We start from the raw sequence: 55,723 nt of genomic DNA, 5'->3' as shown, positions 1-55,723 counted from the left end.
GATCAAGCTCTACGGCTCCATGGAGCTGGCCCCGCTGGTCGGCCTGGCCGACAAGATCATCGACGTGGTCGACACTGGCAACACCCTGCGCGCCAATGGCCTGGAGCCCCAGGAACTGATCGCCACCATCAGCTCCCGCTTGGTGGTCAACAAGGCCTCGATGAAGATGCAGCACGCCCGTATCCAGGCGCTGATCGACACCCTGCGCCAAGCGGTCGAGTCGCGACACCACGACTGACACCCGTGCGGCTCCGGCCGCACCCGCCTATCCGTGTCATAGCCAATAATCTCGGGTGCCCGCACGGTGGGCTTGCTACTCTAGCGGCGCCCGAGCATTTGCCAATAACGAGGCCCGCTATGACCGTTCAAACCGCTGTTCGCCGACTCAATGCCGCTGATCCGGACTTCGCTCGTCATCTGGATCATCTGCTGAGCTGGGAAAGCGTATCCGACGAGTCGGTCAACCAGCGCGTCCTCGACATCATCAAGGCCGTGCGCGAGCGTGGCGATTCCGCCCTGGTCGAATTCACCCAGCGTTTCGATGGCCTGGCCGTCGACTCCATGGCTGACCTGATCCTGCCGCGCGAGCGCCTGGAACTGGCCCTGACCCGCATCACCGCCGAGCAGCGCCAGGCCCTAGAGACCGCCGCCGAGCGCGTGCGCCTCTACCACGAGAAACAGAAACAGGATTCCTGGACCTACACCGAGGCCGATGGCACCGTGCTGGGCCAGCAGGTCACCCCGCTGGACCGCGCCGGCCTCTACGTGCCGGGCGGCAAGGCGTCCTACCCGTCGTCCGTGCTGATGAACGCCATCCCCGCGAAGGTCGCCGGCGTCGCCGAAGTGGTGATGGTCGTGCCGACCCCGCGTGGCGAGATCAACGAAATCGTCCTCGCTGCCGCCTGCGTGGCCGGCGTCGACCGCGTCTTCACCATCGGCGGGGCCCAGGCCGTGGCCGCACTGGCCTATGGCACCGAGAGCGTGCCCCAGGTGGACAAGATCGTCGGCCCCGGCAACATCTATGTCGCCACCGCCAAGCGCCACGTGTTCGGCCAGGTAGGCATCGACATGATCGCCGGTCCCTCGGAGATCCTCGTCGTCTGCGACGGCCAGACCGACCCGGACTGGATCGCCATGGACCTGTTCTCTCAGGCCGAGCACGACGAAGACGCCCAGTCCATCCTGGTCAGCCCCGATGCCGAGTTCCTCGACAAGGTGGCCGCCAGCATCGACAAGCTGCTGCCGACCATGGAGCGTGCCGAAATCATCCGCACCTCCCTCGAAGGTCGTGGCGCGCTGATCCAGGTCGCCGACATGCAGCAGGCGATCACCGTCGCCAACCGCATCGCCCCCGAGCACCTGGAGCTGTCTGTTGCCGACCCGCAGGCCTGGCTGCCGCAGATCCGCCATGCCGGCGCCATCTTCATGGGCCGCTACACCGCCGAGGCGCTGGGCGACTACTGCGCCGGCCCGAACCATGTGCTGCCCACTTCCGGCACCGCGCGTTTCTCCTCGCCGCTGGGCGTGTATGACTTCCAGAAGCGCTCGTCGATCATCTTCTGCTCCGCGGACGGTGCCTCGGAGCTGGGCAAGACCGCGTCCGTGCTGGCCCGTGGCGAGTCGCTGACCGCCCACGCCCGCAGCGCCGAATACCGGATCAAGGGAGAATGACGATGAGCAAGTTCTGGAGTCCCTTCGTCAAGGAATTGGTGCCCTACGTTCCGGGCGAGCAGCCGAAGATCGCCAACCTGGTGAAGCTGAACACCAACGAGAACCCCTACGGCCCCTCGCCGAAGGCCATTGCGGCCATGCAGGCGGAGCTGGGCGACAGCCTGCGCCTGTACCCGGACCCGAACAGCGACCGCCTCAAGCAGGCTGTGGCCGAGCACTACGGCGTGCAGACCACCCAGGTGTTCGTCGGCAACGGCTCCGACGAGGTGCTGGCGCACATCTTCCATGGCCTGTTCCAGCACGGCCGGCCGCTGTTGTTCCCGGACGTGACCTACAGCTTCTACCCGGTCTATTGCGGCCTCTACGGCATCCCGTTCGAGGCTCTGCCGCTGGACGAGCAGTTCCAGATACGCGTCGAGGACTATGCGCGCCCCAACGCCGGCATCATCTTCCCCAACCCCAACGCCCCCACTGGCTGCCTGCTGGCGCTGGAGGCGGTGGAGAAGCTGCTGCAGGGCAGCCCGGACTCGGTGGTGGTGGTCGACGAGGCCTACATCGACTTCGGTGGTGAGAGCGCCATCGCCCTGGTGGACCGCTACCCGAACCTGCTGGTCACCCAGACCCTGTCCAAGTCCCGTTCCCTGGCCGGCCTGCGCGTGGGCCTGGCGGTGGGACACCCGGACCTGATCGAGGCCCTGGAGCGCATCAAGAACAGCTTCAACTCCTACCCGCTGGATCGCATGGCCATAGTCGGCGCCGCTGCGGCGTTCGAGGACCGCGAGTGGTTCGAGCAGACCTGCGCCAAGGTCATCGACAGTCGCGAGCGGGTGGTGAGCGAACTGGAAAAGCGTGGCTTCGAGGTGCTGCCCTCGGCGGCCAACTTCGTCTTCGCCCGGCACCCGGGCAAGGATGCAGCGGGTATCGCTGCCGGCCTGCGCGAGAAGGGCGTGATCGTGCGCCATTTCAAGCAGGCGCGCATCGCCCAGTTCCTGCGCATCACCATCGGCACGCCGGAGCAGAACCAGGCGCTGCTGGATGCACTCGACGCCGCCTGACTCCAGGGGCGAGAACCAGAAAAGCCGAGACGGGAAACCGCCTCGGCTTTTTTCATGGACAGGTGCTGCCTGTTACTCGTGATGCGCTTCGCCGACGAAGGTCAATGAGGTGAAGAAGCCGTGCTCCTCGGCTTCCGGGTCCTTGTCGCTCTTCACCGTGGCCTGGGCGGCGATCACGTTGAGACCGGCGTTGCGCACCAGTACCTTGGCCTTGCCCTGGGCATCGGTGGTGGCGCTGACGGTGTGCGGATCGCTGCGGTAGTCGCCGAACAGCTCGATGCCCGCCGCCGGCTTGCCGTCCATCAGTACCTGGACGGGCAGCGGTTTGCCCGGGCCGACGGCAAGCGGGTCGACCTGCGGCACGATGACCAGGCGCACGCGCTCCAGGGCCGGCAGCTTCGCGCCTTCCTGGTAGACCGCCAGGCTGTACTTCCAGGTGTGGATGGAGGCGACAGCGCCCTTCACCTGGTCGCGGCCCTTGTTGATCCACTGCTTGTCGGCGGTCTGCGACCAGGCGCCGTTGTCCAGCGCCACGGCCAGGCTGGCCGGTGGCTTGAGGGGCTGCAGGCGGGCGTGGTCGTCGAGGCGCTGAACGGTGACCGGGATCATCTTGCCGGCCGCGTCATAGGCCCAGGCGCCGCTGACCTTTTCGGCCTTGAAGGCGTCGTCCTCGGCGCCGTGCCCATAGATCACCTCGATGTTGCCGCGGCGCTGTTCGGTCCAGAGGCCATGGGCCTGTGCCTGGCCGACGAGGAGGGCGCCGAGGGCGGCGGTGAGCAGCAGTTTGCTGGGGAGTCGCATGGGGGAATCCTTGTCAGAGGTTGAGGGTAAGGCTGAGGGTCAGGTTGCGCGGGTCGCCCGGCAGCACCCAGACGCTGTTGTAGGAGCGCTCGTAGTACTTGCGGTCGAAGACATTGTTGAGGTTCACGCCGATGATGAGGTCATCGCTGGCCTTGTAGTGGGCGAGCAGGTCGAGGGTGCTGTAGGCGGGCAGTTCGAAGGCGCTACCGGCCTGGCCTGAGCGGTCGCCGACATAGTGGGCGGCCGCGCCGACATCCGAGCCGCGTAGCCAGCCGTCCTGGAACTCGTAGACGCCCATCAGGCTGCCGCTGTGCCTGGCGATGCCGAGCAGGCGGCTGCCTTCGGGCAAGGTGTTGTCCTTGGTCACCTCGGCATCGATATAGGCGTAGGCGCCGATCAGGCGGACGGCGTCGGTGAGCTGGCCGGCGACCTGCATGTCCAGGCCCTGGCTGCGTGCCTTGCCGGCAGCGATGTTCTGGCTCGGGTCGCTGGGGTTGGCGGTCAGCACGTTCTCCTTCTCGATATGGAAGAGCGCGATCGTGGCGCCAAGGCGGCTTTCGAGCAGGTCCAGCTTGACCCCACTCTCATAGCCGACGCCTTTCTCCGGCTTGAATACCGTGCCCTGGCTGCTGATGGCGTTGGGCTTGACCGAAGTGGAGGCGTTGGCGAACACGCCGACTTCCGGGGTCAGCTGGTAGAGCAACCCGAGGCGCGGGGTGACGACATCCTTGTGCTGGGCGTTGCGGATGCGGGTGGAGCGGTCCAGGGCCGCCTGCTCGAAGCGCTCCATGCGCACACCCACCAGCCCGCGCAGCCGATCGGTGAAGGCGATCTGGTCCTGCAGGTTCAGCGAATGGCTTTCCACCCGTTCGAAGAAATCGTTCTTGCGGGTGAGCGCGGGCTTGGGCTGGCCGTATATGGGGTTGTGGATATCCAGGCCGTAGCTGAACAGGGTGTCGCTCTGGGGGTACTTCTGGCTGTTGCGGTAGTTCTCGTACTCCAGGCCGATCAGCGTCTGGTGCTGCCAGGTTCCGGTGGCGAAGGTGCCGTGCAGCTCGGCCTGGGTGATGCTGTCGTTCCATTCGAAGTCGCGCTGGCGGTAGAAGCGGCTGACGAGGTCGCCGGCCAGGCGCGAAGTCTCCGAAGAGTCACCGGCGAGGCGGCCCTGGGCGTAGTGGTTGGCCAGGCGCAGCTTCCAGTCGTCGTTCAGGTAGTGTTCGAGGCTGACCTGCAGCATCTGGTTGCGGTTGCGGATCTCGCCGTCGTTGGGCTCGCCGAGGAAGGTGGAGCGCTTGACCGAGCCCAGCTGGTTGCCGGGGGCGGGGATGCCACGATCGAACACCGACTCATGGCGTACGAACTCGCTCTCGATCAGCAGGCGCGTGTCCGGGCTCAGCTGCCAGCTCAGGGACGGGCTGACCACCAGGCGCTCGCTGCCGACGTGGTCGCGGAAGCTCTGGTTGTCCTCCACCGCGAGGTTGATGCGCGACAGTAGGGTGCCGGCGTCGTCCAGCGGCGTGTTGACGTCGAGGCTGCTGCGGTAGCGGTCCCAGCTGCCTGCGCTGGCTTGGAAGCGGGCGAAGGCTTCCTCCTCGGGCTTCTTGGTGACGATGTTGACCAGCCCGCCCGGGTCGCCACGCCCGTAGAGGCTCGCTGCCGGGCCCTTGAGCACCTCGATGCGCTCGATGCCGCTGGCGTCCGGCGAGCTGTAGCTTCCGCGGTTGATGGCGAAGCCGTTCTTGTACAGCTCGCCGGTGGTGAAGCCGCGCACGCTGTAGTTGAGGAAGGTCAGGCCGCCGAAGTTGTTCTGCCGGGAGACGCCGCCGGCGAAATCCAGCGCGCGGTCGATGCGGGTGGTATTGAGATCGTCCAGTACCTGGGCGGGGACGACGGCGACGGATTGGGGCACGTCGCGCAGGTCGGTGTCGGTTCGTGTGGCGCTCGCCGAGCGGGTAGCGCGATAGCCGGTGACGGGGCCGTCGGCGCGTTCGTGGCGTGATTCGATGGTGATTTCTTCAAGTTCAAGCGGGTTGGCGTTTGCACTGCCGCTGGCCAGGCCAAGGGCCAGTCCAGCGAGCGAGGCGATGCTGCGTGACTTCATTGTCGGTGGGTCTCAGGGCGATAAAGATGTAATAACATAACATCTTATTTTTTCATCTTTCATCTGCTGCGTTCAAGGGAGAGGGCGTGTGGGGGGCAGAAACAAGAACGGCGCCATCAGGCGCCGTTCGGGTCAGTCGTTTTCCGCGGGGGCGGTCTGCTGCGGGGGCCTCAGGCCTACCTCGGCGGAAAGCTCGATGATCTTGCCGTTGCGCATCACCTCGACACTGACCTTCTCGCCCGGCTTGGTGCGCGCCACCTGGTTCATGGAGCGGCGACCGTCGCCGGCGGGCTCGCCGTCGATGCTGAGGATGATGTCGCCCGGCTGCAGGTTGGCGCGCTGCGCAGGGGTGTCGCGGTAGATGCCGGCGATGACGATGCCCGGGCGGCCTTCGAGGCCGAAGGATTCGGCCAGTTCGGGCGTCAAGGGCTGCACTTCGATGCCGAGCCAGCCTCGGATCACCTGGCCGTGCTCGATGATGGCCTTCATCACGTCGAGGGCGAGCTTGGCGGGGATGGCGAAGCCGATGCCCTGGGAGCCGCCGGACTTGGAGAAGATCGCGGTGTTGATGCCGATCAGATTGCCGCTGGCATCCACCAGCGCGCCGCCGGAGTTGCCCGGGTTGATGGCGGCGTCGGTCTGGATGAAGTCCTCGTAGGTATTGAGGCCGAGCTGGTTGCGGCCGGTGGCGCTGATGATGCCCATGGTCACGGTCTGGCCGAATCCGAAGGGGTTGCCGATGGCCAGGGCGACGTCGCCGATGCGGATGTTGTCGGAGCGCCCGAGGGTGATGGCGGGCAGGTTGTCGAGGTCGATCTTGAGCACCGCGAGGTCGGTCTCGGGGTCGCTGCCCACCAGGCGGGCGAGGGTCTCGCGGCCGTCCTTGAGGGCGACCACGATCTGGTCGGCACCGGCGGTGACGTGGTTGTTGGTCAGCAGGTAGCCCTCGGGGCTCATGATCACCGCCGAACCCAGGCTGGACTCCATGCGCCGCTGGCGGGGCAGGTTGTCACCGAAGAAGCGGCGGAACTGCGGGTCCTCGAACAGCGGATGGGCCGGCTTGCTCACCACCTTGGTGGTGTAGAGGTTGACCACGGCGGGGGAGGCGCTGTTGACCGCCTCCGCATAGGACTCGGGCCCCTGGCGCGAGAAACTGTACTTGGGCGCTTCCTGCAGGTGCACCTGTTGGCGGGGCAGGCCCACCAGTTCGGGGTATTGCTGGATGATCAGCAGTGCTACGAGTACGCCGACAAGCAGGGGCCAGCCGAAGAAACGCAGGGCCTTGAGCATCGAGGGGAATCCTGAGGGTTGCGAGGGGCGAGGGTGCCCCTTAAGGTGGCGCCATTATACGGGGCGGCAGCCAATAAAATAGCCGCTCGCAACAGCTTGTGAGGAGAGGCAGATGGCCATTGCACTGACCACCCTGGTGGAGGAAGCGGAGCGTTTTCTCGGGGCCTCGCGGATCTCGGACTACTGCCCGAACGGCCTCCAGGTCGAGGGCCGGCCGCAGGTTCGACGCATCGTCAGCGGGGTGACCGCGAGCCAGGCACTGCTGGATGCGGCGGTGGAAGCCGAGGCCGATGTGGTGCTGGTGCACCATGGCTATTTCTGGAAGGGCGAGAACCCCTGCGTGGTCGGTATCAAGCAGCGGCGCCTGAAGACTCTTCTGGCCAATGACATCAGCCTGCTGGCCTACCACCTGCCGTTGGACGTGCACCCGGAAGTGGGCAACAACGTGCAGCTCGCCCGCCAACTGGACATCATCGTCGAAGGCCCGCTGGAGCCGGACAACCCGCGCACCGTCGGCCTGATCGGCTCCCTGGCCGAGCCGCTCACCCCACGCGACTTCGCCCGCCGCGTGCAAGACGCGCTCGGTCGCGAACCGTTGCTGGTGGAAGGCCCGGAGATGATCCGCCGCATCGGCTGGTGCACCGGCGGCGGCCAGGGCTACATCGACACGGCCATCGCCGCCGGTGTCGATCTCTACCTGACCGGCGAGGCTTCGGAGCAGACCTTTCACAGCGCGCGTGAAAACGGCATCAGCTTCATCGCCGCCGGCCACCACGCCACCGAACGCTATGGCGTGCAGGCGCTGGGGGACTACCTGGCGCGGCGTTTCGCCATCGAACACCTGTTCATCGATTGCCCCAATCCCATCTAGAAAGCCGCCCCGTAACGCCCATTCCGGCAGGTATAAAGCTAGATCGTTTCGTTCTAAGTGGGGCCCTGAATAGAAGAAGGCGCTGTGCTAGAGTGCGCCCTCGTCCACGGCCCGCAGGCCGTCGTATCAGATAAGAAATCCGTGAGTAGCCATGCTCGACAAACTGACGCACCTGAAACAGCTGGAGGCGGAAAGTATCCACATCATTCGTGAGGTGGCCGCCGAATTCGATAACCCGGTGATGCTGTACTCCATCGGCAAGGACTCCGCCGTCATGCTGCACCTGGCGCGCAAGGCCTTCTTTCCGGGCAAGCTGCCGTTCCCGGTGATGCACGTCGATACCCAGTGGAAGTTCCAGGAGATGTACCGGTTCCGCGACAAGATGGTCGCCGACCTGGGCCTCGAGCTGATCACCCACGTAAACCCCGAAGGCAAGGCTCAGGGCATCAACCCCTTCACCCACGGCAGTGCCAAGCACACCGACATCATGAAGACCGAGGGCCTCAAGCAGGCCCTGGACAAGTACGGCTTCGATGCGGCCTTCGGTGGCGCGCGCCGCGACGAGGAGAAATCCCGCGCCAAGGAGCGCGTGTACTCCTTCCGCGACAGCAAGCACCGCTGGGACCCGAAGAACCAGCGCCCCGAGCTGTGGAACGTCTACAACGGCAAGGTCAAGAAGGGCGAATCCATCCGCGTCTTCCCGCTCTCCAACTGGACCGAGCTGGACATCTGGCAATACATCTACCTGGAGCAGATCCCGATCGTCCCGCTGTACTTCGCCGCCGAGCGCGAAGTCATCGAGAAGAACGGCACGCTGATCATGATCGACGACGACCGCATCCTCGAGCACCTCTCTGACGAAGAGAAGGCGCGCATCGAGAAACGCATGGTGCGTTTCCGCACCCTGGGCTGCTACCCGCTGACCGGCGCGGTCGAGTCGGAGGCCACCAGCCTCACCGACATCATCCAGGAAATGCTCCTGACCCGAACTTCCGAACGCCAGGGCCGCGTCATCGACCATGACGGTGCCGGTTCGATGGAAGAGAAAAAGCGGCAGGGGTATTTCTAGAAAACAGTTGCAAGCAGCAAGCGGCAAGCTTCAAGCAGGGAATGACTGGAGTTCGAATGGATTTCGAGCGACTCGATGTCTGGCGAAGATCCAAGCAGCTCACGGTAAGCATCTACAGGGCGTTCGCGGAATGCCGCGATGCAGGGTTCAAGGATCAGGTAACCCGTTCGGCGCTGTCCGTACCCAGCAATATTGCCGAGGGTATGGAACGTGGAAGCGCCAAGGAGAAATGCCGGTATCTGTGGATTGCCAAGGCATCCTGCGGTGAGCTGCGAACCCAGCTGATGATCGGCGCTGAAATCGGGTATATAGCGGAGTCGCTTGCCGCTGATTGGGTAGTCGAAACCCGCGAGCTGTCGAGAATGCTCACGGGGTTGATCAACAAAATTTCTGTCTAGCTGTACGCCGACGAGCTTGCCGCTTGAGGCTTGCAGCTTGGAGCTTGAGTGAAATGAGCCACCAATCCGATCTGATCAGCCAGGACATCCTCGCGTACCTGGCCCAGCACGAGCGCAAGGAACTCCTGCGCTTCCTCACCTGCGGCAACGTCGACGACGGCAAGAGCACCCTGATCGGGCGCCTGCTGCACGACTCCAAGATGATCTACGAAGACCATCTGGAGGCCATCACCCGCGATTCCAAGAAGGTCGGCACCACGGGTGACGAAGTGGACCTGGCGCTGCTGGTGGATGGCCTGCAGGCCGAGCGCGAGCAGGGCATCACCATCGATGTCGCCTACCGCTACTTCTCCACCGCCAAGCGCAAGTTCATCATCGCCGACACCCCCGGCCATGAGCAGTACACGCGCAACATGGCCACCGGCGCGTCCACCTGCGACCTGGCGATCATCCTGGTCGATGCCCGCTACGGCGTGCAGACCCAGACCCGCCGTCACAGCTACATCGCGTCGCTGCTGGGCATCAAGCACATCGTCGTCGCCATCAACAAGATGGACCTGAAGGATTTCGATCAGGGCGTGTTCGAGTCGATCAAGGCCGACTACCTGCAGTTCGCCGAGCGCATCAAGCTCAACCCGACCTCCATCCACTTCGTGCCGATGTCGGCGCTGAAGGGCGACAACGTCGTGAACAAGAGCGAGCGGTCGCCCTGGTACACCGGCCAGTCGCTGATGGAAATCCTCGAGACCGTCGAGGTTTCCGGTGATCGCAACTTCGACGACATGCGCTTCCCGGTGCAGTACGTCAATCGCCCCAACCTGAACTTCCGCGGCTTCGCCGGTACCCTGGCCAGCGGCGTCGTACACAAGGGCGACGAGGTCGTTGTGCTGCCCTCGGGCAAGGGCAGCAAGATCAAGTCCATCGTCACCTTCGAAGGCGAGCTGGAGCAGGCCGGCCCCGGCCAGGCCATCACGCTGACCCTGGAAGACGAGATCGACGTATCCCGTGGCGACATGCTGGTGCATGCCGACAACCGCCCGCAGGTCACCGATGGCTTCGAGGCCATGCTGGTGTGGATGTCCGAGGAGCCGATGCTCCCGGGCAAGAAGTACGACATCAAGCGCGCCACCAGCTATGTGCCGGGTTCCATCGCCAGCATCGCCCACAAGGTGGACGTGAACACCCTGGAAGAGGGCGCCGCCAGCGACCTGCAGTTGAACGAGATCGCCAGGGTCAAGGTCAGCCTGGACGCGCCCATTGCCCTCGACGGCTATGAGCGCAATCGCACCACCGGTGCCTTCATCGTCATCGATCGCCTCACCAACGGCACCGTCGGCGCCGGCATGATCATCGCTGCGCCGGTTGCCTCGGGTGGCCAGGGCAGCCATGGCGAGTCGGCCCATGTCTCCACCGAGGAACGTGCCGCGCGCTTCGGCCAGAAACCGGCCACCGTGCTGTTCAGCGGCCTCTCCGGCGCCGGCAAGAGCACCCTGGCCTATGCCGTCGAGCGCAAGCTGTTCGACATGGGCCGTGCGGTCTACGTCCTCGATGGCCAGAACCTCCGTCACGACCTGAACAAGGGCCTGCCGCAGGATCGCGCCGGGCGCACCGAGAACTGGCGCCGTGCCGCCCATGTGGCGCGCCAGTTCAACGAAGCCGGCCTGCTGACCCTGGCCGCCTTCGTAGCGCCGGACGCCGAGGGGCGTGAACAGGCCAAGGTGCTGATCGGCAGCGACCGCCTGATCACCGTATACGTCCAGGCGTCCCCGCAGGTCTGCCGTGAGCGTGACCCGCAAGGGCTCTACGCGGCCGATCAGGACAACATCCCAGGTGAGTCTTTCCCCTACGATGTGCCGTTGAATGCCGACCTGGTGATCGACACCCAGAGCCAGTCGGTTGAAGAGGGCGTCAAGGCGGTGCTCGACCTGCTACGCAGCCGCGGCGCGATCTGATCGCACTGCAGTGAAAAAGCCCCGCTGATGCGGGGCTTTTTCTTTGCGCCACCCAGGCCCGCAACTCCCGCCTGGCTCGGATGTGGCCGGGACTTCATTCCGGGGGAGTCGGGATCAATACTGAAATGAAAAAGCCCCGCCAGGGCGGGGCTTTCGTCGGCGCATCCAGGGGCTCAGTACTTGCCCTTGAGGCCGAAGTTCTCGTCTAGCGTGCCCGGGCCGTCCGGCGACTTGGGCGCGTAGTCCTTGGGCGCCTCGTGGCTGCGCGGCGGGGTCAGGCGTTCGCGCGGGCCGGGGGCGTCGTCCGTGTGCAGGGCGGCGAGCAGTCGCTGGCGCGTCAGTTCGTCCAGGGCCAGGCGGCTGGCGCCATCGGACAGGTGTTCCTGCACTTCCTGGTAGCTCTGGGTGAGTTTCTTCACCAGGCTGGCGGTGGTGTTGAAGTGGGTGACCACTTCACTCTGATAGGTATCGAAGCGTGCCTGCAGGTCATCCAGTTGCCGCTGCGTGCGGTTCGGCGCGGTGCCGGGCAGCAGTCGGGCGACCAGAAAACCGATGCCGATACCGGCGAGCAGAGCGAGTGCTGGCAACAACCAGGCCGTGAGCGACTGTTCCACGAGTCCTTCCTCTATAAGCAGCTTTGCATTACGTTAACGGCTCGAATCCGCGCTGTATACCGCGACGCAAGCCCTGTGGTGCTTAACCAAGACGAGTCGACCCGGTCCGGGGTCACGGAGTTCCCGTTGTCCAATCGTGAAAATCCCATTCTGCTCCAGGGGCCAAGTGGCCAGCTGGAAGCGCTTCATCTCGACCTGCCCGATGCCAAGGGGCTGGCGCTGATCTGCCACCCGAACCCGATCCAGGGCGGGACCATGCTCAACAAGGTCGTCTCCACCCTGCAGCGCACTGCCCGCGATGCCGGCTACAGCACCCTGCGCTTCAACTACCGCGGCGTCGGCGCCAGCGCCGGCAGCCATGACATGAACACCGGCGAGGTGGATGACGCCGAAGCGGCCGCCCACTGGTTCCGCGCCCAGCGTCCGGAGCTGGCGCTGACGCTGTTCGGTTTTTCCTTCGGCGGCTTCGTCGCGGCGAGCCTGGCCGGTCGCCTGGAACAGCAGGGCATCGAAGTGCCCCGGTTGTTCATGGTGGCGCCGGCGGTGAAGCGCCTTACCGTCGACACGCCGCTGCCCGCCCGTGGCGAACTGACGGTGATCCAGCCGGACACCGACGAGGTCGTCGAGCCGCAGGCGGTGTATGACTGGTCCGCCTCCCTACAACGCTCCCATGAGCTGCTGAAAGTGGCAGAATGCGGGCACTTCTTTCATGGCAAGCTGACCGATCTGAAGGATCTGGTCCTGCCGCGCCTCTGACCCCGACAGCCGTCCGACAAGCGATCCCCCATGACCACTCGTATCCTCACCGGCATCACCACCACCGGTACTCCACACCTCGGCAATTACGCCGGTGCCATCCGTCCCGCCATCGTCGCCAGCCGTGATGCCGACGTCGACTCCTTCTACTTCCTGGCCGACTACCACGCGCTGATCAAGTGCGACGACCCGGCGCGTATCCAGCGCTCGCGCCTGGAGATCGCCGCCACCTGGCTGGCCTGTGGCCTGGACACCGACAAGGCGACCTTCTACCGCCAGTCGGACATTCCCGAGATCCCCGAGCTCACCTGGCTGCTCACCTGCGTCGCGGCCAAGGGCCTGCTCAACCGCGCACATGCCTACAAGGCGTCGGTGGACAAGAACGTGGAGAACGGCGAGGACCCGGATGCGGGCGTCACCATGGGCCTGTACAGCTACCCGGTGCTGATGGCGGCGGACATCCTCATGTTCAACGCCCACAAGGTGCCGGTCGGCCGTGACCAGATCCAGCATGTGGAAATGGCCCGCGACATCGGCCAGCGCTTCAACCACCTGTTCGGCGCCGGCCGCGAGCTCTTCACCCTGCCGGAGGCGGTGATCGAGGAGGAAGTGGCCACCCTGCCGGGCCTGGACGGTCGCAAGATGTCCAAGAGCTACGACAACACCATCCCGCTGTTCGGCAGCGCCAAGCAGCTTAAGGACGCCATCGCCCGCATCGTCACCGACTCGCGCGCCCCCGGCGAGCCAAAGGACCCGGACAGCTCCCACCTGTACACCCTCTACCAGGCCTTCTCCACGCCGGCGCAGCTGGCGGCCTTCCGCGCCGAGTTGCTCGACGGCCTCGCGTGGGGCGAAGCCAAGCAGCGTCTGTTCCAGCTGCTGGACAATGAGCTGGGTGAAGCCCGCGAGCGGTACCACGCGCTTATCGAGCGTCCGGCCGATCTGGAAGACATCCTCCTCGCCGGTGCCGCCAAGGCCCGCAAGACTGCGACGCCCTTCCTCAACGAGCTGCGCGAGGCGGTCGGTTTGCGCTCCTTCCGCAGCAATGTGCAGAGTGCCGATGCCGGCAAGAAGAAAGCGGCCAAGAGTGCGCGTTTCGTCAGCTTCCGCGAAGACGACGGCAGCTTCCGCTTCCGCCTGCTGGCTGCCGATGGCGAGCAGTTGCTGCTGTCCCGGACCTTCGCCGATGGCAAGTCCTCGGGCATGGTGACCAAGCGCCTGCAAGCCGGCAGCGCCCTGGATATCCGCGCCGAAGGCACCAGCTACGGCCTGTGGCTCGATGGCGAGGTTGTGGGGCAGGGTGGCGAGTTCGCTGATTCCGATGCCCGTGACGCCGCCGTGCAGCGTTTGCGTGAGGCCCTTGCCCCACAGGAGTAAGGCGCTTTCTTACGGCCGGCGTAGCTGGCCGATTGCCAAGAAACGGGGCCGTCGCTAAAGTGACGGCCCCGTTTTTCGTTGCCTTGCTACCGATCATGACCCCCCTCGAGCGTTACCAGGCCGATCTCAAGCGGCCGGACTTCTTCCACGACGCCGCGCAGGAAACTGCCGTCCGCCATCTGCAGCGCCTGTACGACGACCTGATCGCCGACAGCCAGAACAAGCCCGGTCTGTTTGGCAGTCTGTTCGCCAAGAAGCGCCAGGGGCCGGTCAAGGGCCTGTATTTCTGGGGCGGCGTAGGTCGCGGCAAGACCTATCTGGTCGATACCTTCTTCGATGCCTTGCCGTTCAAGGAGAAGATGCGTACCCACTTCCACCGCTTCATGAAGCGTGTGCACGAGGAGATGCGAACTCTCAAGGGCGAGAAGAACCCCCTGACCATCATCGGCAAGCGCTTCGCCGATGAGGCCCGGGTGATCTGCTTCGACGAGTTCTTCGTCTCCGACATCACCGACGCGATGATCCTCGCCACCTTGCTGGATGAGCTGTTCAAGAACGGTGTGAGCCTGGTGGCGACGTCCAACATCGTCCCGGACGGCTTGTACAAGGATGGCCTGCAGCGCGCTCGCTTCCTGCCGGCCATCGCCTTGCTCAAGCAGCACACCGACATCGTCAACGTCGACAGCGGCGTGGACTACCGGCTGCGTGCCCTGGAGCAGGCCGAGCTGTTCCATTGGCCTCTGGGCGACGAGGCCGAGGCCAGCCTGAAGAAAAGCTTCAGGAGCCTGCTGCCCGATTGCACCCAGGCCCAGGAGAACGAGGCGCTGATGATCGAGAACCGCGAGATCCGTGCGATCCGCGTGTGCGAGGACGTCGCCTGGTTCGAGTTCCGCGAACTCTGCGATGGCCCGCGCAGCCAGAACGACTACATCGAGCTGGGCAAGATCTTCCACGCGGTGATCCTGGCCAACGTCGAGCAGATGGGCGTGGCCAAGGACGACATGGCGCGGCGCTTCATCAACCTGGTGGATGAGTTCTACGACCGCAACGTCAAGCTCATCATCTCCGCCGAAGTGGAGCTGAAGGACCTGTACACCGGTGGTCGCCTGACTTTCGAGTTCCAGCGCACCCTCAGCCGCTTGCTGGAGATGCAGTCCCACGAGTTCCTCTCTCGGCCGCATAAGCCTTGAAGAGCTGGAAGCCTGAAGCTTAAAGCCTGAAGAAAAAGCAATGCGGGCCGAGTTCATCGGCCCGCATGCTCTTCCAGCTTCCAGCTTCCAGCTTCCAGCTTCCAGCTTGCAGCGCTAGCGCTGCGCCACTTCCTTCTCATACTGCTTCAGCAGTTGCTGTGCATGGGCCACTTCCAGGGCCTCCATGGCGTTGATCGGCTTGATCGCCACTGCTTTCTTCAGGTGCTCCATGACCTTCTGCTCTTCGTCGTCGCCATAGACGTAGAGGAGTGCATTGGCGTACTCGTAGTGGCCGATCGGCAGGTCATCCTTGGCGCTGAAGGAGCGGGTGAAGTACTGCTCCATCTTGTCCGAGCTGACCCCGTAGGTCATTTTCCCGACCAGTTTGCCGACCTTGCGGATCACGCCGGCTTCGTAGCCGCCGTAGAGCGCGAGGGCGAAGGGTTGGCGCGGCTGCTTCTGCAGCAGGGCGTCCAGTTCCTCGGGGATCTGGCTGGTGTAGCCGCGCTTGAGCACCACCGGCACCGACAGCTCTTCACCCAGGCGGGCCTTGGCGTAGACGCGGCCGAACTGGGCCACGGTGTCGGCCTGGACCAGTTCGCCAGCCTCGTCGGTGTACTTGATCACTTCCTCCAGCAGGCGGTGCTTCTCCTCCTGGCTGGGGGCGAGGAACATCGCGTAGATGACCTGCGCGAACATCGCCGGCACCTGGCCGCCGACGCCCAGCGCCAGGCCCTGCTTCTTGGCTTCGGCGAAGTCACCCTTGAACATCAGGCGCCACACGTCCTGCAGCCTGGCGGCATAGGCCTCGGCTTCCTCGGGCTTGCCGGTGAAGCCGGTGTTGCCGGTCACGGTCATTTCCAGCGCCTTGGGGTTCTGGGTGGCCATGGTCACCACCCAGTCGGCATCCGGGAAGGGGTAGTCAGGGCCGAAGCCGCGGGTCAGCTGGGGCCAGGCCTGGCGCAGCTTGTCGCCGGAGTAGTCGTAGGCGGCCTGGTCGTAGGGGAAGGGTTTCCAGTCGTCTGCAACGGCTGTGAAGCTGGCGGCAGCCAGCAGGGCAAGCAGGTAACGGCGCATGGTTGAGTACCTTTTATTGTTGTTCTTCATCCGCCGTACCGCTGACGGAAAAGGTTCGGACACCCCTGTGGGGACCATGCCCGGATCATAATTCGCTGCCGCCACCGGCCAACCCATCCTTGGGATGGCCGCCTGCTCAGTCGCCCTTGTGCTGGAACTGCCTGCGGTACTGGTTGGGGGAGAGATTGGTGTGCTGGCGAAACAGTCGGGCGAAGAAGCTGGCGTCGTCGTAACCCACTTCGTAGCTGATGGTCTTGATGCTCTTGCGGGTCGCCGAAAGGAGGCCCTTGGCTGTTTCGATGCGTAACCGTTGCAGGTAGTGCAGGGGTTTGTCGCCGGTGGCGGCCTGGAAGCGACGCATGAAGTTGCGGATGCTCATGCCGTGGTCGCGGGCGACGTCCTCGAAGCGGAACTTGTCGGCGAAGTGCTCCTCGAGCCAGTGCTGGATCTGCAGGATGGTCACGTCCTGGTGCAGCTTCTGCCCGCCGAAGCCGATGCGCCCGGGGGCGTAGCTGCGCTGCACTTCGTAGAGGATGTCGCGGGAGACGGCCTGGGCGATGCTGGCGCCACAGAAGCGTTCGATCAGGTAGATGTACAGGTCGCAGGCGGAGGTGACGCCGCCTGCACAGTAGAGGTTGTCGGCATCCGACAGGTGCTTTTCCTGGTTCAGCAGCACCTTCGGGAAGCGCTCGCCGAACTCGCGGAAGAAGCGCCAGTAGGTGGTCGCCTCCTTGCCATCCAGCAGCCCGGCCTGGGCCATCCAGAACACGCCGGTGGCCTCGCCGCAGATGGAGCTGCCGGCGGCATGGCGCTCGCGCAGCCATTGCAGGACCTGGGGGTGGCGCTCGCAGAGGGCGTCGAAGTCGTCCCAGAAGGCTGGAAGGATGATGATGTCGGCCTCGTCCAGCGCACCGTCGACCGGCATGATCACGTCGCTGAAGCTGCGCACGGGCAGGCCGTCCGGGCTGACCAGGTGGATCTCGAATGCGGGCTTGAGGCCGAGGCCCTGGAGCTTGCTGTAGCGGAGGCTGGCCATATGGAAGAAATCCTTGGCCTGCATCAGGGTGGAAGCGAAGACACCTTCGGTGGCGAGGATGCTCACCCGCCTTAGGATGGGGGACTGCTGGTTGGTCATGGTCTTGTTCTTATAAGGGGAAAGCGGTCATTAGCCGGCTGGATCGTCTTATTTTTTGTCGCAACTGTCCAGTGTGCGTCTGGTACGACTGTCCTACAGTCTCTGGCCTTCAACCTCGAACCCAGACGCATCCGCCAAGGTGACCGCATGATTCCCAGAACCCTGTTCAGCTCCGATCACGAACTCTTCCGCGACAGCGTGCGCAAGTTCCTCGAACAGGAGGCGGTGCCCTTTCATCACCAGTGGGAGAAGGACGGCTACATCGACCGCGCGTTGTGGAACAAGGCGGGGGAGGCCGGGATGCTCTGCTCGCACATCCCCGAGGAGTACGGCGGCATGGGCGCCGACTTCCTCTACAGCACGGTGGTGATCGAGGAGATCGGCCGCCTGGGGCTGACCGGCATCGGCTTCTCGCTGCATTCGGACATCGTCGCACCCTATGTCCTCCATTACGGCTCCGAGGAGCTGAAGCACAAGTACCTGCCGCGCATGGTGACCGGCGAGCTGGTGACCGCCATTGCCATGACCGAGCCTGGCGCGGGCTCGGACCTGCAGGGCGTGAAGACAACTGCCGTGCTGGACGGCGACGACTACGTGATCAACGGCTCCAAGACCTTCATCACCAACGGCTACCTGGCCGACCTGGTGATCGTGGTCGCCAAGACCGATCCCAAGGCCGGCGCGAAGGGCACCAGCCTGTTCCTGGTAGAGGCGGGGGCGCCGGGTTTCTCCAAGGGCAAGCGCCTGGAGAAGGTGGGCATGAAGGCCCAGGACACATCGGAGCTGTTCTTCCAGGACGTGCGCGTGCCCAAGGAGAACCTGCTGGGCCAGGCCGGCATGGGCTTCGCCTACCTGATGCAGGAGCTGCCCCAGGAGCGCCTGACCGTCGGTATCGGCGCGCTGGCGTCGGCCGAGGCGGCGCTGAAGTGGACCCTCGACTACACCCGCGATCGCAAGGCCTTCGGCAAGGCCATCGCCGAGTTCCAGAACACCCGCTTCAAGCTCGCGGAGATGGCGACCGAGATCCAGATAGGCCGCGTGTTCGTCGACCGCTGCCTGGAGCTGCACCTGCAGCGCAAGCTGGATGTGCCCACCGCGGCGATGCTCAAGTACTGGGGCACCGATCTGCAATGCAAGGTGCTGGACGAATGCGTCCAGCTGCACGGCGGCTACGGGTTCATGTGGGAATACCCGGTGGCGCGCGCCTGGGCCGATGCCCGTGTGCAGCGCATCTATGCGGGCACCAACGAAATCATGAAAGAGATCATCGCGCGCTCGCTGTAAGTCCCCTGGTCCGCCGCCGGGCTGAGCGGCGGACCCTTCCTGCGGGCTCCGGGTCTACCTTGTGTCGACCTTTCGGAGCCTGCTCATGAATTCTTCCCCTTTCGATGACTGGGACGGCAGTGTCCGCCACGCCAAGCGCCTGCAGGGCGACTTGGCGGCACGGGTGCTGCTGGTCGACGATTTCTCGCCGCTGAAAGTGGTGGCGGGCGTCGATGTCGGCTTCGAGGAGGGCGGCCAGATCACCCGGGCCGTCGCCGTGTTGCTGGATGCCGATGACTACCGCCTGCTGGGCCAGGTGGTGGCGCGGGTGCCGACATCCATGCCCTACGTGCCCGGGCTGTTGTCCTTCCGTGAGCTGCCGGGCCTGCTGGAAGCGCTGGCCGGTCTGCCGCAGCGGCCGGACCTGGTGTTCTGCGACGGGCAGGGGATCGCCCATCCGCGCCGGCTCGGCATCGCTTCGCATCTGGGCGTGGTCACCGGGCTGCCGACCCTCGGGGTCGCGAAGACGATACTGGTGGGGCATCACCAGGAGCCGGGTCTCATGCGTGGCGATCATGTGCCGCTGGAGCACGACGGAGAGCAGATCGGCTGGATGCTGCGCAGTCGCGATCGAGTCGCGCCGCTGGTGGTTTCGCCAGGGCATCGCGTATCCATGCGCAGCGCGCTGGAGCTGGTGCTGCGCGGCTGTCGGGGCTATCGGTTGCCGGAACCGACCCGGCTGGCGGATCGGCTGGCCTCACGGCGGGGCGACATGCCGGTTGCCCGTGATGTCGCGCCGGGTCTGTTCGACTAGGTCAGGGGGCAGGGTTGGGCTGGCCTCGATGGATCTCGGCGATGCCTTCGAGTACCGCATCTGGCAGCGTCAGCTCGCTGCTGGCGAGGTTGCTCTCCAACTGCTCAAGGGTGGTGGCGCCAATGATGTTGCTGGTGACGAAAGGCTGCGCGGTGACGAAGGCCAGGGCCATCTGTGCCGGGTCCAGGCCATGTTCGCGGGCCAGCGCCACGTAGCGCGAGCAGGCGGCCTGGGCCTGCGGGTTGGTGTAGCGGGCGAAGCGGCTGAACAGGCTGATGCGAGCGTTGGCCGGGCGCGCACCGTTCTCGTACTTGCCGGACAGCATGCCGAACGCCAGCGGTGAATAGGCCAGCAGGCCGCAGCGCTCACGGATCGCCACTTCCGCCAGGCCTACTTCGAAACTGCGGTTGAGCAGGTTGTAGGGGTTCTGGATGGAGGCGGCGCGGGGCAGGCCAAGCTGATCGGCCAATTGCAGGAACTTCATCGTGCCCCAGGGCGTTTCGTTGGACAGGCCGACATGGCGGATCTTGCCCGCCTTCACCTGTTCGGCGAGGACTTCGAGGGTTTCCTGGAGCGGGGTGAAGTCTTCATCGCGGTGCTGGTAGCCCAACTGGCCGAAGAAGTTGGTGCTGCGCTCTGGCCAGTGCAGTTGGTAGAGGTCGATCCAGTCTGTCTGGAGGCGCTTGAGGCTGGCATCCAGTGCCGCGGTGATGTGCTGGCGGTTGTGCTTGAGGTTGCCGTCGCGGATGTGGGTGATACCGTTGCCCGGCCCGGCCACCTTGCTGGCGAGTACCCAGTCGGCGCGGTCCCTGTTCCGGGCGAACCAGTTGCCGATGATGGTTTCTGTCGCCGCGTAGGTTTCCGCGCGGGGCGGGACCGGGTACATCTCGGCTGTGTCCAGGAAGTTGATGCCGTAGGATTTGGCACGCTCGATCTGGGCGAATGCCTCTGCCTCGGTGTTCTGTTCGCCCCAGGTCATGGTGCCCAGGCACAGGCTGCTGACCTTGATATCGGTGTGGCCGAGTTGGCGGAATTCCATGCAGCGCTCCTCTGGTGGCAAAGATAGCTATCAAATCAGGTTGAAATTTTCCGTGCAATCGGCATAATTCCGCGGCTTTCTTTGCGGGGATGCCTAGCTCGCGAAGAAGGAAGGTGGGGATGCCTAGCCCGCCGAAACCCTTATGCCGTGTGCGGACGCGCTGACCCGAGCCCCCGATAGCGTCTGTTTCCGGCTGCCCTGTGTTGCCAGGGCGAGCACTATTCAGTAAGATCCGCCGTCTTATTTTCAGGGCGGCCCCTGAGGCTATAGCGAATGAAGACTTTTACTGCAAAACCGGAAACTGTTAAGCGCGACTGGTATGTCGTCGACGCTGCCGGTCAGACCCTGGGTCGTCTGGCCACCGAAATTGCTAGCCGCCTGCGCGGCAAGCACAAGCCGGAATACACCCCGCACGTTGACACCGGCGACTACATCGTCGTGATCAACGCCGAGCAGGTACGTGTGACCGGTGCCAAGACTACCGACAAGATGTACTACTCGCACTCCGGCTTCCCGGGCGGCATCAAGGAAATCAACTTCGAGAAGCTGATTGCCAAGGCCCCTGAGCGCGTGATCGAGACCGCGGTCAAAGGCATGCTGCCGAAGAACCCGCTGGGTCGCGACATGTATCGCAAGCTGAAGGTGTACAAGGGTTCTGCTCACCCGCACACCGCTCAGCAGCCCCAAGAACTGAAGATTTAACGGGATAGTTCATTATGTCGGCGACTCAAAACTACGGCACTGGCCGTCGCAAGACTGCAACCGCACGCGTATTCCTGCGTCCGGGTACTGGCAAGATTTCCATCAACAACCGCAGCCTGGATCAGTTCTTCGGCCGTGAAACCGCTCGCATGGTCGTGCGTCAGCCGCTGGAGCTGACCGAGACCGTCGAGAAGTTCGACATCTACGTCACCGTCCTCGGTGGTGGTGTCAGCGGTCAGGCTGGTGCGATCCGTCACGGTATCACCCGTGCCCTGATCAGCTACGACGAAGCGCTGCGCAGCCCGCTGCGTAAGGCCGGCTACGTGACTCGCGATGCTCGCGAAGTCGAGCGTAAGAAGGTCGGTCTGCGTAAAGCGCGTAAGCGTCCGCAGTACTCCAAGCGTTAATACGACGCTTCGAAAAACGCCCAGGCCCTTGTGGATCTGGGCGTTTTTTTATGCCCGCGAAAACGCCCTGCGACAGCTTGTCGCATGCGCGTAACCCTTATCTCTCAAGGCTTTCAGCAGTTTTGTATCCGGCTATTACCTTGTCAGGAGAGGGGGTTTTCTTTACCATTTGGCGAATTTTTTGCGCGGCTCGATTTTTACTTAGTAGAGGCCTGAACAACAGGCCACAAAAGCTGATGGGAGACGACTGAATGAGCAATGACGGCGTGAATGCAGGCCGGCGTCGCTTCCTCGTAGCAGCCACATCCGTGGTGGGTGCTGCAGGAGCGGTGGGTGCTGCGATCCCGTTCGTGGGGTCATGGCAGCCCAGTGCGAAGGCCAAGGCCGCAGGGGCACCGGTGAAGGTGAATATCAGCAAGATCGAAGCAGGTCAGCAGATGATTGCTGAATGGCGCGGTCAGCCGGTATTCATCGTTCGCCGTACCGAGGAGATCCTCGGCAACCTGGGCAAGATCGACGAGCGCATGGCTGACCCGAAGTCCGAAGCATCCGTGCAGCCGACCTATGTCGATCCGCATAACCGCTCGATCAAGCCGGAGATCCTGGTTCTGGTCGGTCTCTGCACCCACCTCGGCTGCTCGCCCTCCTTCCGTCCGGAAGTTGCGCCTGCCGACCTGGGCGCCGAGTGGGTAGGGGGCTACTTCTGCCCCTGCCACGGTTCTCGCTACGACCTCGCGGGCCGTGTCTACAAGGCGCAGCCCGCACCCTTGAACCTGCCGGTGCCGCCCCACTCCTACGAGTCGGATGATGTCATCGTCATCGGTGTGGACCAGGAGAAGGCCTAATGAGCAAATTCATGGAATGGATCGATGCGCGCTTCCCCGCGACCAAGATGTGGGAAGACCATCTGAGCAAGTACTACGCTCCGAAGAACTTCAACTTCTTCTATTTCTTCGGCTCCCTGGCCCTGCTGGTCCTGGTGAACCAGATCCTCACCGGCATCTGGCTGACCATGAGCTTCACGCCGTCCGCGGAAGAAGCCTTCGCCTCCGTCGAGTACATCATGCGCGACGTCGAGTACGGGGCGATCATTCGCTACCTGCACTCCACCGGCGCCTCGGCTTTCTTCATCGTGGTCTACATGCACATGTTCCGCGGCCTGCTCTACGGCTCCTACCAGAAGCCGCGTGAGCTGGTTTGGATCTTCGGCATGCTGATCTACCTCGCCCTGATGGCCGAGGCCTTCATGGGCTACCTGCTGCCCTGGGGCCAGATGTCCTACTGGGGTGCCCAGGTGATCATCTCGCTGTTCGGTGCCATCCCCGTCATCGGTGGTGACCTGACCCAGTGGATCCGCGGTGACTACCTGATCTCCGGCATCACCCTGAACCGCTTCTTCGCCCTGCACGTGATCGCCCTGCCGATCGTGATCCTCGGCCTGGTCGTGCTGCACATCCTGGCTCTGCACGAAGTGGGTTCGAACAACCCCGATGGCGTGGACATCAAGAAGCTGAAGGACGAGAACGGCATTCCGCTCGACGGCATCGCCTTCCACCCCTACTACAGCGTGAAAGACATCGTCGGTGTGGTGGTCTTCCTCTTCGTGTTCTGCTTCGTGGTGTTCTTCTTCCCGGAGATGGGTGGTTACTTCCTCGAGAAGCCGAACTTCGAACAGGCGAACCCGTTCAAGACCCCTGAGCACATTGCGCCGGTGTGGTACTTCACCCCGTTCTACGCGATTCTCCGCGCGGTTCCGGACAAGCTGATGGGCGTCATCGCCATGGGCGCTGCCATTGCCGTGCTCTTCGTCCTGCCGTGGCTGGATCGCAGCCCCGTCAAGTCGATGCGCTACAAGGGCTGGCTGAGCAAGATCTGGCTGCTGGTCTTCTGCGTGTCCTTCGTCATCCTCGGCGTGCTGGGTGTTCTTGCGCCGACCCCGGGCCGTACGCTGCTGTCGCAGGTGTGCACCATCCTGTACTTCGCGTACTTCATCCTGATGCCCTTCTACACCAGGATGGAAAAAACCAAACCGGTTCCGGAAAGGGTGACAGGCTGATGAAAAAGCTATTCGCTGCATTTGTTATCGCTGCACTGCCGGCCTTGACCTTCGCCGCCGGTGGCCATGATGTAGAACTGGATCATGTCGACATCGACCTGACCGACAAGGCTGCACTGCAGGACGGCGCTCGTACCTTCGCCAACTACTGCATGGGCTGCCACAGTGCCAAGTTCCAGCGCTATGAGCGCGTGGCCAAGGACCTGGGCATTCCCGAAGAGCTGATGCTGGAAAACCTGGTGTTCACCGGTGCCAAGATCGGCGACCACATGCAGATCGGCATGAAGCCGAGCGATGCCAAGACCTGGTTCGGCGCCGCGCCGCCGGACCTGACCCTGGTCGCCCGTGTTCGTGGTACCGATTGGCTGTACAGCTACCTGCGCAACTTCTACGAAGATCCGGCGCGTCCCTGGGGCGTGAACAACAAGATCTTCCCGAACGTCGGCATGCCCAACGTGCTGGTCGGCCTGCAGGGTCGCCAGGTCGTGGGTTGCAAGCAGGTCCAGGCGGTCGAAGAAGGCAAGAAGCAGTACGATCCGCTGACGGGCGCTCCCATCACCCATGAGGCGTGCGACCAGCTGACCATCGTGCCGAAGACCGGCAAGCTGAGCGAGGCCGAGTTCGACCAGAAGGTGCAGAATCTGGTGACCTTCCTGGCCTACTCCGCTGATCCGAACAAGCTGCACATGCAGCGCATCGGCACTTACGTTCTGCTGTACCTGGCCTTCTTCTTCGTGTTCGCCTACCTGCTCAAGCGCGAATACTGGAAAGACGTGCACTGATAGCTGGCTTCACCGTTGTATACTCGCGCGCCCTTCATGGGCGCGCGCGTTTTTCTACTACTGCATAACTTCAAGCGAGGAGGGCGCCATGGCCGTGACCAACAGGTTGGCCTGTTACTCCGACCCCGCAGACCACTATTCCCATCGTGTACGCATCGTGCTCGCCGAGAAGGGTGTCGCTGCGGACATCATCGATGTCGAGCCGGGGCGCTGTCCGCCCAGGCTGGCCGAGGTCAACCCCTACGGCAGTGTGCCGACCCTGGTCGATCGCGACCTTGCGCTCTACGAGCCCACCGTGGTCATGGAGTACCTTGAGGAGCGTTATCCGCACCCGCCGCTCATGCCGGTCTATCCGGTTGCACGGGGCAACACCCGTCTCCTCATGCACCGCGTTCAGCGTGATTGGTGCAGCCTGGTGGACCAGATTCTCGACTCCCGGGTGAAGGAGGCCGCCAAGGCCGTCGCTCGCAAGGAGTTGCGCGAGAGTCTCACTGGCGTATCGCCACTGTTCGCCGACAAGCCATTTTTCCTGAGCGAAGACCTCAGTCTTGTAGACTGCTGTCTGCTGCCGATCCTCTGGCGCCTGCCGGTGCTGGGAATCGAGTTGCCTCGCCCTGCCAAGCCGCTGCTGGACTACATGGAGCGCCTGTTCGTACGCGATGGCTTCCAGGCCAGTCTGTCAGCCGTCGAGCGCGACATGCGCTGATGAGGAGCATCTGATGAACTCCAGTCGTCCCTACCTTGTCCGTGCGCTCTACGAGTGGATAGTCGACAACAATTGCACCCCGCACCTGCTGGTCAATGCGGAGCATGCCGGTGTCCAGGTGCCGGCCGGTTATGCCAACGATGGTCAGATCGTGCTCAACGTTTCTCCCAGTGCCGTGCGTCACCTGCACATGGATAACGAAGCGGTGAGTTTCGAGGGGCGTTTCGGTGGCGTCGCCCACACCCTCTACATTCCTGCGGCGGCGATCATGGCCATCTATGCGCGGGAGAACGGGCAGGGCATGGTCTTCGATCTGGAGCCGCCGGTGGTGGACGACGAGGACCTGGGCCCCGAGGATGATGGTCCTTCCGGCGGCGATCCGTCCGGAGGCTCGCCGCGACCCAGCGGGCGCCCCAGTCTCAAGGTGGTCAAGTAATAAAAAAGGCGATCCGGTTGGATCGCCTTTTTTGTATCCGCAATTCGATCAGTTGGTGTACTCGAACAGCTTGACGATGCGCTGTACGCCGGAGACGCCCTGGACCACGCTGGTGGCCTTGGCTGCTTCCTGGCGGGTCACCAGGCCGAGCAGGTAGACGATGCCGTTCTCGGTCACGACTTTGATCTGCGAGCTGGGGATCTGGCTGTCGGCCAGCAGCTGGGTGGTGATCTTGGTGGTGATGGTGCTGTCGTTCATGCGGGCCAGAGTCGAGGAGTTCTGCCCGACATGCAATTCGTTATGCACCTTCTTCACGCCCTGTGCGGTGCGCGCGGCCTGTTCGGCCTGGGCCTTGAGGTTGTCGTTGGGGGTCTGTCCGGCCAGCAGCACGACGCCGTTGTAGCTGGTCACGACGATGTGCGAATTGGTCTTGAGATCAGGGTTCGCCGCTTCGATCTTGGCCCGCACCTTGGAAGGCGTGGACTGGTCGTCGATGGTCTTGCCGATGGTGCGGCCACCACAGCCACCTAGAACCAGGGTGACGGCGAGGCAGGCGAGGATCAGAGGGGAACGCGTCATTCTTCACTCCCAAACAGTTGACGATCGATCAGGTCACAAAGGCAATGGATGGCCAGTAGATGAACCTCCTGGATGCGCGCCGTGGACTTGGCGGGTACGCGGATCTCCACATCTTCGGGCAGCAGCAGCGAGGCCATGCCGCCGCCGTCGCGGCCGGTCAGGGCTACGACAATCATTTCGCGGTCATGTGCGGCCTGGATGGCCTGGATGATGTTTGCGGAGTTCCCGCTGGTGGAGATCGCCAGCAGGATGTCGCCGGGTTGGCCCAGGGCGCGGATTTGCTTGGAGAAGATCTCGTTGTAGCTGTAGTCGTTGGCGATGGAGGTGATGGTCGAGCTGTCGGTGGTCAGTGCCAGCGCGGGCAGGCTTGGGCGTTCGCGCTCGAAGCGATTGAGCAGCTCCGAGGAGAAGTGCTGGGCGTCGCCGGCGGAGCCGCCATTGCCACACGAGAGTATCTTGCCCTCGTTTAGCAGGGCGTTGACCATCACCATGCTCGCGTGCTCGATGTGCGGAGCGAGCATTTCCATGGCGAGCAGCTTGGTGTCGATGCTGGCCTGGAAGAGCTGGCGGATTCGGGGTTGCATGTCCATCGGGTTGACCTTAAGTGGGAGCGACTGCTCAGGTATCAAAGGCGTTCTGCAGCCATGTCAGTCGCGGGGGTGAGTCGCCATCCATCGAGTTGATGGCGACCACGTCAAATCTGCACGGGTATCGAGACCAGCGGGACTCCTTCAGGAGGAAGTGCTGGGCAGCGGTGATCAGCTTGGCGCGCTTGCGCGCATCGACGCTCTCCAGGGCGCCGCCCCAGGCGGCATGCCGTCGGTAGCGTACTTCGACGAATACTACTGTATCGCCGTCCAGCATGACCAGATCGAGCTCGCCTCGCGGGCACCGCCAGTTGCTGGCCAGCAGGCGCAAGCCATGACCTTCGAGGTGGGTGCGGGCAAGGGCCTCTGCCGCTTGCCCGCTGCTCTGTCGCTGGCTCAAGAATCGCTGTCGGGGAGGCGCTGCACCTGGCCGTCGCGGAATTCGGCCCAGGGCAGCTGGCGCTCGATGCGTTGAGCGGGGTTCAGGCTCAGGCTGCCGGAGAGGCCGTCGACACGACTTTCCGGCAGGGCCTTGAGCTGGTTGAGGCGCGGGGCGAGGCGATAGGCGTCCACGCCCATGGCGTAGAGGCGGCCCAGGCTGCCCCCGGCTTGCGGCCATTGGCGATCGACCTGCTGGCGCAGCGGGTCGTTGCTGTTGAGCAGCCAGGGGGTTTCGCAGAAGCGGATGCCATTCAGGTCCAGATACTGGGCCTGGTCGTTGCTGCCGGTGTACAAGTGGGAGGTGGCATACACGGGCACGTCGCCAGCGTACTGGAAGGCCAGGGTGGGTTTGATCTGCTGGGCCTGCTGCGGAGTGGCGGCGAGGAAGATGAAGTCGACGTCCTGGCGGCGCGAGGGTTGAGCGGCGACCTGTGTGCCGAGGGTGCTCTGCAGGCGCTTGGTGCGCGATTCGCTCTGGCGCAGTTGGAACAGGTCGGCGATCTGCTGGGCCAGTTCCACCGGCTGATCGACGTGCTCGGCTGCGATCAGGCTGCCGCCGGACTGCTCCCAGTTCTGGCGGAATGCATTGAGTACACGGTCGCCCCATTCGCCACGCGGCACCAGTGCTACGGCGCGACGCATGCCGTCGCCCCAGGCGCGGCGGGCCACTTCACGGGCTTCGTCCTCGGCGGCAAGGCCGAATTGGAACAACTGGGCGGGGCCTTCCTGGCCGGCGTCGCTGTAGTTGAGGGCAAGTGTGGTGATAGGCAGTTGCTCGCGGTCGCTCATCTGCTTGACCAGCGGTTTCTCCAGTGGCCCGACCACGAGTTGTACGCCGTCGGCCTGTGCCTGGCGGTAGAAGTCATCCAGGGAGCTGAGGTGCGAGCTGTCGTAGAGCTGGATGGCTGGCGGGTTCTGGCCGGCCTGCTGAGCCTGGTAGTGAGCGGCGAGGAAGCCGTCTCGAAGGGCGCGGGCCACCGAGGCGAGCGGGCCTTCCTGGGGCAGCAGCAGGGCGATCTTTGTCAGGGGCTGATTGGCCAGTTCTTTCAGTTTGAGAAGGGGGGCAGGGAGCTGCTCGGCAGCTGGGTGTTGCGGATTCTGGGTGCGCCAGGTTTCGATGGCCGCCTGTTGTTGCTCCAGGGTGCCGGCGCTCTTGGTCACGCGGGCCAGCTCCATCCAGCCGGCGAGGTCGGCGTCGCCGCCGGCCTGCAGCTGGTTGGCTGGCAGGTTGGATACCAGGGTCCAGATCGCTTCGTGGTTGGTCTTCTCGGCTTCGCCGCTGAGCAGCGGGGCGATGAATACGCGCTCACGTGCTGCGGCGAAGTTCTGGCCGTCGGCCTCAAGGGCGCGGGCGCGAATCAGTTGGGTGCGGACCTGCTGTTCGACCGGCAGCTCGGCCAGGCGCTCCAGGCTCGGATGGCCCAGGGCCTTGAGGGCGCTCTTGGGCTGGTTGCGTGCCATGGCGAGTTCGGCCGCAAGGGTGCTGGCGTATACCTGCTGGGCGGGCTTGAGGCCGTCCAGCGGGACCTGCTCGAGAATGCGGGCCGAGCGGCCTATATCCTGCTGCTTGTACGCCAGGTCGGCGGCGGCAAGGCGCAGGAGGGCGGCTTGCTCGGGCTTGCTGTCGTTCGCTTGCTGGAGCATCTGCTCGATGCTGGCTTGGGGCGTGCGGGGCAGTTCGCCGAGAGTTGAGGTGGGCGAACTGCCACAGGCGGCCAGCAGGCCGACGAGGCAGAGTGCGGAAAGCGGGCGCAGGCAAGCGATCATTTAACGATCCCGGTACTCGATCAAAGAAGCGTCGGATTGTACCCAAGGCCCGTCCGGGGTGCGATGTTGGAGGTCAGAAACGGGCTACAATGCGCGCCTTTAAGTGAATTCCGAGGTGTCTTGTGACCGTTTCCCCAGGCTCTGTTGCCACCTTGGGCAAACTTTACGTGGTGGCTACGCCCATTGGGAACCTCGATGACATCAGTGCTCGTGCGCTGCGAGTGCTGCGCGAGGTGGCACTCATCGCAGCCGAGGACACCCGCCATTCCGTACGCCTGCTTCAGCACTTCGGCATCAATACGCCCTTGGCGGCTTGTCATGATCACAATGAGCGCGAGGAGGGTGGTCGCTTTCTGGCGCGTCTGCAGGCAGGCGATGATGTCGCGTTGATTTCCGATGCGGGCACCCCGCTGATTTCCGATCCTGGCTATCACCTGGTTCGGCAGGTTCGGGCCGCCGGCATCGCCGTGGTGCCTGTGCCGGGGCCCAGCGCTCTGATCGCGGCGCTTTCCGCGGCGGGCCTACCCTCGGATCGCTTCATATTCGAGGGCTTTCTTCCCGCCAAGACGGCCGGCCGCCGCTCGCGCCTGGAGTTGGTAAAGGAAGAGCCGCGCACGCTCATTTTCTACGAGGCCCCACATCGGATACTCGAATGCCTGGAGGACATGGTGTCGATCTTCGGAGGGGAGCGTCAGGCGGTGCTTGCGCGTGAGTTGACCAAGACGTTCGAAACGCTGAAGGGTAACCCGCTGGCCGCGCTGCGCGATTGGGTTGCAAGTGATAGCAATCAGCAGCGGGGTGAGTGTGTGCTGCTGGTGGCGGGCTGGCAGGAGCCCGAGGGCGAAGATGCGATCAGTGGTGAAGCGTCGCGCGTACTCGATCTGTTGCTTGCCGAGTTGCCCCTGAAGCGAGCGGCGGCGCTGGCTGCGGAAATAACCGGGGTGCGCAAGAACCTGCTCTACCAGGCTGCGCTGGAGCGCCAGGGCGATTCTTGAGCTTGTTCTTCTGCTGGCCTGCCGCTACCCTTGGCGGCGGAGAGTCGATCGGACAGTCGCTGTCTCATTTCGTTCGCGATTTTGAGAGGGAGGAAAGTCCGGGCTCCGCAGGGCAGAGTGCCAGGTAACGCCTGGGAGGCGAAAGCCTACGGAAAGTGCCACAGAAAATAACCGCCTAAGCGCGCAAGCGCCGGTAAGGGTGAAAAGGTGCGGTAAGAGCGCACCGCGCGACTGGCAACAGTTCGTGGCTAGGTAAACCCCACTCGGAGCAAGACCAAATAGGAATCCTTGGCGTGGCCCGCGTCGGATTCGGGTAGGTTGCTAAAGGCTGTCAGTGATGGCAGCCGTAGATGAATGACTGTCCACGACAGAACCCGGCTTACAGATCGACTCTCCACTTTCCCCCACTTCCGCTTTATTTGCTCCACGTCTGAAATACCGAAAAAATCTTATTCTTGAGAAATTACTTTAAGTTCGCGCTTCAGCTCTCTGGTGCGTCTTATTTTTGTGCCTGAAATCCGCTGCAATATCTCTCCCGCCCTCTCCCAAAAGCTCGCTAAATCTCCGTCCCGTAAGGAATTTTCCGTCTTTGCCCGCCTTGACGGTGGGGCGCGCGCATTTCTATAGTGTGCGGAAGTGGTGCAAAGTGGGACAAAGTGGGATCAATTGGTACGGGAAGCCTAAAACAGGGGAAGCGCAGCCGTGTTTCGCGGAGCAAATGCCATCAGTCTCGACGCCAAAGGGCGCATCGCGATGCCGAGCCGGTATCGTGATGAGCTTTTTTCGCGTTGTGATGGCCAGCTCATCGTCACCATCGATGCCGTCGACCGCTGTCTGACCCTCTATCCGCTCCCCGAATGGGAGCTCATCGAAGCCAAGCTTCGCGAGCTGCCGTCCCTGCGTGAAGAAGCCCGCCGCCTGCAACGCCTCCTGATCGGTAACGCCGTCGACCTCGAGTTGGACGGCAACGGTCGTTTCCTGGTCCCGCCGCGCTTGCGCGAGTACGCGGGCCTGGACAAGAAGGCGATGCTGGTTGGTCAGTTGAACAAGTTCCAGATATGGGACGAAGACGCCTGGAACGCGATTTCCGATGCGGACCTGATGGCAATCAAACAACCCGGCGGCCTGCCGGACGAACTGCGTGACCTTATCCTGTGAGTACCGAAAGCAGCTTCCGCCACATCACCGTCCTGCTCGACGAGGCCGTAGACAGCCTCGCCGTGCGTGCTGACGGCTGTTACCTGGACGGCACCTTCGGTCGCGGGGGGCACAGTCGGCTCATCCTCCGGCATCTCGGTGAGGAGGGCCGGCTGCTCGGTTTCGACAAGGACCCCCAAGCCATAGCTACAGGGCAAGCGCTGGCGGCCGAAGACGGCCGCTTTGTCATTGTGCAGCGCAGTTTCGCCGAGATGGCGGGCGAGCTTGCCGAGCGTGGCCTGGCCGGCAAGGTCGATGGCGTCCTGCTCGATCTCGGCGTTTCCTCGCCGCAGTTGGATGACGCCGAGCGTGGTTTCAGCTTCCTCAACGACGGCCCCCTCGATATGCGCATGGACCCCACTCGTGGCGTCAGTGCCGCGCAATGGATCGCCACCGCACCCGAGGATGAGATCGCCCGCGTGCTCAAGGAATATGGCGAGGAGCGCTTCGCCAAGCGCATGGCGCGTGCCGTTGTGCAGCGCCGTGCCGAGAAACCCTTCGAACGCACCGCTGATCTGGCTGCCGTGCTCACGGTGGCCAATCCCGCCTGGGAAAAAGGCAAGAATCCGGCTACCCGCGCTTTCCAGGGCATTCGCATCCATGTGAACAACGAATTGGGTGATCTGGAGCGTGGCCTCGAGGCTGCCCTGGAGAATCTCGCCGTTGGCGGCCGACTGGTCGTTATCAGCTTCCACTCCCTGGAAGACCGCATCGTCAAGCTGTTCATGCGCAAGCATGCGAAAGGCGAGGCGGACAAGTTGCCGCGCAACCTGCCTATCCGTCCCCCGGCCTTCGATCCCCGGCTGAAGCTGCTGGGCAAGCCGCAGTTCGCATCCGAAGAAGAGCTGAAGGCCAACCCGCGCTCGCGCAGTGCCGTCATGCGTGTGGCGGAGAAGCTCAGATGAGCCGCATTTACGCCAAGCCCCTGCCGGGCGGCAGTTTCCTGATGCTGTTGCTGTTCATTGCCGTGCTGGTTTCCGCCATCGGCGTGTCCTACAGCGCGCACTGGAACAGGCAGCTGCTCAACAAGCTCTACACCGAGCTCAGCGTGCGCGACAAGGCGCAGGCCGAGTGGGGCCGCCTGGTGCTGGAGCAGAGTACCTGGACAGCGCACAACCGCATCGAGTCGCTGGCCAGCGAGCAATTGAAGATGCGTATCCCCGAACCCGCGGAAATCCGCATGGTGGCGCCATGATCAACCTCGAGGGGGCGCTCTACCCCTGGCGCTTCCGGGTGGTCCTGGTGCTGCTCGCCCTCATGGTCGCGGCCATCTCCTGGCGTATCGTCGACCTGCACGTGATCGATCGCGACTTCCTCAAGGGGCAGGGCGATGCGCGCAGCGTGCGGCACATTCCGATTCCGGCGCACCGTGGCCTGATCACCGATCGCAACGGCGAGCCGCTGGCTGTCAGCACCCCGGTCACCACCCTCTGGACCAACCCCAAGGACCTGATGGCCGTGCGTGACCAGTGGCCGGTCATCGCTGCGACCCTGGGGCAGGATCCGAAGATCTTCGCCGAGCGTATCGAGCAGAACGCCGGTCGCGAATTCCTCTACCTCGCCCGCGGCCTGACGCCGGAGCAGGGGCAGGCGATCCTCGCCCGCAAGCTTCCGGGCGTTTACGCCATCGAAGAGTTCCGTCGCTTCTACCCGGCTGGCGAAGTGACCGCTCATGTAGTCGGCTTCACCGACGTCGACGATCGCGGTCGCGAGGGCGTCGAGCTGTCCTTCGACCAGTGGCTGGCCGGCGTGCCCGGCAAGCGCCAGGTGCTCAAGGATCGCCGTGGTCGCCTGATCAAGGACGTCCAGGTCGCCAAGAACGCCAAGCCCGGCAAGACCCTGGCCCTGTCCATCGACCTGCGCCTGCAGTACCTCGCCCACCGTGAACTGCGCAACGCGCTGGTGGAGAACGGCGCCAAGGCCGGCAGCCTGGTGATCGTCGACGTCAAGACCGGCGAAGTGCTGGCCATGGCCAACCAGCCCACCTACAACCCGAACAACCGCCGCAACCTGCAGCCGGCGGCCATGCGCAACCGCGCCATGATCGACGTGTTCGAGCCCGGTTCGACGGTCAAGCCGATCTCCATGTCCGCGGCCCTGCAGAGCGGCCGCTGGAAGCCCGAGGACAAGGTCGAGGTCTACCCCGGCTCGCTGCAGATCGGCCGCTACACCATCAAGGACGTCTCCAAGACCGAAGGGCCGATCCTCGACCTGACCGGCATCCTGATCAATTCCAGCAACGTCGGCATGAGCAAGATCGCCTTCGACATCGGCGGCGAGACCATCTACGAGACCATGCGCCAGCTGGGCCTCGGCCAGGACACCGGTCTCGGCTTCCCCGGCGAGCGCGTGGGCAACCTGCCCAACCACCGCGAATGGCGCAAGGCCGAGACCGCGACCCTGTCCTATGGCTACGGCCTCTCGGTGACCGCCATCCAGATGGTCCATGCCTACGCCACGCTGGCCAACAACGGCCAGGCCGTACCCCTTTCGATGACCCGGGTGGACAGCCTGCCCGTCGGTACCCAGGTGATCCCCGGGGATGTCGCCAAGACCATGCAGGGCATGCTCCAGCAAGTGGTCGAGGCGCCGCGCGGCGTGTTCCGCGCCCAGGTGCCGGGCTATCACGTTTCCGGCAAGAGCGGCACGGCGCGCAAGGCCACTGTCGGCGCCAAGGGCTACACCCAGAACGCCTACCGCTCGCTCTTCGCGGGCTTCGGTCCATCCACCAATCCGCGTCTGGCGATGGTGGTGGTGATCGATGAACCCAGCAAGGCCGGCTACTTCGGTGGCCTGGTCTCGGCACCGGTATTCGGCAGAGTCATGGCTGGTGCGTTGCGCCTGATGAACATCGCCCCGGACAACCTGCCCACCGAGGAACAACAGACCGCGGAAGCGGCTACCGGCAAAGGAGGGCGGATCTGATGCCCATGCCACTGAATCAATTGTTGCCCCAGGCCGAAAGCGCCACCCTGATCCGTGAACTGACCCTGGACAGCCGCAAGGTGCGTCCGGGTGATCTGTTCCTGGCGGTTCCCGGTGCCCAGCACGACGGCCGTGACCATATCGCCGATGCCATCGCTCGCGGCGCCACCGCTGTCGCGTACGAAGCGGAAGGCGCCCCGGTTGTCGATGCCAGCGGTGCCGAACTGCTCGCCATCAAGGGGTTGGCTGGCCAGCTTTCGGCCATAGCCGGGCGCTTCTATGGCGAGCCCAGTCGCGGCCTGAATCTCGTGGGCGTCACCGGAACCAATGGCAAGACCAGCGTCAGCCAACTGATCGCCCAGGCCCTCGACCTACTCGGCGAGCGTTGCGGCATCGTCGGGACCCTGGGGACCGGCTTCCATGGCGAGCTGGAAAGCGGCCGCCATACGACCCCCGACCCGTTGGCGGTGCAGGCCACCCTGGCCAACCTCAAGCAGGCCGGTGCCCGCGCCGTGGCGATGGAGGTTTCCTCCCATGGACTGGAGCAGGGGCGCGTGGCCGCACTCGCCTTCGATGTCGCGGTGTTCACCAACCTGTCCCGCGATCATCTCGACTACCACGGTTCGATGGAGGCCTATGGCGCTGCCAAGGCTCGCCTGTTCGACTGGCCCGAGTTGCGTTGCCGGGTGATCAACCTCGACGATGCGTTCGGCCGCGAACTCGCCTCGCGTACCCATGAGTCCCGTCTCATCGGCTACAGCCAGGAAGACGCGTCCGCCTTCATCTATTGCCGCGAAGCACATTTCGATGACGATGGCGTGCGAGCGAGCCTGGTTACGCCGCAAGGCGAAGGCCTGCTGCGCAGCCCGTTGCTTGGGCGTTTCAATCTCAGCAACCTGCTGGCGGTGGTCGGTGCCCTGCTGGGCATGGGCTACCCGCTGGACGAAATCCTTCGCACGCTGCCCGGCCTCCAGGGGCCGGCCGGCCGCATGCAGCGCCTGGGCGGTGGCGACAAGCCGCTGGTGGTGGTGGATTACGCCCACACCCCCGACGCCCTGGAAAAGGTCCTCGAAGCCCTGCGCCCCCACGCTCGGGGTCGCCTGCTGTGCCTGTTCGGCTGCGGCGGTGATCGCGACCGTGGCAAGCGCCCGCTGATGGCGGCCCTGGCCGAGCGCCTGGCCGACCACGTACTGGTCACCGACGACAACCCGCGCAGCGAAGACCCGGCGCAGATCTTCGACGACATCCGCCCTGGCTTCGCCGATGCGGCAAGGGCCGAGTTCGTCCACGGTCGTGGCGTCGCCATCGCCCGTCTGATCGCGACCGCTGGCGTCGACGACGTGGTGTTGCTGGCCGGCAAGGGGCATGAGGATTACCAGGAAATCAACGGCGAGCGCCTGCCGTTCTCCGATCTGCAGGAAGCCGAAGCCGCCCTGGGCGCCTGGGGAGCCAGCCATGCTTGAGCCGATGCGTCTTTCCGCCCTGCAGGCTCCGTTGCAGGCCCGCTTGATCGGGGCTGATGCCGCGTTCTCGGCGGTGTCCACCGACAGCCGGCGCGTTGAGCCCGGACAGCTGTTCATCGCGCTGGTCGGGCCGAATTTCGATGGCCATGACTACCTGGCCGACGTCGCCGCCAAGGGGGCCGTCGCCGCGCTCGTGCAGCGCGAGGTCCCGGGAGCGCCGCTGCCGCAGTTGCTGGTGGCCGATACCCGCCTGGCCCTTGGTCGGCTCGGTGCGCTCAACCGTGACGCCTTCACCGGCAAGGTGGCGGCGGTTACCGGGTCCAGCGGCAAGACCACGGTCAAGGAAATGCTCGCCAGCATCCTGCGGACCCAGGGGCCTGTCCTGGCCACCCGCGGCAACCTCAACAACGACCTGGGCGCGCCGCTCACCCTGCTCGAACTGGCGCCGGAGCACCGCAGCGCCGTGATCGAACTGGGCGCTTCTCGGGTGGGCGAGATCGCCTACACCGTCGGCCTGACCCGGCCCCAGGTTGCGATCATCAACAACGCCGGCACTGCCCACGTGGGCGAGTTCGGTGGCCCGGAGAAGATCATCCTGGCCAAGGGCGAAATCCTCGAAGGTCTGGCCGACAACGGTATCGCCGTGCTCAACCGCGACGACAAGGCATTCGATACCTGGCGCCAGCGCAATGGCGCCCGCCGGGTGTTGAGCTTCGGCCTTGATGCAGCCGATGCCGACCTGCGCGCCGAGTCCATCGTGCGTGATGCTCGTGGCTGCATGGCCTTCATCCTCAAGGGCGTGGCTGGTGAAGCGAACATCCAGCTCAACCTGCTGGGCCTGCATAACGTCGCCAATGCATTGGCTGCCGCCGCTGCCGCGCACGCGCTGGGCGTACCGCTGGTCGGTATTCGCGAAGGCCTGCAGAACCTGCAACCGGTCAAGGGCCGCACCGTAGCGCAGTTGGCACCCAGTGGCATGCGGGTGATCGATGACAGCTACAACGCCAACCCGGCTTCGATGATCGCGGCCGTTGATATACTCGCCGGCTTTTCCGGCCGCACCGTCCTGGTGCTCGGGGATATGGGCGAGCTGGGCGAGTGGGCCGAGCAAGGTCACCGCGACGTGGGGCTCCATGCCCGCGGCAAGGTCAGCGCGCTCTATGCAGTCGGTCCTCAGATGGCCCATGCAGTCGCCGCTTTCGGCGACGATGGCCGCCATTTCGCCGATCAGTCCAGCCTGATCCAGGCCCTGGTCGATGAGCAGGACGCCAACACAACCATTCTGATCAAAGGTTCCCGCAGCGCGGCGATGGACAAGGTCGTCGCGGCCATCTGCGGAACGGGGGAGGCTCACTAATCATGCTGCTGCTGCTCGCTGAGTACCTGCAACAGTTCCATAAGGGGTTCGGGGTGTTCCAGTACCTGACCCTGCGCGGGATTCTCGGCGTCCTTACGGCGCTGTCGCTGTCGCTCTGGCTCGGGCCGTGGATGATCCGCACCCTGCAGGTGCGCCAGATCGGCCAGTCCGTGCGCAACGACGGGCCGCAATCGCACCTCTCCAAGTCCGGTACGCCGACCATGGGGGGCGCGCTGATCCTCACCGCCATCGGCATCAGCACCCTGCTCTGGGCCGACCTGTCCAACCGCTACGTCTGGGTGGTGCTGGGCGTGACCCTGCTGTTCGGCGCCATTGGCTGGGTCGACGACTATCGCAAGGTGATCGAGAAGAACTCCCGTGGCCTGCCGAGCCGCTGGAAGTATTTCTGGCAGTCGGTGTTCGGCATCGGCGCTGCGGTCTTCCTTTATATGACCGCGACCAGCCCGGTGGAGACCACCCTGATCCTGCCGATGGTCAAGGATGTCGGCATCCCGCTGGGTGTCGGCTTCATCGTGCTGACCTATTTCGTGATCGTCGGCTCCAGCAACGCGGTCAACCTGACCGACGGGCTGGATGGCCTGGCCATCATGCCGACCGTGATGGTCGGCGGCGCGCTGGGGATCTTCTGCTACCTCTCGGGCAACATCAAATTCGCCGAATACCTGTTCATCCCCTATGTGCCGGGCGCTGGTGAGCTGATCGTGTTCTGCGCCGCCCTGGTAGGCGCCGGCCTCGGCTTCCTCTGGTTCAACACCTACCCGGCCCAGGTCTTCATGGGTGACGTCGGCGCGCTGGCGCTCGGCGCTGCCCTGGGCACCATCGCCGTGATCGTGCGCCAGGAAGTGGTGCTGTTCATCATGGGGGGCGTGTTCGTCATGGAGACGCTGTCGGTGATGATCCAGGTCGCCTCGTTCAAATTGACCGGCCGTCGTGTATTCCGCATGGCCCCTATCCACCACCACTTCGAGCTGAAAGGCTGGCCCGAGCCCCGCGTGATCGTACGTTTCTGGATCATCACCGTGATCCTCGTGCTGATCGGCCTCGCCACCCTGAAGCTGCGTTGAGGAGACCATGAGCCTGATCGCTTCCGACCAGTTCCGCATCGTTGTCGGCCTCGGCAAGAGCGGCATGTCCTTGGTGCGCTTCCTGGCGCGCCAGGGCGTGCGCTTCGCCGTGGCCGATACGCGCGAGAACCCGCCCGAACTGGCCACCCTGCGTGCCCAGTACCCGGAGGTGGAAGTGCGCTGTGGTGAACTCGACGTCGATTTCCTCTGCCGCGCCAGCGAGCTCTATGTGAGCCCCGGCCTGGCCATCGCCACACCGGCGCTGCAGGAGGCGGCCAAGCGCGGCGTCAAGCTGTCCGGCGATATCGAATTGTTCGCCCGCCACGCCAAGGCGCCCATCGTGGCCATCAGCGGTTCCAACGCCAAGAGCACCGTCACCACCCTGGTGGGCGAGATGGCGCTGGCGGCCGGTCGCCGGGTCGCCGTGGGCGGCAACCTGGGGACCCCGGCGCTCGATCTGCTGGCCGATGACATCGAGCTCTACGTGATGGAGCTGTCCAGCTTCCAGCTGGAGACCACCGATCGCCTGAACGCCGAGGTGGCCACCGTGCTCAACGTCAGCGAAGACCACATGGACCGCTACGCCGACATGCAGGCCTATCACCTGGCCAAGCACCGCATCTTCCGCGGCGCCCGGCAGGTGGTGGTCAACCGTGGCGATGCGCTGTCCCGGCCCCTGGTCGCCGACCAGCTACCCTGCTGGACCTTTGGCCTGAACAAGCCCGACTTCAGGGGCTTCGGCCTGATCGAGGAAGAGGGCGAGAAATACCTCGCGTTCCAGTTCGAGAAGCTGCTGCCCGTGCGCGAGCTCAAGGTCCGTGGCGCCCACAACCAGGCCAATGCCCTGGCTGCCCTGGCCCTGGGCCACGCCGTCGGCCTGCCCATGGAGCCGATGCTGGAGACCCTCAAGACCTTCACCGGCCTGGCCCATCGCTGCCAGTGGGTGCGCGAGCGCGAAGGCGTGGCGTACTACGACGACTCCAAGGCCACCAACGTCGGCGCTGCGCTGGCCGCCATCGAGGGCCTGGGCGCGGACATCGACGGCAAGCTTGTGCTGATCGCCGGTGGCGATGGCAAGGGTGCCGATTTCTCCGGGATGCGCGAGCCGGTGGCGAGCTTCTGCCGCGCCGTGGTGTTGCTGGGGCGTGACGCCGAGCTGATCGCCCAGGCCCTGGGCGATGCGGTGCCGCTGGTGCGCGTGCGGACCCTGGACGAGGCCGTTAGCCGCGCCGCCGAACTGGCCGTCCGCGGGGACGCCGTGCTGCTGTCGCCCGCGTGCGCCAGCCTCGACATGTTCAAGAACTTCGAAGAGCGCGGACGCCTCTTCGCCCTGGCCGTGGAGGGGCTCATCTGATGCTGGCCCGCCTGTTCGCCCTGCAGTCGCCGCTGCGCAGTCGCCGTGGCCTCGACATGGACTTCCCGCTGCTGGCGGGTTGCCTGGCGCTGCTCGGCCTGGGGCTGGTGATGATCACCTCGGCGTCCTCGGAAGTGGCCGCCGCGCTGTCCGGCAACCCGCTCTACCACAGCATCCGCCACCTCATTTACCTGGCCATCGGCGGGGTCGCCTGCGTGCTGACCCTGCAGGTGCCCATGAGCTTCTGGCAGCGCTACGGCGCGCGCCTGATGCTGGTCGCCTTCGTTCTGCTGATCATGGTGCTGCTGCCGGGCATCGGCCGCGAGGTCAACGGCGCCAAGCGCTGGATCGGCTTCGGCCTGTTCAACCTGCAGCCGTCCGAACTGGCCAAGCTGTTCACCGTCATGTTCATCGCCGGCTACCTGGTGCGCCGCCAGGACGAGGTGCGCGAGAAGCTCACCGGCTTCATCAAGCCGATGCTGGTGCTCGGCCCCATCGCCGTGCTGCTGCTGGCGGAGCCGGACTTCGGCGCCACCGTGGTACTGGTGGGTTCCTGCATCGCCATGCTGTTCCTCGGTGGCATCAACCTGGTTCGCTTCGTCCCGTTGGTCGGCGCGGTGCTCGGTGCCGGGGTGCTGGTCATGACCAGCCAGAGCTACCGCATGCAGCGCCTGACCAACTTCATCGACCCCTGGGCCGACCAGTACGGCGCCGGCTACCAGTTGAGCCAGGCGCTGATCGCTTTCGGCCGTGGCGAATGGTTCGGCGTCGGCCTGGGCAACAGCATCCAGAAGCAGTTTTACCTGCCCGAGGCCCACACCGACTTCGTCTTCGCCGTACTGGCGGAGGAGCTGGGCATGGTCGGGGCGTTGGCCACGGTCGCCCTGTTCGTGTTCGTCAGCGTCCGGGCACTGCACATCGGCCTCTGCGCGGAACGCGCGCGGCAATATTTCTCGGCCTACGTGGCCTATGGCCTGGCGTTCCAGTGGATCGGCCAGGTCCTGATCAACATCGGTGTGAACGTCGGCCTGCTGCCCACCAAGGGCCTGACCCTGCCGTTCCTCAGCTACGGCGGCAGCTCCCTGGTGATCTGCTGCGTCTGCCTCGGCCTGCTGCTGCGGATCGAATGGGAAAGCCGCACGCACCTGGGCAACGAAGACATCGAGTTCGTCGAGAGCGACTTCCTCGAAGAGGAGGTACGCCCATGAGCGGCAACGTATTGATCATGGCGGGTGGCACCGGCGGGCACGTGTTCCCGGCACTGGCCTGCGCCCGCGAGTTCCAGGCCCGTGGCTACAGCGTGCACTGGCTGGGTACCCCGCGTGGCATCGAGAACGAACTGGTACCCCAGGCCGGCCTGCCACTGCACCTGATCCAGGTCACCGGCTTGCGCGGCAAGGGCATCAGGTCGCTGCTCAAGGCGCCGTTCTCCCTGGTGCGTTCGCTGTTCCAGGCGCGGCGTGTGGTCAGCGAGCTCAAGCCCGTCTGCGTGCTGGGCATGGGTGGCTATGTCACCGGCCCCGGCGGCCTGGCTGCGCGCCTGGCCGGCGTACCGCTGGTCATCCATGAGCAGAACGCCGTCGCCGGCACCGCCAACCGCAGCCTGGCGCCGTTCGCCAGCCGCGTCTGCGAGGCCTTCCCGGATACCTTCGGGACCAGCGACAAGCGCCGCACCACGGGCAACCCGGTGCGCGAGGAGCTGTTCCTGGAAACCCCGCGCGACGCCCTGGCCGGTCGCACGCCGCGACTGCTGGTACTGGGCGGCAGCCTGGGCGCCGAGCCACTGAACAAACTGCTGCCGGCAGCCGTTGCGTTGCTGCCTGCCGAACTTCGCCCGCAGGTGTTCCACCAGGCGGGCAAGAATCACGATGGGGTCACCGCGGAGCGTTATCGCGAAGCCGGTGTCGAAGCGGAGGTCGCACCCTTCATCAAGGATATGGCGCGGGCTTATGCCTGGGCCGATCTGGTCATCTGCCGCTCTGGCGCGCTGACCGTCAGCGAGCTCGCTGCTGCCGGGTTGCCGTCCTTCCTGGTGCCGCTGCCCCATGCGATCGACGACCACCAGTCGCGCAATGCCGATTATCTGGCGAAGGAGGGCGCGGCCTTCCTTCTCCCGCAACATGCCACCGACGCGGCCGCACTCGCCGCCCGGCTGACCGAGGTACTGATGCAACCCGAACGACTGAAGGCCATGGGCGCGATCGCCCGCCGTCTGGCCAAGCCCGATGCCACCCGCAGCGTGGTCGATATCTGCCTGGAGGTGGCCCATGGTTGAGAGCCAGAAAGCCATGCCGCAACCGGAAATGCGCCGCATCCGCCGCATCCACTTCGTCGGCATCGGCGGCGTGGGCATGTGCGGGATCGCCGAAGTGCTGCTGAACCTCGGCTACAACGTCTCCGGTTCCGACCTCAAGGCCTCGGCCGTGACCGCGCGCCTGGAGAGCTTCGGTGCGCAGATCTTCATCGGCCACCGTGCCGAGAACGCCGAGAACGCCGACGTGCTGGTGGTCTCCAGCGCGGTGAACAAGGCCAACCCGGAGGTCGCCGTCGCCCTGGAGCGCCGTATCCCCGTGGTGCCGCGTGCCGAGATGCTGGCCGAGCTGATGCGCTACCGCCACGGCATCGCCGTTGCCGGTACCCACGGCAAGACCACCACCACCAGCCTGATCGCCTCGGTGTTCGCCGCCGGGGGCCTGGACCCGACCTTCGTCATCGGCGGGCGCCTGAACGCCGCCGGCACCAACGCGCAACTGGGCACCAGCCGCTACCTGGTGGCCGAGGCCGATGAGAGCGACGCCAGCTTCCTGCATCTGCAGCCGATGGTCGCGGTGGTCACCAACATCGACGCCGACCACATGAGCACCTACGGCGGCGACTTCAACAAGCTGAAGAAGACCTTCGTCGAGTTCCTGCACAACCTGCCGTTCTACGGGTTGGCGGTGCTTTGCGTGGATGACCCGGTGGTACGCGAGATCCTCCCGCAGGTGGCCCGCCCGACCGTGACCTACGGCTTCGCCGAGGACGCCGACCTGCGCGCCATCAACGTGCGCCAGCAGGGCATGCAGACCTTCTTCACCGTGCTGCGCAAGGACCGTGCGCCGCTGGACGTCTCGGTGAACATGCCGGGCAACCACAATGTGTTGAATGCCCTGGCGACCATCGCCATCGCCACCGATGAAGGCATCGACGACGACGCCATCGTGCGTGGCCTGTCGGGCTTCCAGGGCGTGGGCCGACGCTTCCAGGTCTACGGTGAGCTGCAGGTCGAAGGCGGCAGCGTGATGCTGGTCGACGACTATGGCCACCATCCGCGCGAAGTCGCGGCGGTGATCAAGGCGGTACGCGGTGGCTGGCCGGAGCGCCGTCTGGTGATGGTCTACCAGCCGCACCGCTACAGCCGCACCCGTGACCTGTACGACGACTTCGTGCAGGTGCTGGGCGAGTCCAACGTGCTGCTGCTGATGGAAGTCTACCCGGCGGGCGAAGAGCCCATCCCCGGCGCCGACAGCCGCCAGCTGTGCCACAGCATTCGCCAGCGCGGCCAGCTGGACCCGATCTACATCGAGCGTGGTGTCGACCTGGCGCCGCTGGTCAAGCCGTTGCTGCGCGCCGGCGACATCCTGCTCTGCCAGGGTGCCGGCGATATCGGCGGGCTGGCCCCGCAATTGATCCAGAGCCCGTTGTTCGGTGGTGGCGATGATGCCGCCGCGAGGAAAGAGTCATGAGCGCGAACCTGAAGTCCACCCTCGACCCCAAGGCCTTCGGCCGGGTCGCCGTGCTCTACGGCGGCAAGAGCGCCGAGCGCGACGTCTCGCTGAAGTCCGGCAGCATGGTCCTGGAAGCGCTCCAGGGCGCAGGCGTCGAGGCCTTCGGCATCGATGTCGGCGACGACCTGCTGCAACGCCTGGCCGCCGAGAAGATCGACCGCGCCTTCATCGTCCTCCACGGCCGTGGCGGCGAGGACGGCAGCATGCAGGGCCTGCTGGAGTGCCTGGGCATCCCCTACACCGGTAGCGGTGTGCTGGCGTCCGCCCTGGCGATGGACAAGCTGCGGACCAAGCAGGTCTGGCAGAGCCTCGGCCTGTCCACCCCTCGTCACGCGGTGCTGGCCAGCGAGGCGGATTGCCGTGCCGCGGCCGAAGCGCTGGGTTTCCCGCTGATCGTCAAGCCGGCTCACGAAGGCTCGAGCATCGGCATGGCCAAGGTGGCGGATGTCGACGCATTGATAGAAGCCTGGAAGGGTGCCAGCCGTTACGACTCCCAGGTACTGGTGGAGCAGTGGATCCATGGGCCGGAGTACACCATCGCGATGCTGCGCGGGCAGGTGCTGCCGCCCATCCGCCTGGGTACCCCGCATACCTTCTACGACTACGACGCCAAGTACCTGGCCAATGACACCCAGTACCAGATCCCCTGCGGGCTCGATGCGGCCAAGGAGCAGGAACTCAAGGACCTGACCGCGCGTGCGTGCGAGGCGGTGGGCACCCAGGGCTGGGCGCGCGCCGACGTGATGCAGGACGCCGACGGCCGCTTCTGGCTGCTGGAGGTGAACACCGTTCCGGGCATGACCGACCACAGCCTGGTCCCGATGGCCGCTCGTGCTGCGGGCCTGGACTACCAGCAGTTGGTGCTGTCGATCCTGGCAGACAGCGTCGAGGCACGAGGTTAAGCACATGCGTGGCGCCACGATCCGTCATCAGCAACCCGCCATCGGCCGCGCTCCCCAGCGCAAGCCGGTGCCGCGTGGTGCCAGCCGGATGGTGGCGAAGGAGCCGCTCAGTGCGCGTCTGCCCAAGCCGAACTTCAGCGTGTTCAAGCGCCTGGTCTGGCCGGTGGTCCTGGTGGTGCTGGGTTTCGGTGCCTACGAGGCGGCGCAGCGCTTGCTGCCCTATGCCGATCGCCCCATCGCCAAGATCAACGTGCAGGGCGACCTGAGCTACATCAGCCAGCAGGCGGTGCAGCAGCGGATCGCTCCGTACATCGCGGCGAGCTTCTTCAGCATCGACCTGGCCGGCATGCGCAGCGAGCTGGAGCAGATGCCCTGGATCGCCCACGCCGAGGTGCGCCGGGTGTGGCCGGACCAGGTGATGATCCGCCTGGAAGAACAATTGCCGATCGCCCGCTGGGGCGATGAGGCGCTGCTGAACAACCAGGGCCAGGCCTTCACCCCGCGTGAGCTGACCCATTACGAACAACTGCCGCAGCTGTGGGGGCCACAGCGGGCCCAGGAACAGGTGATGCAGCAGTACCAGATGCTCAGCCAGATGTTGCGCCCGCTCGGGTTTTCCATCACCCGCCTGGAGCTGCGCGAACGCGGCAGCTGGTTCCTGTCCACCGGGCAGGGCGTGGAGATCCTGCTGGGAAGGGATCATCTGGTGGAGAAGATGCGTCGCTTCATCTCGATCTACGAGAAGACGCTCAAAGAACAGATCGCCAACATCGAGCGTGTCGACCTGCGTTACCCCAACGGCTTGGCGGTAGCGTGGCGAACCCCGGTAGAGGCACCTGCGGCGGCCGTAGCCGGCCGCGCGAATTGAGGAGAAGGTTAGAACCATGGCAAGCGTGCAGAGCGGCAAGATGATCGTCGGCCTGGATATCGGCACCTCCAAGGTGGTGGCGCTGGTGGGCGAGATCGCGGCCGACGGCCAGCTGGAGATCGTCGGGATCGGTACCCATCCGTCCCGCGGGCTGAAGAAGGGCGTGGTGGTGAACATCGAATCCACCGTGCAGTCCATCCAGCGCGCGGTGGAAGAGGCGCAGATGATGGCGGGCTGCCGTATCCACTCCGCCTTCGTCGGCGTCGCCGGCAATCACATCCGCAGCCTGAACTCCCACGGCATCGTCGCGATCCGTGATCGCGAAGTCAGCCCGGCAGACATCGAGCGTGTGCTCGACGCCGCCCAGGCCGTCGCCATTCCTGCCGACCAGCGGGTGCTGCACACCCTGGCGCAGGACTACGTGATCGATAACCAGGAAGGGGTGCGCGAGCCCCTGGGCATGTCCGGCGTGCGCCTGGAAGCCAAGGTCCACGTGGTGACCTGCGCGGTGAATGCGGCGCAGAACATCGAGAAGTGCGTGCGCCGTTGCGGCCTGGAGGTGGACGACATCATCCTCGAGCAACTCGCCTCGGCCTATTCGGTGCTGACCGACGACGAGAAGGAACTGGGCGTGTGCCTGGTGGACATCGGCGGCGGCACCACCGACATCGCCATCTTCACCGAGGGCGCGATCCGCCACACTGCGGTGATACCGATCGCCGGCGACCAGGTGACCAACGACATCGCCATGGCCCTGCGGACGCCGACCCAGTACGCCGAGGAGATCAAGATCCGCTACGCCTGCGCCCTGGCCAAGCTGGCCGGTGCCGGCGAAACCATCAAGGTGCCGAGCGTCGGCGACCGTCCGCCGCGGGAACTCTCGCGCCAGGCACTGGCCGAAGTGGTCGAGCCCCGCTATGACGAACTGTTCACCCTGATCCAGGCCGAGCTGCGCCGCAGCGGCTACGAGGACCTGATCCCGGCAGGCATCGTCCTGACCGGCGGCACCGCGAAGATGGAGGGCGCGGTCGAGCTCGCCGAAGAGATTTTCCACATGCCGGTGCGCCTGGGCGTGCCGCATAGCGTCAAGGGCTTGAGCGACGTGGTGCGCAACCCGATCTACTCGACCGGCGTTGGCCTGCTGATGTACGGCCTGCAGAAGCAGTCCGACGGGATTTCGATGTCCGGCGGCCTGGGCAGTTTCAGTGACGAACCCAAGACACCTGTTCTGGAGCGGCTCAAGCGCTGGGTCCAGGGCAACTTCTAAAGAGTTTTTGCAGTAGGCGATACAACTAGAAAAGGAAGGAGAGGGGATATGTTCGAACTCGTAGATAACGTTCCGCAAAGTGCGGTCATCAAGGTAATCGGCGTGGGCGGTGGCGGCGGCAACGCAGTCAACCACATGACCAAGAGCAACATCGAAGGCGTCGAGTTCATCTGCGCCAACACCGATGCCCAGGCACTGAAGAACATCGGTGCGCGCACCGTTCTGCAACTCGGCCCGGGCGTTACCAAGGGGCTGGGTGCGGGTGCCAATCCCGAGATCGGTCGTCAGGCCGCTCTGGAGGATCGCGAGCGCATCGCCGAAGTGCTGCAGGGCACCGACATGGTCTTCATCACCACCGGCATGGGTGGCGGTACCGGTACCGGTGCGGCCCCGATCATCGCTGAAGTGGCGAAGGACATGGGCATCCTCACCGTTGCCGTGGTCACCCGCCCGTTCCCGTTCGAGGGCCGCAAGCGCATGCAGATCGCCGACGAGGGCATCCGTGCTCTGTCGGAAAGCGTCGACTCGCTGATCACCATCCCCAACGAGAAGCTGCTGACCATCCTCGGCAAGGATGCGAGCCTGCTGTCCGCCTTCTCCAAGGCTGACGACGTGCTGGCTGGTGCCGTGCGCGGTATCTCCGACATCATCAAGCGTCCGGGCATGATCAACGTCGACTTCGCCGACGTGAAGACCGTGATGAGCGAAATGGGCATGGCAATGATGGGTACCGGCTGCGCCAGCGGTCCGAATCGTGCCCGTGAGGCCACAGAGGCGGCGATCCGCAACCCGCTGCTGGATGACGTCAACCTGCAGGGCGCGCGCGGCATCCTGGTGAACATCACCGCCGGTCCCGACCTGTCCCTGGGCGAGTACTCCGATGTGGGCAACATCATCGAGCAGTTCGCTTCCGAGCACGCCACCGTGAAGGTGGGCACCGTGATCGATCCGGACATGCGCGACGAGCTGCACGTCACCGTGGTCGCCACCGGCCTGGGCGCTCGCCTGGAGAAACCCGTCAAGGTAGTGGACAACACCGTCCAGTCCGCAGCCGTTGCCGCGTCCCCCGCACCCCAGCGTGCGGAGCAGCCGTCGGTCAACTACCGCGACCTGGATCGTCCGACCGTCATGCGCAACCAGGCTCATGGCAGCGCCGCAACCGCCGCCAAGATGAACCCGCAGGACGACCTGGATTACCTGGATATTCCGGCCTTCCTGCGTCGTCAGGCCGATTGATGAAGTTTATCGACGCTATGTCTGTGATTGGTGTTCAGCAAAGGCCGGTTCTGCTATCATCCCCGGCCATTGTTGAAAACTGTTCGCAACTAGCGCGAAAGCGGCCACTGCCATGATCAAACAACGCACTTTAAAGAACGTCATCCGTGCCACAGGCGTAGGGCTGCATTCCGGGGAAAAGGTCTACCTGACCCTCAAGCCCGCCCCTGTGGATACCGGCATCGTGTTCTGCCGTACCGACCTGGACCCCGTCGTCCAGATCGCCGCCTATGCCGAAAACGTCGGTGAGACCACCATGTCCACCAACCTTTTCAATGGTGACGTCAAGGTCGGCACGGTGGAACACCTGCTCTCGGCCATGGCTGGCCTGGGCATCGACAACGCCTACGTCGAGCTGTCCGCCGCCGAAGTACCGATCATGGATGGCAGCGCCGGCCCGTTCGTGTTCCTCATCCAGTCCGCTGGTCTCGAGGAGCAGGAAGCCGCTAAGCGCTTCATTCGCATCAAGCGCGAAGTGAGCGTGCAGGATGGCGACAAGCGCGCCACCTTCGTGCCGTTCGATGGCTTCAAGGTCACTTTCGAGATCGACTTCGACCACCCGGTGGTCAACGGTCGTACCCAGAAAGCGTCGGTCGATTTCTCCAGCACCACCTTCGTCAAGGAAGTCAGCCGTGCCCGTACCTTCGGGTTCGTGCGCGATCTGGAATTCCTGCGCTCGCACAATCTGGCTCTGGGCGGCAGCGTCGAGAACGCCATCGTGGTCGATGAGGACAGCGTATTGAACGAGGACGGCCTCCGTTACGAGGACGAATTCGTCAAGCACAAGATCCTCGACGCCATCGGCGACCTCTACCTGCTCGGCAACAGCCTCATCGGCGAGTTCCGTGGCTTCAAGTCCGGTCATGCACTCAACAATCGCCTGCTGCGTGCACTGATCGCCGACAAGGATGCCTGGGAAGTGGTCACCTTCGAAGATGCCAAGACCGCACCCATTTCCTACATGCGCCCGGTAGCGGCCGTGTAAGCAACACCTCTTTCCTTCTTTGGAGGCCACCCCACCACGGGGTGGCCTCTTTTTTTGTGCAGGGAAAATAGGGGAGGGCGAAGCGGCGGATTGTCGCGGAAGGTCAGTCGCGTTCGGGCTTGCGGGCACGCTCGGCGAGGCGCTCCAGGGCGGCGCGCAGCTTGGGATCCTCGATCCCTTCCGCAGTGGCCTGGATGCTTTCGGCGGCAAAGGCCGACAGCTCGATGGTGCGGCCTGGTGCACGTCCCGAGCCTTGGGAAGGTTGCACCTTGAAGATGATTTTCGTTAAGGTCGCGAACTCTTCGAGGGCCTGGAGCTGACGCTGCAGCCGGCGTTGCTGGTATCGCAGCCGCGTCGCCCAGTGGCCGTCACTGATGATCAGCATCAGGCAGCCCTCGCGCCATGACGCTACACGGCAATGCTCGCGCGCCGCAGGTTGCAGCTGGCTTTCCAGCAACTGTTGCCAGTGATCGATGCGTTGGGCCTGGTTGAACAGGGCCTTGAGCGGTTTTTCCTCGCGCAGCAGTGCGGCGGGGGACCGGGCCGGCAAGGGACGAAAAGACATGGCAGGACGCCTGAAGAAAACAGAGTGGCCATGGTAGCAGAAGCCTGCACCGGGTAACGCTCGATCAATTGGGGAAGTCATGCACATCATTCTTCTGAGCCGCAGGCACGGGGCGGCGCGTTCGCTGAGCCTCGACCTGCGCGTGCTCCTGGGGCTCGGTGGCCTGCTGCTGGCGCTGGTGCTCGCTTCGGGGATCGCCCTCGGTGCCTGGATCAGGCCCGCGGCGCCCGCTGCTGAAGACAGCCAGCAGATGACGCTCGCGCTTGACGAGCAGCGTAGCCAGGTGAGCCAGGCGCGGGCCGACGCCCAGCGTCAGCTGGACGCCTTCGGCGCCCACATCGCCGATCTGCAGGCGCGCCTTACCCGGCTCGATGCGCTGGGCGAGCGTGTCGCGGAACTGGCGGACCTGGATTCCAGCGAGTTCGATTTCTCCCTCAACGTCGGCCAGGGCGGCCCGGAAGACCCGCTCGATGCGCCGGCCTACCAGGCACCGCCCTTCATGGATGTGCTGGACAGCCTGACCGAGCGCCTTGACAGTCGCGAGCAGCAACTGGAAGTCCTCGAACAGCTGCTCGGCGAGCGCCGCATCAGCGAAGCCGAGCACCTGGCCGGACGCCCGGTGCTGCAGGGCTACATCTCATCGCCCTTCGGCATGCGCAGCGACCCCCTGACCGGCCGCCTGAGCAAGCACAAGGGCGTGGACTTCGCGGCCAAGGCCGGTAGCGATGTCCTGGCCGTCGGCGCGGGTGTCGTCACCTGGTCCGGACGCAAGACCGGCTACGGCAACATGGTCGAGATCAGCCATGCGGATGGTTACCGCACCCTCTATGCGCACAACCAGAAGAACCTGGTGCAGGTGGGGGATCTGGTGCAGCGTGGCCAGGCCATCGCCAAGGTCGGCAGCAGCGGTCGTTCCACCGGTGCGCACGTCCACTTCGAGGTCACCCGCGATGGCGCGGTGGTCAACCCAGCCCTCTATATAGCCCGTTCCGCAGCCGCGGAATAACGCTACTTTTCTCTACAACGAATCCGGGTAGAATGCCCCCTTCGCAAGCAGCCATGAAGGCTGCGCGGGCGACTCCGGGGCCGCCCCCCATCCATATATGTGGAAGATCCTGTCGATATGTTTGCGCCTTTGTTGAAGAAACTCTTTGGAAGCAAGAACGAGCGCGAAGTGAAGCGCATGGCCAAGGCTGTCCAGGCGGTCAACGCCCTGGAAGAGCAGATGGTCGCGCTGTCCGACGAGCAGCTCAGAGCCAAGACCGAAGAGTTCAAGGCGCGGGTAGCCAAGGGCGAGACCCTCGACCAGATCCTGCCGGAAGCCTTTGCCGTCGCCCGTGAAGCCGGCAAGCGGGTGATGGGCATGCGTCACTTCGACGTGCAGCTCATCGGTGGCATGACCCTCCACGAAGGCAAGATCGCCGAGATGCGCACCGGTGAGGGCAAGACCCTGGTGGGTACCCTGCCGGTCTACCTCAATGCGCTGTCCTGCAAGGGCGTGCACGTGGTCACCGTGAACGACTACCTGGCTCGCCGCGACGCCAACTGGATGCGTCCGCTGTATGAGTTCCTCGGCCTCACCGTCGGCATCGTCACCCCGTTCCAGCCGCCGGAGGAAAAGCGCGCCGCCTACGCTGCCGACATCACCTACGGCACCAACAACGAATTCGGCTTCGACTACCTGCGCGACAACATGGCCTTCAGCCTGGAAGACAAGTTCCAGCGCGAGCTGAACTTCGCCGTGATCGACGAAGTGGACTCCATCCTCATCGACGAAGCGCGTACGCCGCTGATCATTTCCGGCCAGGCCGAAGACAGCTCCAAGCTGTACATGCAGATCAACAAGCTGATCCCGCGCCTGAAGCAGCACATCGAGCCGGAAGAGGGCAATGTCGTCCAGGAAGGCCACTATTCCGTCGACGAGAAGACCCGCCAGGTCGAACTCAACGAGCAGGGCCACCAGTTCATCGAGGACATGCTCACCCAGGCCGGCCTGCTGGCCGAGGGCGAAAGCCTGTACTCCGCGCACAACCTGGGCCTGCTGACCCACGTCTACGCCGGCCTGCGCGCCCACACCCTGTTCCACCGCAACGTCGAGTACATCGTGCAGAACGACCAGGTCCTGCTGATCGACGAGCACACCGGCCGCACCATGCCCGGTCGCCGCCTTTCCGAAGGCCTGCACCAGGCCATCGAGGCGAAGGAAGGCCTGAACATCCAGGCCGAGAGCCAGACCCTGGCCTCCACCACCTTCCAGAACTACTTCCGCCTTTATGCCAAGCTGGCCGGCATGACCGGTACCGCCGATACCGAAGCCTTCGAATTCCATTCGATCTACGGCCTCGAAGTGATGGTGATCCCGACTCACCGTCCGGTGGCGCGCAAGGACTTCAACGACCTGGTCTACCTGACCCAGGAAGAGAAGTACGCCGCCATCATCACCGACATCAAGGATTGCCAGGCCAACGGCCGTCCGGTGCTCGTGGGCACCGCCTCGATCGAGAGCTCCGAGTATGTCTCGCAGCTGCTGGTCAAGGCCGGCATCGAGCACAAGGTGCTCAACGCCAAGTACCACGAGAAGGAAGCCGAGATCATCGCCCAGGCCGGTCGCCCCGGCGCCGTGACCATCGCCACCAACATGGCGGGTCGTGGTACCGACATCCTCCTCGGCGGCAACTGGGAAGTCGAAGTCGCCGCCCTCGAGAACCCCACCGAGGAGCAGGTCGCCCAGATCAAGGCCGAATGGCAGAAGCGTCACCAACAGGTGATCGAGGCTGGCGGCCTGCACGTGGTCGCGTCCGAGCGCCACGAATCCCGCCGCATCGACAACCAGCTGCGTGGCCGTGCCGGTCGCCAGGGGGACCCGGGTTCCAGCCGCTTCTACCTGTCGCTGGAAGACAGCCTGATGCGCATCTTCGCTTCCGACCGGGTGAAGAACTTCATGAAGGCCCTGGGCATGCAGTCCGGCGAGGCCATCGAGCACCGCATGGTGACCAACGCCATCGAGAAGGCGCAGCGCAAGGTCGAAGGCCGCAACTTCGACATCCGCAAGCAGCTCCTCGAATTCGACGACGTGGCCAACGAGCAGCGCAAGGTGATCTATCACATGCGCAACAGCCTGCTGGCCGCCGAAGACATCGGCGAGACCATCGCCGAGTTCCGCGAGGACGTGCTGGGCCGCACCATCGACGCCCACATCCCGCCGCAATCGCTGCCCGAGCAGTGGGACATCTCCGGCCTGGAAGCCGCCCTGTACAGCGACTTCGGCATCAAGCTGCCGGTCCAGCAGTGGCTGGACGAAGACGACAAGCTGTTCGAGGACACCCTGCGCACCAAGATCCTCGAGCAACTGATCGCCGCCTACAACGAGAAGGAAGAGCTGGCCGGCGCCGAAGCCCTGCGCTCCTTCGAGAAACAGATGCTCCTGCGCGTGCTGGACGACCTGTGGAAGGACCACCTGTCCACCATGGATCACCTGCGCCACGGCATCCACCTGCGCGGTTATGCGCAGAAGAACCCCAAGCAGGAATACAAGCGCGAGTCCTTCACCCTGTTCCAGGAGCTGCTGGATTCCATCCGTCGCGACACCATCCGCGTCCTGTCCCATGTCCAGGTCCGCCGCGAAGACCCGGCCGAGGAAGAGGCTCGTCTGCGTCGCGAAGCCGAGGAACTGGCCAAGCGCATGCAGTTCCAGCATGCCGAGGCCCCTGGCCTGGAAGAGCCCGAAGCCCAGATGCAGGGCGAAGAGGGTGACGTGGCAGTGGCCGCCGCCCCTGTCCGCACCGAGCCCAAGGTCGGCCGCAACGAGCCCTGCCCCTGTGGTTCCGGCAAGAAGTACAAGCACTGCCACGGCCAGATCAGCTGAGGCTAGGCTGCAGTTCCCCACGCCGCGACCGGCCCAGCCGCTCGCGGCGTTTTCAACTCGACATCCCCGGAACGGCGGCGCCCAGCCGCCGATTCAACTGACGACACGACAAGGAGTGCTTCCATGGCTGTTGGTCTCGGCCCCCTGCCCACCCTGCACCCGGTTCCCGGTTTCGAACTCGGCATCGCCTCTGCCGGCATCAAACGCCCTGGCCGCAAGGACGTGGTGGTCATGCGCTGCGCCGAGGGTTCCACCGTAGCGGGCGTGTTCACCCTCAACGCCTTCTGTGCCGCGCCGGTGATCCTGGCGAAGAAGCGTGTCCTCGGTCCCGTGCGCTATTTCCTGACCAACACCGGCAACGCCAACGCCGGCACCGGTGAGCCAGGCCTCGCCGCCGCCGAGCGCACCTGCGCCAAGCTGGCCGAACTGGCGGGCGTCGACGCCAGCGCCGTGCTGCCGTTCTCCACCGGTGTGATTGGCGAGCCGCTGCCGGTCGAGAAGATCGAAGCCGCCCTGGGCGACGCCCTGGCCGATCTTTCCGAAGGCAACTGGGCCGCTGCCGCCACCGGCATCATGACCACCGACACCCTGCCCAAGGGCGCCAGCCGCCAGTTCGTGCATGACGGCGTCACCGTCACCGTCACCGGCATCAGCAAGGGCGCCGGCATGATCAGGCCGAACATGGCCACCATGCTCGGCTACATCGCCACCGACGCCAAGGTCGCCCAGGGCGTGTTGCAGGACCTGCTGCGCGATGCCGCCAACAAGTCCTTCAACCGCATCACCATCGACGGCGACACCTCCACCAACGACTGCTGCATGCTGGTCGCCACCGGGCAGGCGGCCCTGCCGGAAGTGACCCAGGCCAGCGGCGAACTCTTCGCTGCGCTCAAGCAGGCGGTGCTGGAAGTCTCGATGGAAGTGGCCCAGGCCATCGTCCGTGATGGTGAAGGCGCCACCAAGTTCGTCACCGTGCAGGTCAACGGCGGCGGCACCCACCAGGAGTGCCTGGACGTGGCCTACGCCGTGGCCCATTCGCCGCTGATCAAGACCGCGCTGTTCGCCTCCGACCCGAACTGGGGCCGCATCCTCGCCGCAGTCGGTCGTGCCGGCGTGCCGCAGCTGGACGTGAGCAAGATCGACGTGTTCCTGGGCGAGGTCTGCATCGCCAGCAAGGGCGGCCGTGCCTCGACCTACACCGAGGACCAGGGGGCCGCCGTGATGGCCCGCGAAGAGATCGGCATCCGCATCGAACTGGGACGCGGCGCCTGCAGCGAAACCATCTGGACCACCGACCTGTCCCACGAGTACGTCAAGATCAACGCGGAATACCGCACCTGAGCCTCGTGCCGCCGCGAATCCGTTCGCGGTGTCAACCGCCCTGGCTCCTGGCATTCCCGTTGTTCATGGCCCCATGAGCAACGGGAATTTGCCATCACCGCCTGCGCCTTTTAAGGTCCAGCGACCCCTCTGGATTACCCGTGGGTCTCAAGGAGAAACGCATGGCACTCACCCTGGTCATCGGCAACAAGAACTACTCGTCCTGGTCGCTGCGCGGCTGGCTCGCCATGGCGCTCACCGAGGCCCCTTTCCAAGAGCTGCGCATCCCGCTCTACGCTGCCGATAGCCACAGGCGCCTGCTGGCCCATTCGCCCACCGCCAAGGTGCCGGTGCTGGAGACCGAGGCCGATGGCGCGATCTGGGACTCCCTGGCCATCGCCGAATACCTTGCCGAGCGCTTCCCCGAGGCCCACCTGTGGCCCTTCGGCCAGGCCGCCCGTGCCCATGCGCGCGCCATCTGCGCGGAGATGCACAGCGGCTTCGTCGCCTTGCGCAGCCACATGCCCATGGACATGAAGCGCAACCAGGCGCTGGATGGCATCCCCGAAGAGGCTGCCGAGGACATCCGCCGCATCTGCGCCATCTGGTCGGATTGCCGTCGCCGTTTCGGCCAGGACGGCCCCTATCTGTTCGGCCATGCCAGCATCGCCGATGCCTTCTACGCGCCGGTGGCCAGCCGCCTGCGCAGCTACGCCGTCGAGCTTCCCGGCGAAGCCGCGGCCTATGTCGACACCATTTATCGGTGGCCCGCGTTCCAGCGCTGGTACCAGGCCGCCCTGCAGGAAACGGAGATCATCGAATGAAGCGAGTGCACGTCGCAGCCGCGGTCATCCGCGGCGCCGACGGCCGGGTGCTGATCGCACGCCGCCCGGACGACAAACACCAGGGCGGCCTGTGGGAGTTCCCCGGTGGCAAGGTGGAGGAGGGCGAGGCCGTGCAGGCCGCGCTGTCGCGGGAGCTGGAAGAAGAACTGGGCATCCGCGTGAGCGCCGCGCGCCCGCTGATCCAGGTGCATCACGACTACCCCGACAAGCAGGTGCTGCTGGATGTCTGGGAAGTCACCGCCTTCGACGGCGAACCACACGGTGCCGAAGGCCAGCCGCTGGTCTGGGTGGAGTCCCGCGACCTGTCCGATTACGCGTTCCCGGCCGCCAACCAACCGATCATCGCCGCGGCACGGTTGCCGGACCGCTACCTGATCACCCCGGATGGCCTTGAGGCGGCTGAGCTGCTGGCTGGCGTGCGGCGCGCGGTCGCCGAGGGCGTTCAGCTCATCCAGCTGCGTGCGCCGAACATGTTCGACCCCCAGTACCGCGACCTGGCGGTGGACATCCAGGGGCTCTGCGCGCGCAAGGCCCAGTTGATGCTCAAGGGGCCGCTGGAGTGGCTCGGCGACTTCCCGGCAGCGGGTTGGCACCTGACTGCCGAGCAACTGCGCAAGTACGCCGCCAAGGGGCGCCCATTCCCCGAAGCGCGCTGGCTGGCGGCGTCCTGTCACAGCGAAGAGGAGCTGGAGCTGGCGACCCGGATGGAGGTGGACTTCGTCACCCTGTCACCGGTACAGCCCACCCAGACC

The 55,723-nt window shown here is 64.7% G+C and carries 53 protein-coding genes and 1 other RNA gene (1 of these 54 cut by a window edge); 42 read left to right on the top strand and 12 right to left on the bottom strand.

Features of this window, described 5'->3' with window-relative positions:
• The 3 genes from hisG to hisC all read left to right on the top strand — a co-directional run.
• Positions 1–238 carry the final stretch of an ATP phosphoribosyltransferase gene (gene hisG / locus DMX10_RS18875; RefSeq protein ID WP_111262492.1) on the top strand. The gene continues 398 nt to the left of window position 1, outside the view, so the window shows 238 of its 636 coding nt (coding positions 399–636); its start codon lies beyond the left edge, outside the window; the stop codon is at positions 236–238.
• A gap of 119 nt (positions 239–357) precedes the next feature.
• Positions 358–1,671, top strand: a complete 1,314-nt coding sequence (gene hisD / locus DMX10_RS18870) for a histidinol dehydrogenase (protein ID WP_111262491.1) — start codon at positions 358–360, stop codon at positions 1,669–1,671.
• Between the two features lie 2 nt (positions 1,672–1,673).
• A complete protein-coding gene (gene hisC / locus DMX10_RS18865; RefSeq protein WP_111262490.1) occupies positions 1,674–2,726 on the top strand; it encodes a histidinol-phosphate transaminase in 1,053 nt (350 codons plus the stop codon).
• A gap of 72 nt (positions 2,727–2,798) precedes the next feature.
• Here the strand turns inward: hisC and DMX10_RS18860 are convergent, their stop codons facing one another.
• From DMX10_RS18860 to algW, 3 genes are all read right to left on the bottom strand, one after another.
• Positions 2,799–3,527 carry a DUF4198 domain-containing protein gene (locus tag DMX10_RS18860; RefSeq protein WP_111262489.1) on the bottom strand — a complete coding sequence of 243 codons (729 nt, stop codon included), beginning with the start codon at positions 3,525–3,527 and terminating at the stop codon, positions 2,799–2,801.
• A gap of 13 nt (positions 3,528–3,540) precedes the next feature.
• Complete coding sequence (locus tag DMX10_RS18855; RefSeq protein ID WP_111262488.1) at positions 3,541–5,628, bottom strand: TonB-dependent siderophore receptor; 2,088 nt, start codon at positions 5,626–5,628, stop codon at positions 3,541–3,543.
• 132 nt (positions 5,629–5,760) lie between these two features.
• Positions 5,761–6,918: a Do family serine endopeptidase AlgW gene (gene algW, locus DMX10_RS18850; RefSeq protein ID WP_111262487.1), complete on the bottom strand. Its 1,158-nt coding sequence runs from the start codon at positions 6,916–6,918 to the stop codon at positions 5,761–5,763.
• 112 nt (positions 6,919–7,030) lie between these two features.
• Here algW and DMX10_RS18845 point away from each other — a divergent pair, with 112 nt between their 5' ends.
• The 4 genes from DMX10_RS18845 (at position 7,031) to cysN (ending at position 11,208) form a co-directional block, all read left to right on the top strand.
• Positions 7,031–7,789: a Nif3-like dinuclear metal center hexameric protein gene (locus tag DMX10_RS18845; protein ID WP_111262486.1), complete on the top strand. Its 759-nt coding sequence runs from the start codon at positions 7,031–7,033 to the stop codon at positions 7,787–7,789.
• A gap of 151 nt (positions 7,790–7,940) precedes the next feature.
• Positions 7,941–8,858 (top strand): sulfate adenylyltransferase subunit CysD, encoded by a 918-nt coding sequence (cysD, locus tag DMX10_RS18840; RefSeq protein WP_021217853.1) that lies wholly within the window; start codon positions 7,941–7,943, stop codon positions 8,856–8,858.
• 56 nt (positions 8,859–8,914) lie between these two features.
• Positions 8,915–9,256 carry a four helix bundle protein gene (locus DMX10_RS18835; RefSeq protein WP_111262485.1) on the top strand — a complete coding sequence of 114 codons (342 nt, stop codon included), beginning with the start codon at positions 8,915–8,917 and terminating at the stop codon, positions 9,254–9,256.
• 53 nt (positions 9,257–9,309) lie between these two features.
• The gene (gene cysN, locus DMX10_RS18830; protein ID WP_111262484.1) at positions 9,310–11,208 is read left to right on the top strand and encodes a sulfate adenylyltransferase subunit CysN; all 1,899 of its coding nucleotides are present in this window, start codon (positions 9,310–9,312) and stop codon (positions 11,206–11,208) included.
• Between the two features lie 173 nt (positions 11,209–11,381).
• Here cysN and DMX10_RS18825 read toward each other — a convergent pair whose 3' ends face one another.
• Positions 11,382–11,822, bottom strand: a complete 441-nt coding sequence (locus tag DMX10_RS18825) for a YhcB family protein (RefSeq protein WP_111262483.1) — start codon at positions 11,820–11,822, stop codon at positions 11,382–11,384.
• Between the two features lie 126 nt (positions 11,823–11,948).
• Between DMX10_RS18825 and DMX10_RS18820 the strand changes: the two genes are divergently transcribed.
• From DMX10_RS18820 to zapE, 3 genes are all read left to right on the top strand, one after another.
• Positions 11,949–12,578 carry an alpha/beta hydrolase gene (locus tag DMX10_RS18820; protein WP_111262482.1) on the top strand — a complete coding sequence of 210 codons (630 nt, stop codon included), beginning with the start codon at positions 11,949–11,951 and terminating at the stop codon, positions 12,576–12,578.
• A 30-nt stretch (positions 12,579–12,608) separates the two neighbouring features.
• Positions 12,609–13,955 carry a tryptophan--tRNA ligase gene (locus DMX10_RS18815; protein WP_111262481.1) on the top strand — a complete coding sequence of 449 codons (1,347 nt, stop codon included), beginning with the start codon at positions 12,609–12,611 and terminating at the stop codon, positions 13,953–13,955.
• Between the two features lie 95 nt (positions 13,956–14,050).
• Entirely contained in the window at positions 14,051–15,145 is a 1,095-nt protein-coding gene (zapE, locus tag DMX10_RS18810) for a cell division protein ZapE (protein WP_111262480.1), read from the top strand.
• Positions 15,146–15,259: 114 nt separating this feature from the next.
• On the opposite strand, the gene DMX10_RS18805 is transcribed toward zapE, so the two are convergent.
• Both DMX10_RS18805 and DMX10_RS18800 read right to left on the bottom strand, forming a co-directional pair.
• On the bottom strand, positions 15,260–16,222 hold the full coding sequence (locus DMX10_RS18805; protein WP_111262479.1) for a hypothetical protein: 963 nt from the start codon (positions 16,220–16,222) through the stop codon (positions 15,260–15,262).
• 136 nt (positions 16,223–16,358) lie between these two features.
• Positions 16,359–17,258 (bottom strand): GlxA family transcriptional regulator, encoded by a 900-nt coding sequence (locus DMX10_RS18800; RefSeq protein ID WP_178082980.1) that lies wholly within the window; start codon positions 17,256–17,258, stop codon positions 16,359–16,361.
• 246 nt (positions 17,259–17,504) lie between these two features.
• Here DMX10_RS18800 and DMX10_RS18795 point away from each other — a divergent pair, with 246 nt between their 5' ends.
• Positions 17,505–18,641 (top strand): acyl-CoA dehydrogenase family protein, encoded by a 1,137-nt coding sequence (locus tag DMX10_RS18795; RefSeq protein ID WP_111262477.1) that lies wholly within the window; start codon positions 17,505–17,507, stop codon positions 18,639–18,641.
• 85 nt (positions 18,642–18,726) lie between these two features.
• Positions 18,727–19,434 carry a deoxyribonuclease V gene (nfi, locus tag DMX10_RS18790; RefSeq protein WP_111262476.1) on the top strand — a complete coding sequence of 236 codons (708 nt, stop codon included), beginning with the start codon at positions 18,727–18,729 and terminating at the stop codon, positions 19,432–19,434.
• 1 nt (position 19,435) lies between these two features.
• Here the strand turns inward: nfi and DMX10_RS18785 are convergent, their stop codons facing one another.
• Positions 19,436–20,473: an NADP(H)-dependent aldo-keto reductase gene (locus tag DMX10_RS18785; protein WP_111262475.1), complete on the bottom strand. Its 1,038-nt coding sequence runs from the start codon at positions 20,471–20,473 to the stop codon at positions 19,436–19,438.
• Between the two features lie 273 nt (positions 20,474–20,746).
• Here DMX10_RS18785 and rplM point away from each other — a divergent pair, with 273 nt between their 5' ends.
• From rplM to DMX10_RS18750, 7 genes are all read left to right on the top strand, one after another.
• On the top strand, positions 20,747–21,175 hold the full coding sequence (gene rplM / locus DMX10_RS18780; RefSeq protein WP_021217864.1) for a 50S ribosomal protein L13: 429 nt from the start codon (positions 20,747–20,749) through the stop codon (positions 21,173–21,175).
• Positions 21,176–21,189: 14 nt separating this feature from the next.
• Complete coding sequence (rpsI, locus tag DMX10_RS18775; RefSeq protein ID WP_111262474.1) at positions 21,190–21,582, top strand: 30S ribosomal protein S9; 393 nt, start codon at positions 21,190–21,192, stop codon at positions 21,580–21,582.
• A gap of 251 nt (positions 21,583–21,833) precedes the next feature.
• Positions 21,834–22,427: a ubiquinol-cytochrome c reductase iron-sulfur subunit gene (petA, locus tag DMX10_RS18770; RefSeq protein ID WP_111262473.1), complete on the top strand. Its 594-nt coding sequence runs from the start codon at positions 21,834–21,836 to the stop codon at positions 22,425–22,427.
• The gene (locus DMX10_RS18765) at positions 22,427–23,638 is read left to right on the top strand and encodes a cytochrome bc complex cytochrome b subunit (protein WP_111262472.1); all 1,212 of its coding nucleotides are present in this window, start codon (positions 22,427–22,429) and stop codon (positions 23,636–23,638) included. Before petA ends, DMX10_RS18765 begins: the two co-directional genes overlap by 1 nt.
• Positions 23,638–24,420 carry a cytochrome c1 gene (locus DMX10_RS18760; protein ID WP_111262471.1) on the top strand — a complete coding sequence of 261 codons (783 nt, stop codon included), beginning with the start codon at positions 23,638–23,640 and terminating at the stop codon, positions 24,418–24,420. The genes DMX10_RS18765 and DMX10_RS18760 overlap by 1 nt, the downstream gene beginning before the upstream one ends.
• Positions 24,421–24,508: 88 nt before the next feature.
• Positions 24,509–25,126, top strand: a complete 618-nt coding sequence (locus DMX10_RS18755; RefSeq protein WP_111262470.1) for a glutathione S-transferase N-terminal domain-containing protein — start codon at positions 24,509–24,511, stop codon at positions 25,124–25,126.
• Between the two features lie 13 nt (positions 25,127–25,139).
• Positions 25,140–25,562 (top strand): ClpXP protease specificity-enhancing factor, encoded by a 423-nt coding sequence (locus tag DMX10_RS18750; protein WP_111262469.1) that lies wholly within the window; start codon positions 25,140–25,142, stop codon positions 25,560–25,562.
• A 48-nt stretch (positions 25,563–25,610) separates the two neighbouring features.
• Here DMX10_RS18750 and DMX10_RS18745 read toward each other — a convergent pair whose 3' ends face one another.
• Genes DMX10_RS18745 through DMX10_RS18730 form a run of 4 tightly spaced genes read right to left on the bottom strand, consistent with a single transcriptional unit; the run spans position 25,611 to position 28,936 of the window.
• Positions 25,611–26,141 carry a BON domain-containing protein gene (locus DMX10_RS18745; RefSeq protein WP_111262468.1) on the bottom strand — a complete coding sequence of 177 codons (531 nt, stop codon included), beginning with the start codon at positions 26,139–26,141 and terminating at the stop codon, positions 25,611–25,613.
• Complete coding sequence (locus DMX10_RS18740; protein ID WP_111262467.1) at positions 26,138–26,731, bottom strand: phosphoheptose isomerase; 594 nt, start codon at positions 26,729–26,731, stop codon at positions 26,138–26,140. Before DMX10_RS18740 ends, DMX10_RS18745 begins: the two co-directional genes overlap by 4 nt.
• Before the next feature lie 28 nt (positions 26,732–26,759).
• Entirely contained in the window at positions 26,760–27,128 is a 369-nt protein-coding gene (locus tag DMX10_RS18735; protein WP_111262466.1) for a YraN family protein, read from the bottom strand.
• A complete protein-coding gene (locus DMX10_RS18730; RefSeq protein ID WP_111262465.1) occupies positions 27,125–28,936 on the bottom strand; it encodes a penicillin-binding protein activator in 1,812 nt (603 codons plus the stop codon). Before DMX10_RS18730 ends, DMX10_RS18735 begins: the two co-directional genes overlap by 4 nt.
• Before the next feature lie 152 nt (positions 28,937–29,088).
• On the opposite strand from DMX10_RS18730, the gene rsmI reads away from it, so the two are divergent.
• The 18 genes from rsmI (at position 29,089) to lpxC (ending at position 48,376) form a co-directional block, all read left to right on the top strand.
• Positions 29,089–29,931, top strand: coding sequence for a 16S rRNA (cytidine(1402)-2'-O)-methyltransferase (gene rsmI, locus DMX10_RS18725; RefSeq protein WP_178082979.1), 843 nt, complete (start codon positions 29,089–29,091; stop codon positions 29,929–29,931).
• Between the two features lie 40 nt (positions 29,932–29,971).
• Positions 29,972–30,329: RNase P RNA component class A (gene rnpB / locus DMX10_RS18720), an RNA gene on the top strand.
• Positions 30,330–30,633: 304 nt separating this feature from the next.
• Positions 30,634–31,089 carry a division/cell wall cluster transcriptional repressor MraZ gene (gene mraZ, locus DMX10_RS18715; protein ID WP_111262463.1) on the top strand — a complete coding sequence of 152 codons (456 nt, stop codon included), beginning with the start codon at positions 30,634–30,636 and terminating at the stop codon, positions 31,087–31,089.
• Entirely contained in the window at positions 31,086–32,033 is a 948-nt protein-coding gene (gene rsmH, locus DMX10_RS18710) for a 16S rRNA (cytosine(1402)-N(4))-methyltransferase RsmH (protein ID WP_111262462.1), read from the top strand. Before mraZ ends, rsmH begins: the two co-directional genes overlap by 4 nt.
• A complete protein-coding gene (ftsL, locus tag DMX10_RS18705) occupies positions 32,030–32,323 on the top strand; it encodes a cell division protein FtsL (RefSeq protein WP_111262461.1) in 294 nt (97 codons plus the stop codon). The genes rsmH and ftsL overlap by 4 nt, the downstream gene beginning before the upstream one ends.
• On the top strand, positions 32,320–34,053 hold the full coding sequence (locus tag DMX10_RS18700) for a penicillin-binding protein 2 (protein WP_111262460.1): 1,734 nt from the start codon (positions 32,320–32,322) through the stop codon (positions 34,051–34,053). Before ftsL ends, DMX10_RS18700 begins: the two co-directional genes overlap by 4 nt.
• Positions 34,053–35,516, top strand: coding sequence for a UDP-N-acetylmuramoyl-L-alanyl-D-glutamate--2,6-diaminopimelate ligase (locus DMX10_RS18695; protein WP_111262459.1), 1,464 nt, complete (start codon positions 34,053–34,055; stop codon positions 35,514–35,516). Before DMX10_RS18700 ends, DMX10_RS18695 begins: the two co-directional genes overlap by 1 nt.
• Positions 35,509–36,873 carry a UDP-N-acetylmuramoyl-tripeptide--D-alanyl-D-alanine ligase gene (gene murF, locus DMX10_RS18690; RefSeq protein WP_111262458.1) on the top strand — a complete coding sequence of 455 codons (1,365 nt, stop codon included), beginning with the start codon at positions 35,509–35,511 and terminating at the stop codon, positions 36,871–36,873. The genes DMX10_RS18695 and murF overlap by 8 nt, the downstream gene beginning before the upstream one ends.
• Positions 36,874–36,875: 2 nt before the next feature.
• Positions 36,876–37,958 carry a phospho-N-acetylmuramoyl-pentapeptide-transferase gene (gene mraY, locus DMX10_RS18685; RefSeq protein WP_111262457.1) on the top strand — a complete coding sequence of 361 codons (1,083 nt, stop codon included), beginning with the start codon at positions 36,876–36,878 and terminating at the stop codon, positions 37,956–37,958.
• Positions 37,959–37,965: 7 nt separating this feature from the next.
• On the top strand, positions 37,966–39,312 hold the full coding sequence (gene murD, locus DMX10_RS18680) for a UDP-N-acetylmuramoyl-L-alanine--D-glutamate ligase (RefSeq protein WP_111262456.1): 1,347 nt from the start codon (positions 37,966–37,968) through the stop codon (positions 39,310–39,312).
• Positions 39,312–40,520, top strand: coding sequence for a putative lipid II flippase FtsW (ftsW, locus tag DMX10_RS18675; RefSeq protein WP_111262455.1), 1,209 nt, complete (start codon positions 39,312–39,314; stop codon positions 40,518–40,520). Before murD ends, ftsW begins: the two co-directional genes overlap by 1 nt.
• Positions 40,517–41,587 (top strand): undecaprenyldiphospho-muramoylpentapeptide beta-N-acetylglucosaminyltransferase, encoded by a 1,071-nt coding sequence (gene murG, locus DMX10_RS18670; RefSeq protein ID WP_111262454.1) that lies wholly within the window; start codon positions 40,517–40,519, stop codon positions 41,585–41,587. The genes ftsW and murG overlap by 4 nt, the downstream gene beginning before the upstream one ends.
• Positions 41,580–43,037: a UDP-N-acetylmuramate--L-alanine ligase gene (gene murC / locus DMX10_RS18665; protein ID WP_111262453.1), complete on the top strand. Its 1,458-nt coding sequence runs from the start codon at positions 41,580–41,582 to the stop codon at positions 43,035–43,037. The genes murG and murC overlap by 8 nt, the downstream gene beginning before the upstream one ends.
• Positions 43,034–43,981 carry a D-alanine--D-alanine ligase gene (locus DMX10_RS18660; protein WP_111262452.1) on the top strand — a complete coding sequence of 316 codons (948 nt, stop codon included), beginning with the start codon at positions 43,034–43,036 and terminating at the stop codon, positions 43,979–43,981. Before murC ends, DMX10_RS18660 begins: the two co-directional genes overlap by 4 nt.
• A 4-nt stretch (positions 43,982–43,985) precedes the next feature.
• Positions 43,986–44,849 (top strand): cell division protein FtsQ/DivIB, encoded by an 864-nt coding sequence (locus DMX10_RS18655; RefSeq protein ID WP_111262451.1) that lies wholly within the window; start codon positions 43,986–43,988, stop codon positions 44,847–44,849.
• Between the two features lie 16 nt (positions 44,850–44,865).
• Entirely contained in the window at positions 44,866–46,116 is a 1,251-nt protein-coding gene (ftsA, locus tag DMX10_RS18650; RefSeq protein WP_021218769.1) for a cell division protein FtsA, read from the top strand.
• Between the two features lie 48 nt (positions 46,117–46,164).
• On the top strand, positions 46,165–47,352 hold the full coding sequence (gene ftsZ, locus DMX10_RS18645; protein ID WP_111262450.1) for a cell division protein FtsZ: 1,188 nt from the start codon (positions 46,165–46,167) through the stop codon (positions 47,350–47,352).
• A 112-nt stretch (positions 47,353–47,464) separates the two neighbouring features.
• Positions 47,465–48,376, top strand: a complete 912-nt coding sequence (gene lpxC / locus DMX10_RS18640) for a UDP-3-O-acyl-N-acetylglucosamine deacetylase (protein WP_111262449.1) — start codon at positions 47,465–47,467, stop codon at positions 48,374–48,376.
• A 103-nt stretch (positions 48,377–48,479) separates the two neighbouring features.
• On the opposite strand, the gene DMX10_RS18635 is transcribed toward lpxC, so the two are convergent.
• Complete coding sequence (locus tag DMX10_RS18635; protein ID WP_111262448.1) at positions 48,480–48,941, bottom strand: DciA family protein; 462 nt, start codon at positions 48,939–48,941, stop codon at positions 48,480–48,482.
• 79 nt (positions 48,942–49,020) lie between these two features.
• Here DMX10_RS18635 and DMX10_RS18630 point away from each other — a divergent pair, with 79 nt between their 5' ends.
• From DMX10_RS18630 to DMX10_RS18610, 5 genes are all read left to right on the top strand, one after another.
• Complete coding sequence (locus DMX10_RS18630; RefSeq protein ID WP_111262447.1) at positions 49,021–49,947, top strand: M23 family metallopeptidase; 927 nt, start codon at positions 49,021–49,023, stop codon at positions 49,945–49,947.
• Between the two features lie 117 nt (positions 49,948–50,064).
• Entirely contained in the window at positions 50,065–52,806 is a 2,742-nt protein-coding gene (gene secA, locus DMX10_RS18625; RefSeq protein ID WP_111262446.1) for a preprotein translocase subunit SecA, read from the top strand.
• A gap of 123 nt (positions 52,807–52,929) precedes the next feature.
• Positions 52,930–54,147 (top strand): bifunctional glutamate N-acetyltransferase/amino-acid acetyltransferase ArgJ, encoded by a 1,218-nt coding sequence (gene argJ / locus DMX10_RS18620; RefSeq protein ID WP_111262445.1) that lies wholly within the window; start codon positions 52,930–52,932, stop codon positions 54,145–54,147.
• 161 nt (positions 54,148–54,308) lie between these two features.
• A complete protein-coding gene (locus tag DMX10_RS18615; protein ID WP_111262444.1) occupies positions 54,309–54,950 on the top strand; it encodes a glutathione S-transferase family protein in 642 nt (213 codons plus the stop codon).
• Positions 54,947–55,723 (top strand): Nudix family hydrolase (locus DMX10_RS18610; RefSeq protein WP_111262443.1); only part of this gene is annotated, 777 nt, incomplete at its 3' end. The genes DMX10_RS18615 and DMX10_RS18610, both read left to right, overlap by 4 nt.

This window comes from Pseudomonas sp. 57B-090624, from assembly GCF_003234055.1.
Classification (GTDB): Bacteria; Pseudomonadota; Gammaproteobacteria; order Pseudomonadales; family Pseudomonadaceae; genus Metapseudomonas; species Metapseudomonas tohonis.
The sequence above is the reverse complement of the archived record's forward strand: the minus strand, read 5'-3'. Positions and strand labels throughout refer to the sequence as shown.

Excerpts from the sequence above, each read along its gene's own strand:
- hisD (WP_111262491.1), top strand. The coding sequence starts at position 358 with ATGACCGTTCAAACCGCTGTTCGCCGACTCAATGCCGCTGATCCGGAC.
- hisC (WP_111262490.1), top strand. The coding sequence starts at position 1,674 with ATGAGCAAGTTCTGGAGTCCCTTCGTCAAGGAATTGGTGCCCTACGTT.
- DMX10_RS18860 (WP_111262489.1), bottom strand. The coding sequence starts at position 3,527 with ATGCGACTCCCCAGCAAACTGCTGCTCACCGCCGCCCTCGGCGCCCTC.
- DMX10_RS18855 (WP_111262488.1), bottom strand. The coding sequence starts at position 5,628 with ATGAAGTCACGCAGCATCGCCTCGCTCGCTGGACTGGCCCTTGGCCTG.
- algW (WP_111262487.1), bottom strand. The coding sequence starts at position 6,918 with ATGCTCAAGGCCCTGCGTTTCTTCGGCTGGCCCCTGCTTGTCGGCGTA.
- DMX10_RS18845 (WP_111262486.1), top strand. The coding sequence starts at position 7,031 with ATGGCCATTGCACTGACCACCCTGGTGGAGGAAGCGGAGCGTTTTCTC.
- cysD (WP_021217853.1), top strand. The coding sequence starts at position 7,941 with ATGCTCGACAAACTGACGCACCTGAAACAGCTGGAGGCGGAAAGTATC.
- DMX10_RS18835 (WP_111262485.1), top strand. The coding sequence starts at position 8,915 with ATGGATTTCGAGCGACTCGATGTCTGGCGAAGATCCAAGCAGCTCACG.
- cysN (WP_111262484.1), top strand. The coding sequence starts at position 9,310 with ATGAGCCACCAATCCGATCTGATCAGCCAGGACATCCTCGCGTACCTG.
- DMX10_RS18815 (WP_111262481.1), top strand. The coding sequence starts at position 12,609 with ATGACCACTCGTATCCTCACCGGCATCACCACCACCGGTACTCCACAC.
- zapE (WP_111262480.1), top strand. The coding sequence starts at position 14,051 with ATGACCCCCCTCGAGCGTTACCAGGCCGATCTCAAGCGGCCGGACTTC.
- DMX10_RS18805 (WP_111262479.1), bottom strand. The coding sequence starts at position 16,222 with ATGCGCCGTTACCTGCTTGCCCTGCTGGCTGCCGCCAGCTTCACAGCC.
- DMX10_RS18800 (WP_178082980.1), bottom strand. The coding sequence starts at position 17,258 with ATGGCCAGCCTCCGCTACAGCAAGCTCCAGGGCCTCGGCCTCAAGCCC.
- DMX10_RS18795 (WP_111262477.1), top strand. The coding sequence starts at position 17,505 with ATGATTCCCAGAACCCTGTTCAGCTCCGATCACGAACTCTTCCGCGAC.
- nfi (WP_111262476.1), top strand. The coding sequence starts at position 18,727 with ATGAATTCTTCCCCTTTCGATGACTGGGACGGCAGTGTCCGCCACGCC.
- DMX10_RS18785 (WP_111262475.1), bottom strand. The coding sequence starts at position 20,473 with ATGGAATTCCGCCAACTCGGCCACACCGATATCAAGGTCAGCAGCCTG.
- rplM (WP_021217864.1), top strand. The coding sequence starts at position 20,747 with ATGAAGACTTTTACTGCAAAACCGGAAACTGTTAAGCGCGACTGGTAT.
- rpsI (WP_111262474.1), top strand. The coding sequence starts at position 21,190 with ATGTCGGCGACTCAAAACTACGGCACTGGCCGTCGCAAGACTGCAACC.
- petA (WP_111262473.1), top strand. The coding sequence starts at position 21,834 with ATGAGCAATGACGGCGTGAATGCAGGCCGGCGTCGCTTCCTCGTAGCA.
- DMX10_RS18765 (WP_111262472.1), top strand. The coding sequence starts at position 22,427 with ATGAGCAAATTCATGGAATGGATCGATGCGCGCTTCCCCGCGACCAAG.
- DMX10_RS18760 (WP_111262471.1), top strand. The coding sequence starts at position 23,638 with ATGAAAAAGCTATTCGCTGCATTTGTTATCGCTGCACTGCCGGCCTTG.
- DMX10_RS18755 (WP_111262470.1), top strand. The coding sequence starts at position 24,509 with ATGGCCGTGACCAACAGGTTGGCCTGTTACTCCGACCCCGCAGACCAC.
- DMX10_RS18750 (WP_111262469.1), top strand. The coding sequence starts at position 25,140 with ATGAACTCCAGTCGTCCCTACCTTGTCCGTGCGCTCTACGAGTGGATA.
- DMX10_RS18745 (WP_111262468.1), bottom strand. The coding sequence starts at position 26,141 with ATGACGCGTTCCCCTCTGATCCTCGCCTGCCTCGCCGTCACCCTGGTT.
- DMX10_RS18740 (WP_111262467.1), bottom strand. The coding sequence starts at position 26,731 with ATGGACATGCAACCCCGAATCCGCCAGCTCTTCCAGGCCAGCATCGAC.
- DMX10_RS18730 (WP_111262465.1), bottom strand. The coding sequence starts at position 28,936 with ATGATCGCTTGCCTGCGCCCGCTTTCCGCACTCTGCCTCGTCGGCCTG.
- ftsL (WP_111262461.1), top strand. The coding sequence starts at position 32,030 with ATGAGCCGCATTTACGCCAAGCCCCTGCCGGGCGGCAGTTTCCTGATG.
- DMX10_RS18700 (WP_111262460.1), top strand. The coding sequence starts at position 32,320 with ATGATCAACCTCGAGGGGGCGCTCTACCCCTGGCGCTTCCGGGTGGTC.
- DMX10_RS18695 (WP_111262459.1), top strand. The coding sequence starts at position 34,053 with ATGCCCATGCCACTGAATCAATTGTTGCCCCAGGCCGAAAGCGCCACC.
- murF (WP_111262458.1), top strand. The coding sequence starts at position 35,509 with ATGCTTGAGCCGATGCGTCTTTCCGCCCTGCAGGCTCCGTTGCAGGCC.
- mraY (WP_111262457.1), top strand. The coding sequence starts at position 36,876 with ATGCTGCTGCTGCTCGCTGAGTACCTGCAACAGTTCCATAAGGGGTTC.
- murD (WP_111262456.1), top strand. The coding sequence starts at position 37,966 with ATGAGCCTGATCGCTTCCGACCAGTTCCGCATCGTTGTCGGCCTCGGC.
- ftsW (WP_111262455.1), top strand. The coding sequence starts at position 39,312 with ATGCTGGCCCGCCTGTTCGCCCTGCAGTCGCCGCTGCGCAGTCGCCGT.
- murG (WP_111262454.1), top strand. The coding sequence starts at position 40,517 with ATGAGCGGCAACGTATTGATCATGGCGGGTGGCACCGGCGGGCACGTG.
- murC (WP_111262453.1), top strand. The coding sequence starts at position 41,580 with ATGGTTGAGAGCCAGAAAGCCATGCCGCAACCGGAAATGCGCCGCATC.
- DMX10_RS18660 (WP_111262452.1), top strand. The coding sequence starts at position 43,034 with ATGAGCGCGAACCTGAAGTCCACCCTCGACCCCAAGGCCTTCGGCCGG.
- DMX10_RS18655 (WP_111262451.1), top strand. The coding sequence starts at position 43,986 with ATGCGTGGCGCCACGATCCGTCATCAGCAACCCGCCATCGGCCGCGCT.
- ftsA (WP_021218769.1), top strand. The coding sequence starts at position 44,866 with ATGGCAAGCGTGCAGAGCGGCAAGATGATCGTCGGCCTGGATATCGGC.
- ftsZ (WP_111262450.1), top strand. The coding sequence starts at position 46,165 with ATGTTCGAACTCGTAGATAACGTTCCGCAAAGTGCGGTCATCAAGGTA.
- lpxC (WP_111262449.1), top strand. The coding sequence starts at position 47,465 with ATGATCAAACAACGCACTTTAAAGAACGTCATCCGTGCCACAGGCGTA.
- DMX10_RS18635 (WP_111262448.1), bottom strand. The coding sequence starts at position 48,941 with ATGTCTTTTCGTCCCTTGCCGGCCCGGTCCCCCGCCGCACTGCTGCGC.
- DMX10_RS18630 (WP_111262447.1), top strand. The coding sequence starts at position 49,021 with ATGCACATCATTCTTCTGAGCCGCAGGCACGGGGCGGCGCGTTCGCTG.
- secA (WP_111262446.1), top strand. The coding sequence starts at position 50,065 with ATGTTTGCGCCTTTGTTGAAGAAACTCTTTGGAAGCAAGAACGAGCGC.
- argJ (WP_111262445.1), top strand. The coding sequence starts at position 52,930 with ATGGCTGTTGGTCTCGGCCCCCTGCCCACCCTGCACCCGGTTCCCGGT.
- DMX10_RS18615 (WP_111262444.1), top strand. The coding sequence starts at position 54,309 with ATGGCACTCACCCTGGTCATCGGCAACAAGAACTACTCGTCCTGGTCG.